This window comes from Bradyrhizobium sp. JR3.5 (assembly GCF_054057015.1).
On the sequence record NZ_JBSRYV010000002.1, the window covers coordinates 2,853,455 to 2,907,571 of the forward strand.

The 54,117-nt window shown below is 62.9% G+C and carries 58 protein-coding genes, 1 tRNA gene and 5 pseudogenes (2 of these 64 only partly in view); 32 read left to right on the plus strand and 32 right to left on the minus strand.

Going from position 1 to position 54,117, the window contains the following annotated elements:
- Positions 1-241, minus strand: the start of a protein-coding gene (locus ACVWW1_RS30565) for a 2-keto-4-pentenoate hydratase (RefSeq protein ID WP_456658443.1). Its footprint begins 545 nt before the window's first position; the window shows 241 of its 786 coding nt (coding positions 1-241); its start codon is at positions 239-241; its stop codon lies beyond the left edge, outside the window.
- Positions 242-358: 117 nt separating this feature from the next.
- Positions 359-899: pseudogene (locus ACVWW1_RS30570) on the minus strand (L,D-transpeptidase family protein).
- Positions 900-1,141: 242 nt separating this feature from the next.
- On the opposite strand from ACVWW1_RS30570, the gene ACVWW1_RS30575 reads away from it, so the two are divergent.
- Together ACVWW1_RS30575 and ACVWW1_RS30580 are read left to right on the plus strand one after the other, a co-directional pair.
- Positions 1,142-1,828: a response regulator transcription factor gene (locus ACVWW1_RS30575; RefSeq protein ID WP_016841446.1), complete on the plus strand. Its 687-nt coding sequence runs from the start codon at positions 1,142-1,144 to the stop codon at positions 1,826-1,828.
- 57 nt (positions 1,829-1,885) lie between these two features.
- On the plus strand, positions 1,886-2,326 hold the full coding sequence (locus ACVWW1_RS30580) for a Crp/Fnr family transcriptional regulator (RefSeq protein WP_176534510.1): 441 nt from the start codon (positions 1,886-1,888) through the stop codon (positions 2,324-2,326).
- Positions 2,327-2,416: 90 nt separating this feature from the next.
- Here the strand turns inward: ACVWW1_RS30580 and ACVWW1_RS30585 are convergent.
- The 4 genes and pseudogenes from ACVWW1_RS30585 to ACVWW1_RS30600 form a co-directional block, all read right to left on the minus strand.
- Positions 2,417-3,237, minus strand: a pseudogene (locus tag ACVWW1_RS30585) (exodeoxyribonuclease III).
- A gap of 155 nt (positions 3,238-3,392) precedes the next feature.
- Complete coding sequence (locus ACVWW1_RS30590) at positions 3,393-4,217, minus strand: outer membrane lipoprotein carrier protein LolA (protein ID WP_456658444.1); 825 nt, start codon at positions 4,215-4,217, stop codon at positions 3,393-3,395.
- 100 nt (positions 4,218-4,317) lie between these two features.
- A complete protein-coding gene (locus ACVWW1_RS30595) occupies positions 4,318-6,792 on the minus strand; it encodes a DNA translocase FtsK (RefSeq protein WP_456658445.1) in 2,475 nt (824 codons plus the stop codon).
- A gap of 16 nt (positions 6,793-6,808) precedes the next feature.
- The gene (locus ACVWW1_RS30600; protein WP_456658446.1) at positions 6,809-8,035 is read right to left on the minus strand and encodes an aminotransferase class I/II-fold pyridoxal phosphate-dependent enzyme; all 1,227 of its coding nucleotides are present in this window, start codon (positions 8,033-8,035) and stop codon (positions 6,809-6,811) included.
- A gap of 192 nt (positions 8,036-8,227) precedes the next feature.
- Between ACVWW1_RS30600 and ACVWW1_RS30605 the strand changes: the two genes are divergently transcribed.
- Positions 8,228-8,701, plus strand: coding sequence for an NUDIX hydrolase (locus ACVWW1_RS30605; RefSeq protein ID WP_456658447.1), 474 nt, complete (start codon positions 8,228-8,230; stop codon positions 8,699-8,701).
- A gap of 149 nt (positions 8,702-8,850) precedes the next feature.
- On the plus strand, positions 8,851-9,624 hold the full coding sequence (locus ACVWW1_RS30610; RefSeq protein ID WP_456658448.1) for a GGDEF domain-containing protein: 774 nt from the start codon (positions 8,851-8,853) through the stop codon (positions 9,622-9,624).
- Positions 9,625-9,733: 109 nt separating this feature from the next.
- Here the strand turns inward: ACVWW1_RS30610 and ACVWW1_RS30615 are convergent, their stop codons facing one another.
- The 8 genes from ACVWW1_RS30615 to ACVWW1_RS30650 all read right to left on the minus strand — a co-directional run bounded on the left by ACVWW1_RS30615 (position 9,734) and on the right by ACVWW1_RS30650 (position 15,752).
- A complete protein-coding gene (locus ACVWW1_RS30615) occupies positions 9,734-10,138 on the minus strand; it encodes a GFA family protein (RefSeq protein WP_173639873.1) in 405 nt (134 codons plus the stop codon).
- A gap of 198 nt (positions 10,139-10,336) precedes the next feature.
- Entirely contained in the window at positions 10,337-11,785 is a 1,449-nt protein-coding gene (locus tag ACVWW1_RS30620; protein WP_176534502.1) for an ammonium transporter, read from the minus strand.
- A 39-nt stretch (positions 11,786-11,824) separates the two neighbouring features.
- On the minus strand, positions 11,825-12,163 hold the full coding sequence (locus ACVWW1_RS30625) for a P-II family nitrogen regulator (protein WP_044539269.1): 339 nt from the start codon (positions 12,161-12,163) through the stop codon (positions 11,825-11,827).
- A 316-nt stretch (positions 12,164-12,479) separates the two neighbouring features.
- Positions 12,480-13,082: an ATP-dependent Clp protease proteolytic subunit gene (locus tag ACVWW1_RS30630; protein WP_456658449.1), complete on the minus strand. Its 603-nt coding sequence runs from the start codon at positions 13,080-13,082 to the stop codon at positions 12,480-12,482.
- A 56-nt stretch (positions 13,083-13,138) separates the two neighbouring features.
- Positions 13,139-13,492 (minus strand): SRPBCC family protein, encoded by a 354-nt coding sequence (locus ACVWW1_RS30635; RefSeq protein ID WP_456658450.1) that lies wholly within the window; start codon positions 13,490-13,492, stop codon positions 13,139-13,141.
- Entirely contained in the window at positions 13,489-13,803 is a 315-nt protein-coding gene (locus ACVWW1_RS30640; RefSeq protein ID WP_016841428.1) for an ArsR/SmtB family transcription factor, read from the minus strand. The genes ACVWW1_RS30635 and ACVWW1_RS30640 overlap by 4 nt, the downstream gene beginning before the upstream one ends.
- 138 nt (positions 13,804-13,941) lie before the next feature.
- Positions 13,942-15,258, minus strand: coding sequence for an ammonium transporter (locus tag ACVWW1_RS30645; protein ID WP_456660711.1), 1,317 nt, complete (start codon positions 15,256-15,258; stop codon positions 13,942-13,944).
- A gap of 155 nt (positions 15,259-15,413) precedes the next feature.
- Positions 15,414-15,752: a P-II family nitrogen regulator gene (locus ACVWW1_RS30650; protein ID WP_092121117.1), complete on the minus strand. Its 339-nt coding sequence runs from the start codon at positions 15,750-15,752 to the stop codon at positions 15,414-15,416.
- Between the two features lie 306 nt (positions 15,753-16,058).
- On the opposite strand from ACVWW1_RS30650, the gene ACVWW1_RS30655 reads away from it, so the two are divergent.
- On the plus strand, positions 16,059-16,949 hold the full coding sequence (locus ACVWW1_RS30655) for a DUF4339 domain-containing protein (RefSeq protein ID WP_456658451.1): 891 nt from the start codon (positions 16,059-16,061) through the stop codon (positions 16,947-16,949).
- A gap of 98 nt (positions 16,950-17,047) precedes the next feature.
- Here ACVWW1_RS30655 and tesB read toward each other — a convergent pair whose 3' ends face one another.
- The gene (tesB, locus tag ACVWW1_RS30660; protein ID WP_456658452.1) at positions 17,048-17,911 is read right to left on the minus strand and encodes an acyl-CoA thioesterase II; all 864 of its coding nucleotides are present in this window, start codon (positions 17,909-17,911) and stop codon (positions 17,048-17,050) included.
- 232 nt (positions 17,912-18,143) lie between these two features.
- Here tesB and ACVWW1_RS30665 point away from each other — a divergent pair.
- Positions 18,144-19,366, plus strand: a pseudogene (locus ACVWW1_RS30665) (ubiquinone biosynthesis hydroxylase).
- Between the two features lie 63 nt (positions 19,367-19,429).
- Here ACVWW1_RS30665 and ACVWW1_RS30670 read toward each other — a convergent pair.
- The 3 genes from ACVWW1_RS30670 to ACVWW1_RS30680 form a co-directional block, all read right to left on the minus strand.
- Entirely contained in the window at positions 19,430-20,344 is a 915-nt protein-coding gene (locus ACVWW1_RS30670; protein ID WP_456658453.1) for an alpha/beta hydrolase, read from the minus strand.
- A gap of 85 nt (positions 20,345-20,429) precedes the next feature.
- Positions 20,430-20,627: a Trm112 family protein gene (locus ACVWW1_RS30675; protein ID WP_018269337.1), complete on the minus strand. Its 198-nt coding sequence runs from the start codon at positions 20,625-20,627 to the stop codon at positions 20,430-20,432.
- Positions 20,628-20,733: 106 nt separating this feature from the next.
- Complete coding sequence (locus ACVWW1_RS30680) at positions 20,734-21,270, minus strand: TetR/AcrR family transcriptional regulator (protein ID WP_456658454.1); 537 nt, start codon at positions 21,268-21,270, stop codon at positions 20,734-20,736.
- Between the two features lie 92 nt (positions 21,271-21,362).
- Between ACVWW1_RS30680 and ACVWW1_RS30685 the strand changes: the two genes are divergently transcribed.
- From ACVWW1_RS30685 to ACVWW1_RS30700, 4 genes are all read left to right on the plus strand, one after another.
- Entirely contained in the window at positions 21,363-21,713 is a 351-nt protein-coding gene (locus ACVWW1_RS30685; RefSeq protein WP_207834136.1) for a hypothetical protein, read from the plus strand.
- A 275-nt stretch (positions 21,714-21,988) separates the two neighbouring features.
- Positions 21,989-24,523 (plus strand): bifunctional diguanylate cyclase/phosphodiesterase, encoded by a 2,535-nt coding sequence (locus tag ACVWW1_RS30690; RefSeq protein ID WP_456658455.1) that lies wholly within the window; start codon positions 21,989-21,991, stop codon positions 24,521-24,523.
- A 229-nt stretch (positions 24,524-24,752) separates the two neighbouring features.
- Positions 24,753-25,022: a PepSY domain-containing protein gene (locus ACVWW1_RS30695; protein ID WP_456660712.1), complete on the plus strand. Its 270-nt coding sequence runs from the start codon at positions 24,753-24,755 to the stop codon at positions 25,020-25,022.
- Between the two features lie 10 nt (positions 25,023-25,032).
- Positions 25,033-25,587, plus strand: coding sequence for a cytochrome b/b6 domain-containing protein (locus ACVWW1_RS30700; RefSeq protein ID WP_456658456.1), 555 nt, complete (start codon positions 25,033-25,035; stop codon positions 25,585-25,587).
- Positions 25,588-25,603: 16 nt separating this feature from the next.
- Here the strand turns inward: ACVWW1_RS30700 and ACVWW1_RS30705 are convergent, their stop codons facing one another.
- Complete coding sequence (locus tag ACVWW1_RS30705) at positions 25,604-26,278, minus strand: LON peptidase substrate-binding domain-containing protein (RefSeq protein WP_456658457.1); 675 nt, start codon at positions 26,276-26,278, stop codon at positions 25,604-25,606.
- Between the two features lie 30 nt (positions 26,279-26,308).
- Positions 26,309-27,229 (minus strand): thioredoxin, encoded by a 921-nt coding sequence (gene trxA, locus ACVWW1_RS30710; protein WP_173639885.1) that lies wholly within the window; start codon positions 27,227-27,229, stop codon positions 26,309-26,311.
- A gap of 239 nt (positions 27,230-27,468) precedes the next feature.
- Here trxA and ACVWW1_RS30715 point away from each other — a divergent pair, with 239 nt between their 5' ends.
- The 6 genes and pseudogenes from ACVWW1_RS30715 to ACVWW1_RS30740 all read left to right on the plus strand — a co-directional run bounded on the left by ACVWW1_RS30715 (position 27,469) and on the right by ACVWW1_RS30740 (position 30,958).
- Positions 27,469-27,924, plus strand: a complete 456-nt coding sequence (locus tag ACVWW1_RS30715; RefSeq protein WP_456658458.1) for an SRPBCC family protein — start codon at positions 27,469-27,471, stop codon at positions 27,922-27,924.
- A gap of 160 nt (positions 27,925-28,084) precedes the next feature.
- Positions 28,085-28,159 (plus strand) — tRNA-Gly (locus ACVWW1_RS30720).
- Between the two features lie 154 nt (positions 28,160-28,313).
- Complete coding sequence (locus ACVWW1_RS30725) at positions 28,314-28,535, plus strand: DUF2865 domain-containing protein (RefSeq protein ID WP_456658459.1); 222 nt, start codon at positions 28,314-28,316, stop codon at positions 28,533-28,535.
- Positions 28,441-28,647 carry a hypothetical protein gene (locus ACVWW1_RS30730; protein ID WP_456660852.1) on the plus strand — a complete coding sequence of 69 codons (207 nt, stop codon included), beginning with the start codon at positions 28,441-28,443 and terminating at the stop codon, positions 28,645-28,647. Before ACVWW1_RS30725 ends, ACVWW1_RS30730 begins: the two co-directional genes overlap by 95 nt.
- A gap of 268 nt (positions 28,648-28,915) precedes the next feature.
- Positions 28,916-30,194: pseudogene (locus ACVWW1_RS30735) on the plus strand (PQQ-dependent sugar dehydrogenase).
- Between the two features lie 182 nt (positions 30,195-30,376).
- Entirely contained in the window at positions 30,377-30,958 is a 582-nt protein-coding gene (locus ACVWW1_RS30740; protein WP_456658460.1) for a c-type cytochrome, read from the plus strand.
- A 51-nt stretch (positions 30,959-31,009) separates the two neighbouring features.
- Here ACVWW1_RS30740 and panE read toward each other — a convergent pair whose 3' ends face one another.
- From panE to ACVWW1_RS30760, 4 genes and pseudogenes are all read right to left on the minus strand, one after another.
- Positions 31,010-31,930: a 2-dehydropantoate 2-reductase gene (gene panE / locus ACVWW1_RS30745; RefSeq protein WP_456658461.1), complete on the minus strand. Its 921-nt coding sequence runs from the start codon at positions 31,928-31,930 to the stop codon at positions 31,010-31,012.
- Positions 31,931-32,047: 117 nt separating this feature from the next.
- Entirely contained in the window at positions 32,048-32,653 is a 606-nt protein-coding gene (locus tag ACVWW1_RS30750; RefSeq protein WP_456658462.1) for a DsbA family protein, read from the minus strand.
- A gap of 117 nt (positions 32,654-32,770) precedes the next feature.
- Positions 32,771-34,128, minus strand: a pseudogene (locus ACVWW1_RS30755) (MATE family efflux transporter).
- 107 nt (positions 34,129-34,235) lie between these two features.
- A complete protein-coding gene (locus ACVWW1_RS30760) occupies positions 34,236-34,823 on the minus strand; it encodes a DUF2239 family protein (RefSeq protein WP_456658463.1) in 588 nt (195 codons plus the stop codon).
- A gap of 131 nt (positions 34,824-34,954) precedes the next feature.
- On the opposite strand from ACVWW1_RS30760, the gene ACVWW1_RS30765 reads away from it, so the two are divergent.
- The gene (locus ACVWW1_RS30765; RefSeq protein ID WP_176534481.1) at positions 34,955-35,620 is read left to right on the plus strand and encodes a glutathione S-transferase family protein; all 666 of its coding nucleotides are present in this window, start codon (positions 34,955-34,957) and stop codon (positions 35,618-35,620) included.
- An 8-nt stretch (positions 35,621-35,628) separates the two neighbouring features.
- Here ACVWW1_RS30765 and ACVWW1_RS30770 read toward each other — a convergent pair whose 3' ends face one another.
- A complete protein-coding gene (locus ACVWW1_RS30770; protein ID WP_224924756.1) occupies positions 35,629-36,054 on the minus strand; it encodes a DUF1330 domain-containing protein in 426 nt (141 codons plus the stop codon).
- A 59-nt stretch (positions 36,055-36,113) separates the two neighbouring features.
- On the opposite strand from ACVWW1_RS30770, the gene ACVWW1_RS30775 reads away from it, so the two are divergent.
- Positions 36,114-36,494, plus strand: a complete 381-nt coding sequence (locus ACVWW1_RS30775; protein ID WP_456660713.1) for a GIY-YIG nuclease family protein — start codon at positions 36,114-36,116, stop codon at positions 36,492-36,494.
- Position 36,495: 1 nt separating this feature from the next.
- Here the strand turns inward: ACVWW1_RS30775 and ACVWW1_RS30780 are convergent, their stop codons facing one another.
- Positions 36,496-37,392, minus strand: coding sequence for an SDR family oxidoreductase (locus tag ACVWW1_RS30780; RefSeq protein WP_456658464.1), 897 nt, complete (start codon positions 37,390-37,392; stop codon positions 36,496-36,498).
- Between the two features lie 313 nt (positions 37,393-37,705).
- Between ACVWW1_RS30780 and ACVWW1_RS30785 the strand changes: the two genes are divergently transcribed.
- From ACVWW1_RS30785 to ACVWW1_RS30810, 6 genes are all read left to right on the plus strand, one after another.
- On the plus strand, positions 37,706-38,905 hold the full coding sequence (locus tag ACVWW1_RS30785; RefSeq protein ID WP_456658465.1) for a tyrosine-type recombinase/integrase: 1,200 nt from the start codon (positions 37,706-37,708) through the stop codon (positions 38,903-38,905).
- Between the two features lie 190 nt (positions 38,906-39,095).
- Positions 39,096-39,347, plus strand: coding sequence for a hypothetical protein (locus ACVWW1_RS30790; protein ID WP_456658466.1), 252 nt, complete (start codon positions 39,096-39,098; stop codon positions 39,345-39,347).
- Between the two features lie 58 nt (positions 39,348-39,405).
- Entirely contained in the window at positions 39,406-39,588 is a 183-nt protein-coding gene (locus ACVWW1_RS30795) for a hypothetical protein (protein WP_456658467.1), read from the plus strand.
- Positions 39,585-41,969, plus strand: a complete 2,385-nt coding sequence (locus ACVWW1_RS30800) for a DUF3987 domain-containing protein (protein WP_456658468.1) — start codon at positions 39,585-39,587, stop codon at positions 41,967-41,969. The genes ACVWW1_RS30795 and ACVWW1_RS30800 overlap by 4 nt, the downstream gene beginning before the upstream one ends.
- Positions 41,970-42,357: 388 nt before the next feature.
- The gene (locus ACVWW1_RS30805; protein WP_456658469.1) at positions 42,358-42,825 is read left to right on the plus strand and encodes a hypothetical protein; all 468 of its coding nucleotides are present in this window, start codon (positions 42,358-42,360) and stop codon (positions 42,823-42,825) included.
- Positions 42,826-42,838: 13 nt separating this feature from the next.
- Positions 42,839-43,240, plus strand: coding sequence for a hypothetical protein (locus ACVWW1_RS30810; RefSeq protein WP_456658470.1), 402 nt, complete (start codon positions 42,839-42,841; stop codon positions 43,238-43,240).
- Positions 43,241-43,755: 515 nt separating this feature from the next.
- Here ACVWW1_RS30810 and ACVWW1_RS30815 read toward each other — a convergent pair.
- On the minus strand, positions 43,756-44,820 hold the full coding sequence (locus ACVWW1_RS30815; protein ID WP_456655926.1) for an IS110 family RNA-guided transposase: 1,065 nt from the start codon (positions 44,818-44,820) through the stop codon (positions 43,756-43,758).
- 334 nt (positions 44,821-45,154) lie between these two features.
- On the opposite strand from ACVWW1_RS30815, the gene ACVWW1_RS30820 reads away from it, so the two are divergent.
- From ACVWW1_RS30820 to ACVWW1_RS30835, 4 genes are all read left to right on the plus strand, one after another.
- A complete protein-coding gene (locus ACVWW1_RS30820) occupies positions 45,155-45,436 on the plus strand; it encodes a hypothetical protein (RefSeq protein ID WP_456658471.1) in 282 nt (93 codons plus the stop codon).
- Between the two features lie 873 nt (positions 45,437-46,309).
- A complete protein-coding gene (locus ACVWW1_RS30825) occupies positions 46,310-47,242 on the plus strand; it encodes a hypothetical protein (protein ID WP_456658472.1) in 933 nt (310 codons plus the stop codon).
- The gene (locus tag ACVWW1_RS30830) at positions 47,239-47,445 is read left to right on the plus strand and encodes a hypothetical protein (RefSeq protein ID WP_456658473.1); all 207 of its coding nucleotides are present in this window, start codon (positions 47,239-47,241) and stop codon (positions 47,443-47,445) included. The genes ACVWW1_RS30825 and ACVWW1_RS30830 overlap by 4 nt, the downstream gene beginning before the upstream one ends.
- Complete coding sequence (locus ACVWW1_RS30835) at positions 47,438-48,271, plus strand: hypothetical protein (RefSeq protein WP_456658474.1); 834 nt, start codon at positions 47,438-47,440, stop codon at positions 48,269-48,271. The genes ACVWW1_RS30830 and ACVWW1_RS30835 overlap by 8 nt, the downstream gene beginning before the upstream one ends.
- Positions 48,272-48,366: 95 nt before the next feature.
- Here ACVWW1_RS30835 and ACVWW1_RS30840 read toward each other — a convergent pair whose 3' ends face one another.
- Positions 48,367-50,157 carry an adenylate/guanylate cyclase domain-containing protein gene (locus ACVWW1_RS30840; RefSeq protein ID WP_456660714.1) on the minus strand — a complete coding sequence of 597 codons (1,791 nt, stop codon included), beginning with the start codon at positions 50,155-50,157 and terminating at the stop codon, positions 48,367-48,369.
- A 170-nt stretch (positions 50,158-50,327) separates the two neighbouring features.
- Between ACVWW1_RS30840 and ACVWW1_RS30845 the strand changes: the two genes are divergently transcribed.
- Positions 50,328-50,543: a hypothetical protein gene (locus ACVWW1_RS30845; RefSeq protein WP_456658475.1), complete on the plus strand. Its 216-nt coding sequence runs from the start codon at positions 50,328-50,330 to the stop codon at positions 50,541-50,543.
- A 215-nt stretch (positions 50,544-50,758) separates the two neighbouring features.
- Here ACVWW1_RS30845 and ACVWW1_RS30850 read toward each other — a convergent pair whose 3' ends face one another.
- Together ACVWW1_RS30850 and ligD are read right to left on the minus strand one after the other, a co-directional pair.
- Positions 50,759-50,953 (minus strand): DUF3606 domain-containing protein, encoded by a 195-nt coding sequence (locus ACVWW1_RS30850; RefSeq protein WP_456658476.1) that lies wholly within the window; start codon positions 50,951-50,953, stop codon positions 50,759-50,761.
- 90 nt (positions 50,954-51,043) lie between these two features.
- Complete coding sequence (gene ligD / locus ACVWW1_RS30855) at positions 51,044-51,949, minus strand: non-homologous end-joining DNA ligase (protein ID WP_456658477.1); 906 nt, start codon at positions 51,947-51,949, stop codon at positions 51,044-51,046.
- Between the two features lie 64 nt (positions 51,950-52,013).
- Here ligD and ACVWW1_RS30860 point away from each other — a divergent pair, with 64 nt between their 5' ends.
- On the plus strand, positions 52,014-52,202 hold the full coding sequence (locus ACVWW1_RS30860; protein WP_456658478.1) for a hypothetical protein: 189 nt from the start codon (positions 52,014-52,016) through the stop codon (positions 52,200-52,202).
- Between the two features lie 165 nt (positions 52,203-52,367).
- Here ACVWW1_RS30860 and ACVWW1_RS30865 read toward each other — a convergent pair whose 3' ends face one another.
- Positions 52,368-52,589: a hypothetical protein gene (locus ACVWW1_RS30865; protein ID WP_456658479.1), complete on the minus strand. Its 222-nt coding sequence runs from the start codon at positions 52,587-52,589 to the stop codon at positions 52,368-52,370.
- Between the two features lie 157 nt (positions 52,590-52,746).
- Between ACVWW1_RS30865 and ACVWW1_RS30870 the strand changes: the two genes are divergently transcribed.
- Both ACVWW1_RS30870 and ACVWW1_RS30875 read left to right on the plus strand, forming a co-directional pair.
- On the plus strand, positions 52,747-52,977 hold the full coding sequence (locus tag ACVWW1_RS30870) for a hypothetical protein (RefSeq protein WP_456658480.1): 231 nt from the start codon (positions 52,747-52,749) through the stop codon (positions 52,975-52,977).
- Complete coding sequence (locus tag ACVWW1_RS30875) at positions 52,971-53,264, plus strand: hypothetical protein (protein WP_456658481.1); 294 nt, start codon at positions 52,971-52,973, stop codon at positions 53,262-53,264. Before ACVWW1_RS30870 ends, ACVWW1_RS30875 begins: the two co-directional genes overlap by 7 nt.
- 189 nt (positions 53,265-53,453) lie before the next feature.
- Here the strand turns inward: ACVWW1_RS30875 and ACVWW1_RS30880 are convergent, their stop codons facing one another.
- A protein-coding gene (locus tag ACVWW1_RS30880) for a hypothetical protein (protein WP_456658482.1) crosses the window boundary here: on the minus strand, positions 53,454-54,117 show its 3' portion. It continues 131 nt past the right edge of the window; 664 of the gene's 795 nt are visible here — the last part of the coding sequence; its start codon lies off the right edge, out of view — the gene reads right to left on this strand; its stop codon occupies positions 53,454-53,456.

The following is a 54,117-nucleotide window of genomic DNA, read 5'->3' on the forward strand; positions in this document are numbered from 1 at the left end:
GGATGCGCCCGGCTAGCGGCCCTGCGACATTGATATGCTTCTGGCCGGCCTCGCTGGTCGCCGCGATCTTCCAGCCGAACAGTTTTTCGCGCGATGTCTTTTCCAGCTGAGCCTGCACCGCGTAACCCTCGACGCGGTCGCGCGGCCGCATGGCGCCTTCGAGCGCGCCGAGTTTCGTTCCTGCGTGCCAGTGATCGTGCAGGACTTTTGCAGCGGCGGCGATCTGGTTGTTGTCGAGCATGGTTTTTCGCTTCCCCCGTGAATCATTCTTGGGAATGTCTTTCTGCTGCGCGCAATCTCAGCACAAACGCGTCGCGCTTGTCGCGTGGGAAAACCGATGCTCAGCTATTCGAGAATTTTACCCGATGATGATTTTGGTCTGCGGCGACATCCGCCGCAGCAGCCGCAGCATCGACGCCTTGGTCATCGAGACGCAGCCCGCTGTCGGGGCGAAATTCGGCCGCGCCAGATGCAGGAACACGGCGCTGCCGGCGGCCGGCGATGCGCGGCGCGGCGTTGTGGTCGATCTCGACAATGAAGTCGTAGAGGTGATCCTCGCGCGTCAGGCGGTCGCCGCCCTGCCCTCGGTCGAGCCGGATCGGCTGGTTGTAATGGCGATCGGCGGGATCCTCGCACCAGGCGTCCTCGCGACGGATCGGCCGCGCCGGCAGGAAGGTCACCGGACGCCGGTGCCGGTCGGCGCGCCACCAAAGCCGCCGCGGATGGAAGATGCCGCGCGGCGTGCCGCCGTCGCCCTCGCGCTTGTTGGCGAGGATTCCGCCGCGTCCGAGCGCCACGGGAACGGTCCAGCCATCGGCAGTCAGCCAACCCCGGCGCGGATCGCCGGCGGCGCTGTGAACCTCGATGGCGGAGAGCGGGCGATCACGTTTCGCTGTCATATAAGTGATTGAAATAGCTGGTCTTCCCTTAAGAATCGTTCAAAACTGAACTTGCCTTGGACGGTTCGATCATTCTATCTCCCGGCATTACAGGACATTCACGTCCTGCCCCGCCGGATTTGAGGTAGACTGTCTTGCCTTGTGAATCGGTAACGATGGCCTACCTGAGCACGTATCTAGCCGATGCTACGGCCATAAGCGCTGCCCGCTTCTGACCGCCCCGCCCCCGAAGGATTGTACCTATGGCCAATGCCCGCAAGATCTTGATCGTGGATGACGATACCGATCTGCGCGATACGCTGGTCGAGCAGCTGTCCCTGCACGAGGAATTCGAAGCCTCCGCAGTCGACACCGGCGCCAAGGGCGCCACTGCCGCCAAAGCCAATTCTCCCGATCTGGTCTTGATGGATGTCGGCCTGCCCGACACCGACGGCCGCGAAGTGGTCCGCAGCCTGCGCAAGGGCGGCTTCAAGGCCCCGATTATCATGCTGACCGGCCACGACACCGATTCCGACACCATCCTTGGCCTCGAAAGCGGCGCCAACGACTATGTGGCGAAGCCGTTCCGCTTCGCGGTGCTGCTGGCCCGGATCCGGGCGCAGCTGCGCCAGCACGAGGCCAGCGAGGACGCCGTGTTCTCGGTCGGCCCCTACTCGTTCCGGCCCGGCTCGAAGATGCTCACCGGCGCCAATGCCCGCAAGGTGCGGCTGACCGAGAAGGAAACCGCGATCCTGCGCTTCCTCTACCGTGCCGGCCAGATGCCGGTGTCGCGCGAGACCCTGCTCCAGGAAGTCTGGGGCTACAATTCCGGTGTCACCACCCACACGCTGGAAACCCACATCTACCGCCTCCGCCAGAAGATCGAGAAGGACGCCGCCAACCCGGAAATCCTGGTGACGGAAGCCGGTGGCTACAAGCTGGTGCCGTGATACGCTTCGCGCTCAACGATTCGTGAAATCGAGGCGCACCGCGGTTACCGGCCCTGAATGTCGATCGATGATGACGTAGCCCTGCTTGAGCAGGTCCCGACGATGCGTCTGTTGGGCGACAGCTCCTTGCGCATGCTGGCGATCGGCTCCGAGCAACGCGATTTCAACGCAGGCGAGGTGCTGTTCAAGACCGGCGACACGGCCGATGCCGGCTATGTCGTGCAGCGCGGCACGTTCCGGGTCGAGGAAGGCGGCGCCGAGATCATCGCCGGTCCCGGCGCGCTGATCGGCGAGCTCGCATTGATCGTCGCGATGAAACGGCCCTCGACCGCGACCGCGCTGGAGCGCGGCTCGGTGATCCGCGTCGCGCGCAGCCTGTTCCAGCGCGTGCTGGAAAGCGATCCGGCCGCAGCCCGCCGCCTCCGCGACGAACTCGCGCTGCGGACGAGCCAGCTGGCCAGCGATATCCTGATAGCGGGCGGGAAGTTGAGCACGTAATTCCTCGTCGTCCGGGACAAGCGAGCATCGCGAGCGCGAACCGGTACCCCACTTCGCTTGAAAACGCTCTAGGCAGGGACGACAGCGAGACTAAACCTCCATCACCGCCGTGACCGGCACATGATCCGACGGGCGCTCCCAGCTGCGGGCGTCGCGGGTGATCTTGAAATCGCTAACCTGATCCTTCAGCGCACGCGAGACCCAGATATGGTCGAGCCTGCGGCCGCGGTCGCCGACGGTCCAGTCCGCGGCGCGATAGCTCCACCAAGTGTAGACCTTTTCCGACATCGGGATCCGCTCGCGCGCGATGTCGAACCATTCGCCATGGGCTTGGGCTGCGAGCAGCTTCTCGGTCTCGACCGGCGTATGCGAGACCACCTTCAACAGCTGCTTGTGCGACCACACGTCGTTCTCATGCGGCGCGACGTTGAGGTCGCCGACCAGGATGTGACGGTCGTCGCCGCGCGGATGCAGCGGCTCGCAGGCCTTCATCTCGTCGAGGAATTGCAGCTTGTGCTCGAACTTCGGATTGAGCGCGGGATCGGGAATGTCGCCGCCGGCCGGCACGTAGAAATTATGCAGCACCAGCGGTTTTGAAAGCTGCGCCTTCTCGCCAAAGGAAACCGAGATGTGCCGCGAGTCGATCTTGTCGCAGAATGTCCGGTCCGGATGTCGGTCGTCTCGAACGGCAGGCGCGAGACGATGGCGACGCCGTGATAGCCCTTCTGCCCGTTCAGCGCGACGTGCTCATAGCCGAGCCGTTTGAAGCGCTTCAGCGGAAACGCATCGTCGATGCACTTGGTCTCCTGCAGGCACAGCACATCCGGCCGCGCGCTCTTCAGGAATTTGGCGACGATGTCGATGCGCAGGCGCACCGAGTTGATGTTCCAGGTGGTGACGGAGAACCGCATGAGAGGTGCGTCTTAGCACGGTTCTCGGTGCGGGTTGGCGCTTTGTCCACAAGCAAGCGCCGTAGGATGGGTAGAGCGAAGCGAAACCCATCATCTCAATTCGCGGCACGAAGGTGATGGGTTTCGCTGCGCTCTACCCATCCTACGCAAGATGGCTAGCCCGGCGAAGAACCCGGATAGGTCGTGAAGTCGATCTTGAACAGCCCCGGATCGGGCTTCTGCGTCGCGTCGAGATTGTAGACCGCAACTGTCGTGTCGTAGCCCTGCGGATCGGTGACGGTCCACTGCTTGAGCTTGCCGTCCTTGGCGCCGATCATCAGCAGGAAGCGGCTGGTGCCGACCAGCGCCTGCTTCTCCTCGATCGTGATGCTGACGAACACGTCGTCGGCGGTGACGCTGACGACGTTGGTGTCCTTCATCAGGTCGATGCGGTCCGACAGCAGATAGCGCAGCGGGGTCTGCGACAGTGGATAGATGTCCTGGGTGGCGAGCCTGCGATCGCGCACCGCGACCGACGAGCCGTCGGCGATCACTTCGATGGTGCTCGGATTGTCATATTCGAAGCGCAGCTTGCCGGGCTTCTGGATGTAGAAATCGCCCTTGGTCTTGGTGCCGTCGGGACCGACCTGGACGAAATTTCCGACCAGCGTCTGCAGCGACGACAGATAGGCCGAGACCTTGGCGGCCTGCGCCTTCTGGTTGGCGTCGAAGGTCTGGAAGATGTTGGCGGGGACGTTGCGGCGCGGATCGGGAATCACCGGGTCCGGCGGCGCCTGCGTGGCGCCCGTGGTAGCCGGGCCCTTGTCCGCATTGCTCTGTGCGCCGGCGTCCTTGGCTTTCGGCGCAGCCTTAGGTCCCGCGTTGGCCATGGGTTTCGGCGTCGCCGGGGCATTCTGCGCAGTCGCGCCGCCGGCGATCGCGGCGGTGACGAGAAGAGCCAGCGCAGTGCGCGTGCCGCGGTCAATGAGATGTTTTGCCATCAGATATGTCAGGTCTCTGTTCGACGCTCGTCCCGCTTCGCCGGATTTTATCCCGCGTCTTCCGAGGGAGATATGGTTTTTCCGTGATGATCGTCCCCGATCAGAACTGGCCTTCTTCCTCCCCGACCAGGATTTCGCGCTTTCCGGCGTGATTCGCCGGGCCGACGATGCCCTCAAGTTCCATCCGCTCCATCAGCGAGGCGGCACGGTTGTAGCCGATCTGCAGCCGGCGCTGGATGTAGGAGGTCGACGCCTTGCGGTCGCGCTTGACGATCGCAACCGCCTGCGTGAACAGATCGCCGCCGCCGTCGCCACCCATGCCGGTGGCATCGAACACGGCGCCGTCCTCGTCGGTCGGCTCCTCTGCGGTGACGGCTTCGAGATATTCCGGCTGGCCTTGCGTCTTGAGGTGGCGCACCACCTTCTCGACTTCCTCGTCCGATGCGAACGGGCCGTGCACGCGGCTGATGCGGCCGCCGCCCGCCATGTAGAGCATGTCGCCCTGGCCGAGCAGCTGCTCGGCGCCCATCTCGCCAAGGATGGTGCGGCTGTCGATCTTCGACGTCACCTGGAAGGCGATGCGGGTCGGGAAGTTCGCCTTGATCGTGCCGGTGATGACGTCGACCGACGGACGCTGCGTGGCGAGGATCACGTGCAGGCCGGCGGCGCGCGCCATCTGCGCGAGGCGCTGCACCGCGCCTTCGATGTCCTTGCCGGCGACCATCATCAGGTCGGCCATTTCGTCGACGATGATGACGATGTAGGGCAGCGGCTCGAGGTCGAGCTTCTCTTCCTCGTAGATCGCCTTGCCGCTCTCCTTGTCGAAACCGGTGTGCACGGTGCGCGTCAGCTCTTCGCCCTTGGCCTTCGCTTCGACGAGGCGCGCATTGTAACCGTCGATGTTGCGCACGCCGAGCTTGGCCATCCGCTTGTAGCGTTCTTCCATCTCGCGCACGGCCCATTTCAGCGCGACAACGGCTTTCTTCGGATCGGTGACAACGGGCGTCAGCAAATGCGGGATGCCGTCATAGACCGAGAGTTCGAGCATCTTCGGGTCGACCATGATCAGGCGGCACTGATCCGGCCGCAGCCGGTACACCAGGCTCAGGATCATGGTGTTGATCGCGACCGATTTGCCGGAGCCGGTGGTGCCGGCGATCAGCATATGCGGCGTGCGCGCGAGATCGATGATCACGGGATCGCCGCCGATCGTCTTGCCGAGGCACAGCGGCAGCTTCGCAACCGAATCGACGCTTTCCTTGGCGACCAGGAGCTCGCGCAGGTAGACCTTCTCGCGATGCGCGTTCGGCAGTTCGATGCCGATCGCATTGCGGCCGGCGACCACGGCGACGCGGGCCGACAGCGCGCTCATCGAGCGGGCGATGTCGTCGGACAATCCGATCACGCGCGACGACTTGATGCCGGGCGCGGGCTCCAGCTCGTACAGCGTGACCACCGGGCCCGGGTTGGCCTTGACGATCTCGCCGCGCACGCCGAAATCCTGCAGCACGCCTTCCAGCGAACGCGAATTGGCTTCGAGCTCGGCCTTGCTCAGCGGCTGGCGATCGCTCGCCTTCGGCGCACTGAGCACCGAGACCGACGGCAGCTCGAACTTGTCGGAGTTCTTCTTCTTCGGCTTCGGCTCGGCCTTCTTGCGCGGGGCGCGGGCGACGGGAGCTTCCTCCTCGTCATCCTCTTCCTCCTCGTCGTCGAAAGCCTCGGTCTCGTCTTCATCCTCGTCATGGGCGGGCGCGATCGAGGGCGCCGATCGGCCGCCGCCGATATTGGGCTCCTGGCGCTCGAAGGCAGCGCTGCGGCCCTGCGATCCGCTCGAGACCAGCGATTTGTAGGCGGTCGAGAACAGCCAGCCGAGCCGCGCTTTCGCGCTCATCAGTGCGTGGAACAGCCAGCCCAGCGAGACCGAGCTGCGGTCGTTGTCTTCGTCCTCGACGAACGGCTCGTCGTCGTCAGAGATCGGCGTCAGCTCCTCGTCCTGCTCCTTGGCGCCCCAACCGCAGGCGAACAGGAAGCTCGCGGCCATCGCGGCAAACAGGATCAGGCCGAGCACGACGCGATAGATGAAGCCCGGCGGCCCGAACACCACGGCCGGCGCACGCAGCAGCGCGTCGCCGACCACGCCGCCGAGCCCGGTCGGCAATGGCCATGCGGTGTTGTGCGGCCAGCAGCTGGCGAAGCCCGCCGCGATCACCGTGCACAGGATCCAGCAGCCGAGCCGCAGCGCCTCGCGGTCGAACGGACGATGCGTCAACATCCGCCAGCCCCACACCGCCACCGGCAGCAGCAGCATGATGGCGCCGAGGCCGAGAATCTGCATCAGCAGGTCGGCGCCGATCGCGCCGGGATAGCCGAGCACGTTGCGGATCGCGCGCGAGGTGGCGTGGCTCAGTGACGGATCCTGCACCGACCAGGTCATCAGCGCAGCGGTGACGGCGCCCGACAACGCGATCAGGCCGAGCCCGGTGAGTTCGCGCAGCCGCCGCGCCAGCGCCTCGCGCAACGAGAGCGGCAGGTGGCCGACCAGGGGGATGACACGTTCGATCGCTGGCATACTCAATCTTCGCGCTTCGCGATTAACCCAGGGTTTCGACCAGGCGATGCATCGCCTCGGCCGTCGATTCACTGTCGGAGACCAGCGCAAGGCGGATATAGCCCGCGCCCGGATTGGAACCGTCGTTCTGCTCGCGCGCCAGATAGCTGCCGGGAATCACGCGAACGCCGGCGTCGCGATAGAGCCTGACCGCCGCGGCCTCGTCGCTGCCGCGGTCGGAGACGTCGAGCCAGACGCAGAAGCCGCCGGCGGGACGCTTGTAGCCGTAGCGGTTGCCGAGGATCTGGTCGGCGAAATCGAACTTGATGCGATAGAGCCTGCGATTTTCCTCGACGTGCGCCTCGTCGCTATAGGCGGCGACCGCGACATGCTGCAGGGGCACCGGCACCTGCGGTGCGGCGACGTTGCGCAGCTCGTGGAATGCAGCGAGAAACTTCCGATCGCCGGCGGCGAAGCCGACCCGCATGCCCGGCAGGTTGGAGCGTTTCGACAGCGACTGGAACGCGACCACATTGCTGAAGTCGGGACCGGCGCATTCGAGAATGCTGCCCGGCGCCTCGCGGGTGTAGATCTCCGAATAGCACTCGTCGGAGAGAATCATGAAGCCGAACCGGTCGGCGAGCTCTTTCAGCCGCGCAAAATAAGCGCGCGAGGCGACCGAGCCTTGCGGATTGGCAGGCGAGGCGATGAAGAAAGCCACGGTGCGAGCCCATGTCGATTCGTCGATCGCATCGAGATCGGGCAGAAAACCGTTGGCGAGCGTGGTCGGCAGATGGATCTGCTCGCAGCCGGTCGCGCGGGCGCCGGCGCCATAGGCCGGATAGAACGGATTCGGCATCAGGATCGCCGGCCGGCCCTTGCGCGCGGCGACATAGCGCGACGCGGTGATGGCGGCAAAGAACAGCCCCTCGCGGCTGCCGTTCAGCACCATCACCTCGCTCTCGGGATCGACCGGCCGCGGCAATTGGAACCGGCTCGATAGCCAGGTCGCGACCGCGCGGCGAAACGGCTCGATGCCCTTGGCGATCGGGTAACGGCCAAACTCGGCGGTATGCTTTGCCAGCACCGGACCGACGAATTCGGGCACCGGGTGCTGCGGTTCGCCTAACGACAGCGTAATCAAAGGCTTGGCTGGCTGATAGGGCGCCAGCAGCTCGGTTGTACGCAAGAACGGGGAACGCTCGGCCTGGCCGGCGGATGCGACATCGCCGGCGCCCTGCGCCAAGCCGGATGAGGCGGTCATTGCCATGGTTGAAAAGCCAGCACTTTCACTGCGGTCGGGGGTGAGGGGAGCCGACCGTAAACCGATCAAATCACCATAGATAGGGCGAGGTTAAGACGCGATTAACCATCGGCGGCGCGGCACGTTTGGCCGGCGCGTGATATCAGCGCTCCCCTGAGAAACCCGCATTGAAAAGCCGCAGCAAAATTGCACCGAGACATGATCCATCGCCGCGCCGTCAGGGCGCTCATCATCACGGGTGAACGCGACGTTCTGCTGATGCGGATTCACCCGCCGCACGGTGGCAACCGTTTCTGGATCGCGCCCGGCGGCGGCATCGAGGCCGGCGAGACGCCGGAAGCGGCGTTGCAGCGGGAGTTGGCCGAGGAATTGGGGCTAATCGATTTCGAGCCCGGTCCCGCCGTCTGGCGGCGTCATCACATCTTCAACTGGGGCGGCCGGCGAATCTCCCAGAGGGAAGAATACCGGATCGTCCACTCGGATCGCTTCGCGCCCGTGATGGCCGACAAGACCGAGGCGAAGGTGCTCGATTGCTTCCGCTGGTGGCCGATCGCCGATCTATCCCGCGCGGAGGAGCGCCTCACGCCGCTGTCGCTGGCCGGCATCCTTGAAAGCTATCTGCGCGACGGCGCGCCAAGCGAACTGCCGGACGAGGAAGTCCTGATCGACTGAAAGGGCCTGGCGCACGCACGCTGTCACGCATTCGAGTGATCCGCTTTACCCGCCATTAACGCCAGCGTCCCGCAGCACGAATCCCTTCAGCAATTCGCAACACAGCACGACCGAATGATCCCGTGTATTGCGAGGACGTGCAGACGGACATGGCCATCAGGATCGAGACACGCGGCGACGTTCTGTGCCGTACCGGCAAGGTGATGGTGATTGCCGCCGGCATGACCGCGGTGATGTCCTTCACCATAGGCATGCTGGTGTTCGGCCGCGATCTGGCCGCGCCGATCACGGTCGGGCAGATGCAGCTGTTCGGGCTCACCGCCGGCGTCTTTATCTCAATCGCGCTTAGTGGCGCGATGTCCTATCGCGCCGGCCTCTTGATGCTGGAGCTCGCGCATACCCGCCGCGAGCTCGCCCAGATCTCGCAGACCGACCAGCTGACCGGCCTGTTGAACCGCCGTGGCTTCGACACTGAGGCCGCCGCGGCGCTCGACCAGGCGCAGGCGGATGGCGCGTCGGTGGCGGTCCTGATGTGCGACATCGATCATTTCAAGTCGATCAACGACCGCTACGGACATGAGATCGGCGACAGAGTGCTGGTCGAGATCGCCGACGTGTTGCGCCAGTTCGCGATCCGGCACGGCGCGCTGGTCGCCCGCTACGGCGGCGAGGAATTCGCAGCTGTGGTGACCGGCCTGAGCCACGAGCAGACGGCGCACGGCGCCGAGGAAATCCGCCGCGATTGCGCGGCGCGCACGATCCTCGACGGCGTGACTCAGCTGCCGGTGACGATCAGCATCGGCTTCACCTTGAAGAACTCCGGCTTCGATCTCGGCAATTTGATGCGAACCGCCGACCAGGCGCTCTACGCCGCCAAGCGCCATGGCCGCGACCGCGTCGAGCACGCGCGCGACGCGGCGTGAGCTGCGTAGCGCGGATGAAGCGAAGCGAAATCCGGGGGCAGTCTTGCCGCGTAGACGCTATTCCCGGATTGCGCTGCGCTTCGTCCGGGCTACGTACTCGATGTGACGACTACCGCGCCGGCAGCTTCTCGAACGACGGCTTGCCGTCGGGGACATGGTGGAAGGTCTGCTTGTCGCAGGTGTAGATCGTCATCTGCGGGGTGAACACACTGGGGTCGTCGAACGTGCCGACCTTCAGGATCGTGGCGGGCAGGCCCGGCACCTTGGTCACGAGATGGGTGCCGCATTCCGGGCAGAATTCGCGCGTCACGGCGCGCTCGAGGTCCTTCCGGGTGAACTGCTTGGGTTGGCTGGCGGTGTATTTGAAGCCGGTGGTCGGCATCGCCATGAACATGTTCGGTCCGCCGCCGGTGATGTACTGGCATTCGCGGCACAGGCATTGCGCCGCCATCATCGGTTCGCCTTCGGCCTCATAGCGCACGCTGCCGCAATAGCACCTGCCTTGCACCTTCATGACGTCCTCCCGTTTTCTTGTCTGTAGCCTGTTATTCCACGATAGCAGGCAATTCCGACAATATTTTCTCAAGCCGCAGAAAAAAGAAAGGGGCTCCAACTTGCGCTGGAGCCCCTCAACGGTCCGGACATTGCCGGGTATGTGCCCGGACCGTAGTTCTGGGAACGACCGCTTGGGGAGGTCGCGCCCCGGGAGAACTCACATGTTGTAGGCTCGCTCCGTGTGCTCGGTGATGTCGAGGCCTTCACGCTCGGTCTCGACGTTGGCACGCAGGCCGACGATCACGTCCACGATCTTGTAGAGGATCGCCGAGCCGACGCCCGACCACACCAGCGTGGTGCAGACGCCCCAGACCTGCGAGGTCATCTGCGCCACGAAGTCGTAATCGGCAACCTTCGGCGGGATCGCGGTGTAGTCGATGATGCCGGCACCGCCGAGCGCCGGGTTGACCAGGATGCCGGTGCCGAGCGCACCGATGATGCCGCCGACGCAGTGGACGCCGAACACATCGAGCGAGTCGTCATAGCCGAGCGCGTTCTTCACGACCGTGCAGAAGAACAGGCAGACCACGCCAACCACGAGGCCGAGCACGATGGCACCCATCGGACCGGCGTAACCGGCCGCTGGCGTCACCGCGACGAGGCCCGCGACTGCGCCCGAGAGCGCGCCGAGCAGCGAGGGATGGCCCTTGATGATCCATTCCGCGAACATCCAGGCCAGCGCCGCCGCGGCCGTGGCCACGAAGGAGTTGGTCATGGCGAGCGCAGCGCCGCCATTGGCTTCGAGGTTCGAACCAGCGTTGAAGCCGAACCAGCCGACCCAGAGCAGCGAGGCGCCGATCATGGTCATGGTCAGCGAGTGCGGAGCCATCAGCTCCTTGCCGTAGCCGGTGCGCTTTCCGATCAGGAGCGCGCCGACGAGGCCGGCGATGCCCGCGTTGATGTGCACAACGGTGCCGCCGGCGAAGTCGATCGCACCCTTCTTGAAGATCCAGCCGGCGTCGGCGTTGATCGCGTCGAGGGCGGCCTGCGCCTTCGTCTTGGCATCGCCGTCAGCCGCGGCGGCGAGCGCCTTGGCAGCATCCTGGATCGCGTCCGGGCCCGGCCAGTACCAGACCATGTGCGCGATCGGGAAGTAGATCACGGTCACCCAGATCGGGATGAACAGCGCGATCGCAGCGAACTTCATCCGCTCGGCAAAGGCGCCGACGATAAGGGCCGGCGTGATCGCCGCGAAGGTCATCTGGAAGCACATGTAGACGAGCTCCGAGATGTTGGCGTCGACCGAGAAGGTCGCAGCCTTTGAGTCCGGTGTGACGCCCATCAGGAAGGCTTTGGAGAAGCCGCCGATGAAGTCGGAGCCGCCGGTGAAGGCGAGGCTGTAGCCGTAGAGGGCCCAGAGCACGGTGACGATGCAGACGGTGTAGAACACCTGCGCCAGCACCGAGAGCATGTTCTTGGAGCGGACGAGACCGCCATAGAACAGCGCGAGGCCCGGGATGGTCATCAACAGCACCAGCACCGTCGATGTCAGCATCCAGGCGTTGTCGCCCTTGTTGACGGTTGGCTCGGCGTAGGCGGCGGTTGCGGCAAAGAGGCCGACTGCGAGGGCCGCCAGTCCCGCGCCATAGGGACGCTTGAACGTCATGTTATTTCACTCCTGAGGTCTTAAAGGTTGAGCGCGAAATCAGAGGGCCGCGGCATCGGCCTCGCCGGTGCGGATGCGCACGGCGTGCTCGAGGCTGATGACGAAGATCTTGCCGTCGCCGATCTGTCCGGTCTTGGCGGCGGCGGTGATGGCGTCGATGGTCTTGTCGACCTGATCGGAGGCGACTGCGACCTCGATCTTGATCTTGGGCAGGAAGCTCACCGCATATTCGGCGCCGCGATAGATTTCCGTGTGGCCCTTCTGGCGGCCGTACCCCTTGACTTCCGTCACCGTGAGACCGTGAACGCCAATGGCGGTCAGGGCGTCACGGACCTCTTCCAGCTTGAATGGCTTAATGATCGCCATAACAATTTTCATGAGTCCTATCCCCGCTTGGGCCCGGTGCGAACGAACACCGGGAGTTTCGACTGAGGTTCACCACGCGGAAGACATCCACTACGCGGGCACAGCCGGGACCCTTAGAATCAAATGCCGTGCCAAACGGCTCGGGTTCGCTAATGGATTATGAATCCGGACCTTTTCCCGCATTGCGGGAGCAAGGTGCTGCTGCGCTATTCCGTCGCGCCTAAAATCTAATCAGATTGGCCTAATTCGTGAGCAAGCCAGGGTCTGGACACAATTCTGCTCAGCCGCGGTGCAGGCGTCGGTATTTAGATAAAGCAATGCTAGGCCATTAGGCGGCGTCGCGTGCTGCAAAAACCCTGTCGATCAATCCCCATTCGAGCGCCTGTTCCGCCGACATGAAGTGATCGCGGTCCAGGGTCCGTTCCACGTCCGCCTCGGTGCGCCGGCAGTGCCGCGCATAAAGCCGGATGATGCGCCGCTTGGTCGCCTGCATCTCGGCGGCATGGATTTGGATGTCGGAGGCCTGGCCCTGGAAGCCGCCGAGCGGCTGATGCACGTGCAGGCTGGCATTCGGGAGCGCCGCGCGGTGACCGGGTTCGCCGGCCATCAGCAGGAACGACCCCATGGACCGCGCAGTGCCCATGCACAGCGTGTGTACCGGCGCCTTGATGAACTGCATGGTGTCGTACATCGCAAGCCCGCTGGTGACCACGCCGCCATAAGAGTTGATGTAGAGGTTGATCGGCTTGTTCGGATTGTCAGCCTCGAGGAACAGAAGCTGCGCGCAGACCAGCCCGGACATCGCATCATTGACCTCGCCGTTGAGGAAGATGATGCGTTCGCGCAGCAGCCTGGAATAGATGTCGAAGGACCGCTCGCCGCGGGACGACTGCTCGACGACCATCGGGACGAGTTGCATCATGTCGCGCATCGGCGACCTCCCATTTCAGCAGGTGATGAAGTTTCAGCGGATGATGAAGTCTGCGATCAGGCCGCGCGCATCAGCACGCGGCTGTTGCTGTTGGCCGCTTGCGGCCGGTTTGCGCGCTGGTCGCAGGCTTCCTGGATGATGCGAAACCGGGTGCCGCCGGCCTCGTTCGGCTCGATCCGGAAGGTGACATGACTCTCGCGAAACGGCGGCTCGGAATCGCGGAGCCGGTAACGCACCTCTTCGCCCGTGATCGATGATAGGGGTTCAGCGCCCGCGAGATCGCAATCCGGAAGCCAGCGTTCACGCAGGGCTGGAATGGTGACGGCGCGCCATACTTTCTCGGGCGGTGCGTCGAGCTCGTATTCGATCACCAAGGCTGCGTCGGCGTCAGGCTCAACCGTGTCGCTCATTGATCCATGTCCTTCAAGAGGTCGGAGAGCGCTTCGATGCGCTTCGGCCAATAGGCGCGGTAGCGGGCGAGCCAGGTCCCGATGCTGGCGATCCCGTCCGGGTCGACTTCATAATTCACGAAGCGGCCCTGCCGCTGCTCGCGCACCAGTCCTGCCGCGCGCAGCACCGCCAGGTGCTGCGACATCGCCGGCTGGCTGATTTCCAATCCGTCGCGCAAGGCGCTGGCATTCAGGCTGCCGCCGGCCAGCTTCTCGAAGACCTTGCGGCGGGTCGGATCGGCCAGCGCCTTGAAGATATCGGTATCGACCATGCCGACACATAAGCATACACTTATGTGTCGTGCAAGCGTGAACTCTACGCGCGCCGTGCGGGGTGAGATCGCGCCCGGTCCCTTTGCATGGGGTTGTTTTGCGAGTTTGCCCTCGCGGCGCCCCCATGACCTCGGCCGCTACTGCAGCGCCTCGCCGTGCTGCGAGATGTCGAGGCCCTCCAGCTCTTGCTGCATTGAGACCCGCAAGGGGACGAAGGCCGAGACCAGCTTGAGCAGCACGAAAGTGACGCCGCCGCACCAGACCAGCGTGACCACGACGCCGTAGAGCTGGATCAGGAGCTGCCTCGGATTGCCCTCCAGAAGGCCGGAGGTGCCGCCGATCGCCGCGGTGGCGAAAACGCCTGCGAGCAGGGTGCCGGTGAGGCCGCCGATGCCGTGCACGCCGAACACGTCGAGCGAGTCGTCGTACTGGAAACGGTGCTTCAGCCAGGTACAGGCCCAGAAGCAGACCAGCCCGGCAATGATGCCGATGATGATGCCGTGCCACGGCGCGACGAAACCGGATGCCGGGGTGATGGTGCCGAGCCCTGCGACCGCGCCCGAGATCATGCCGAGCACCGACGGCTTGCGGCGCGTCGCCCATTCGATCGCGCCCCAGGTCAGCGCGCCGGCGCAGGCCGCAAGATGGGTGGCGGTGATCGCCATCACCGCGCGCGAATTGGCCGCCAGCGCCGAGCCGCCGTTGAAGCCGAACCAGCCGACCCAGAGCAGGCCGGTGCCGACCACGGCGAGCGACAGGTCGAACGGCGACAGATTGTCATGGCCGTAGCCGTGCCGGTTGCCCATCACCTTGGCCGCGACCAGGCCGCTGATGCCGGCGGACAGATGCACGACGAGGCCGCCGGCGAAATCCATCACGCCCATCGAGGCGAGGAAGCCGCCGCCCCACACCCAATGCGCCAGCGGCACATAGGCGAAGATGAACCAGCCGATCGAGAACAGCACATAGGCGGAGAACCGCATGCGGTCGGCGACCGAGCCCGCGACCAGCGCCACCGTGATGATCGCAAACGTCATCTGGTACAGCATGAACAGCGCTTCCGGGATGGTCTTTGCCGCCGGATTGACGCTGTCCATCGTGATGCCGGCCAGGAACCAGCTGTCGAGCGAGCCGAGCCAAGGACCGTTGCCGACGAAGGTCAGCGAATAGCCGAAGATGACCCAGAGGATCGAAATGATCGCAACGGCCGTGAGGCTCTGCGCCATCGTCGCCAGCACGTTCTTCTTGCGCACCATGCCGGAGTAGAACAGCGCGAGCCCCGGGATCGTCATCATCAGCACCAGCGCGGTGGCGACCATCATCCAGGCGGTGTCGGCGGCGTTGATGCCGGAGGCGCTGGAGTCTTGCGCTGACGCCGGCGTACCCCACGAGAGCAGGATTGCAGCAGTGATCGGCGCAGCTGATATCGCTGCACGAAGAGCTCGTGCCCCCATCATCATTCCCCGGCGTGTCGTGGTTTCTTGGTGTGGATTTCGGCGTGCACCGGCGTCGTTGCCGGCGATGATCTCGAACTTTTCTTGAGCATGATCTTTTCGGAAAACCGGCTTCCACTTTTCCGGATCATGCTCCAGGAGCCATACTTCAAGGCTCAGAGCGCGTCGTTGTCGGTCTCGCCGGTGCGGATGCGCAGTGCGTGGTCGATCGGCGTCACGAAGATCTTGCCGTCGCCGATCTGGCCGGTACGGGCGTGCTCGGTGATGACGCTGACCGCCTTGTCGGCGAGCGCGGTGTCGACGGCGATCTCGATCCTGAGCTTGGGCAGGAAATTCACGACATATTCGGCGCCGCGATAGATCTCCGTATGGCCCTTCTGGCGGCCATAGCCCTTCACCTCGGTCACCGTCATGCCGTGAACGCCGATCGCGGTCAGGGCCTGGCGTACCTCATCGAGCTTGAACGGTTTGATGATCGCGACGACGAGTTTCATGGTTCAGGCCTTCATTTCCTTGAGGTTTTCCGTGTGCGCCCATCCCCGGAGCGGCACTTGCCATCTCCGAGCCTGCACGTCCCGCCAGCGGAGCGGCAATTTGCCGTCCGCCAAATCTGGCAGCTTTCTGGGCAAATGGCATAAAAAAGTTGCAGGTTGAAGGGGAAAACGTGCGCAGCGCGTGAACTCCGTCACTATACGGGACGACAACCGTCGGCCAGAATATGGCTTTCCCGCCCTGGCCAGCGCTCCCCGCTGGCTCATTCTCGCCACAGCGCGTGCACCCGCGCCCCGAGGAACAATAAAATGTCGAATCGAAACTGGTTTTATGCATCTGAAGGCCAGCAAAAAGGCCCCCTGCCTGAAGCTCAGCTCCGCGACCTGATCACCCGTGGCATGGTGGGCGCCGATACCCTGGTGTGGACCGAGGGCATGGCCGGCTGGCAGAAGGCCGGGGAGATTCCAGGCCTTGTTCCGAGCGCCGGTGCGCCGCCGGCGTTTCCGCAGGCCGGCGGACCGCCGCCGGTGGCCGCATCGGCAAGCTATAGCGGCGGCGCGCTGTCGGCCGACTTCCCGATCTGGGGCCTGTTCGGACGCAGCTTGCTGATGTTCATCGGCCAGATTTTCGTCATCCCCGCGCCGTGGACTGCGACCGGCCTATACCGCTTCGCGATTCCCTATATCCGCGTGCCGGGGCGGCCGCATCTCGGCTTCACCGGGCAGCCGCTCGACATCTGGTACGTCTTCATCGTGCTCGGTCTTCTGACCTATGCCGGAGCGGCCAACAGCAACATCGTCACGCTGCTCTCGCTGCTGCTGCAGGGCTTCTTGAGCTGGATGATCGTTCGCTGGATCTTCAGCCGTCTCAGCTCGAGCGGTCAGGAGCTGCCGATCTCGTTCAACGGCAGCCCGGCGGTCTATGTCGGCTGGTACGTGCTGATGGTGATCGCAGCCGTCACCATCATCGGCTGGGCCTGGGTGATGACGGCATGGCTGCGCTGGATCTGCCGCAACGTCGAGGGCACGCGCCGCGAGGTCACCTTCAATGCCTCCGGCCTCGAGGTGCTGTGGCGAACCATCGTGTTCACCATCGGCTGCGGGTTCCTGATCCCGATTCCGTGGGTGCTGCGCTGGTACGCCAACTGGTTCATCTCTCAATTCGCGCTGACCGAGCGCGGCGCCTACGCAGGCTCCTGAGCGCGCTAAAGCGCGATGAGGTCAGGTTGATCGTCATCGCGCTTGAGGTTCTTGTTTGATCTTTCCGGAAAAACGCTTCGCGCTCTTCCGGATCATGCTTACGCCATGCGTTCGCGCACCGAACCTTCTTGCGCGACGGATGCCACCAGCGTGCCGTCGGGCTTGAAGATCTGGCCGCGGGTCAGGCCGCGGCCGGACTGCGCGCTCGGCGAATCCTGCGCGTAGAGCAGCCATTCGTCGGCGCGGAACGGGCGGTGAAACCACATCGCGTGATCGAGGCTCGCCGGCATCATGCGCCGGTCGAACAGCGTGCGGCCGTAGCGCGCCATGACCGCATCGAGCAGCGAGAAATCCGACGCATAGGCGAGCGCGCACAGATGCAGCGCCGGATCGTCGGGCAATTTCGCCGCGGTGCGGATCCAGACATGGATGCGGCCATCCTCGATCTGCTGGCCGAAATAGCGGCCAAGCTCGACCGGGCGCAGCTCGATCGGCCGGTCGCTCTCATAGTAGCGGCGGATGAACACCGGCATTTCCTTGAACATCGGCTGCTTCGACACTTCCTCCGCGGTCAGCTTCTCCGGCGGCGGCACGTCGGGCATCTTCTCCTGATGATTGAAGTTGCTCTCTTCCTCGGCGTGGAACGAGACCATGATGGAGAAGATCGCGTTGCCGTGCTGGATCGCGGTGACGCGGCGGGTGGTGTAGCTCTTGCCGTCGCGCAGCCGCTCGACCTGGTAGATGATCGGAATCTGCGGATCGCCCGGCAGGATGAAATAGCAATGGATCGAGTGCGGCAGGCGGCCCTCGACGGTGCGGCAGGCCGCGACCATGGCCTGGCCGATCACCTGGCCGCCGAAAACGCGCTGCCAGCTCGTCTTCGGGCTGTTGCCGCGGAACAAATTCACCTCGAGCTGCTCGAGATCGAGGATGGACAACAGGTCGATCAGGCTCTTGGACATGAGGGGGGCGTCCTGAATGGGTTAAATGCCGTCATTCCGGGGCTCGCGAAGCGAGAGCCCGGAATCCATTCATCCACGGAAGATGCGGCCTGATGGATTCCGGGTTCGCGCGTTGCGCGCCCCGGAATGACGACGGGGCTGATTAGCCGCTCTTGTTTCTGTCCCCTGTTTCGCCCAGCTATTATCAGGTAGCAAGCACAGTCTGAGAGCGCAGGGCGCGTAAAGGAACGGCATGCCGGCACAGCGAAGTATTGTCATCTGCGGGGGCGCTTTTGCGGGTCTGGCGCTGGCCGTGGCGTTGCGCCAGGGGCTGGGGCCGGACATTCCGGTCATCGTGGCCGATCCGGCGCTGAGCCAGCGCCCGAGCCGCGATCCGCGCGCGACCGCGATCGTGGCCGCCTGCCGGCGGCTGTTCGAGACCCTCGGCGTCTGGGGGCAGGTGGCGCCGACGGCGCAGCCGATCACCGACATGGTCGTGACCGATTCCAAGCTGGAGGACGCGACGCGCCCGGTGTTCCTGACCTTCGCCGGCAATGTCGAGCCCGGCGAGCCGTTCGCCCATATGGTCGAGAACCGCTATCTGATCGATGCACTCGCAACCCGCGCCGAGGCCGAGGGGGTCGAGCTGCGCGCCACCCCGGTGTCGAGTTTCGACTCGCGGCCCGACGGCGTCAGCGTGCGGCTGGCCGACGGCACCGAGATCGATGCGAGCCTGCTGGTCGCCGCCGACGGCGCGCGCTCGAAACTGCGCGAGCGTGCCGGGATTGCCACCCACGGCTGGGATTATGACCAATCCGGCATCGTGGTCACCGTCGGGCATGAGCGCGAACATCACGGCCGCGCCGAGGAGCATTTCCTGCCTGCCGGTCCGTTCGCGATCCTGCCGCTGACCGGCAATCGCTCGTCGTTGGTGTGGACCGAGACGCGCAAGGAAGCCGCGCGCATCACGGCGCTGAGCGAGGAGGAATTCCACGCCGAGCTCGAGCAGCGTTTTGGTTTGCACCTCGGTGAGATCAAGGCGCTCGACAAGCCGCGCGCGCATTTCCGCTCGGCTATTTCGTCGCGCGCTCGTTCATTGCCGAACGGCTGGCGCTGATCGGCGACGCCGCGCATGTGATCCATCCGATCGCAGGACAAGGGCTCAACATGGGCCTGAAGGATGTGGCGGCACTTGCCGAGGTCGTCGTCGATGCGGCGCGGCTCGGCATGGATCTCGGACAGGCCGACGTGCTCGAGCGCTATCAGCGGTGGCGGCGCTTCGACACGATGGCGATGGGTGTTGCCACCAACTCGCTGAACTTCCTGTTCTCCAACGAATCGACGCTGCTGCGCGCCGTGCGCGACATCGGATTGGGCCTCGTCGATCGTGCGCCGCCGCTGAAGAGCATGTTCATCCGCCAGGCGGCAGGATTGTCAGGCGAAGTGCCGCGGCTGCTGAAGGGCGAGGCGCTGTAGGCTTGCTCGGTGCCGTAGCCCGAATTGCGCTGCGCTTCGTCCGGGTTACGGCCTTCGCATCCACTATTTCTGTGAAATGAAGCCAGCCACTGCGTCGATCAGGTCGGGGTCGAGCGACCGCTCCGGCTCGTTGTAGCTTGCCATGTCGTCCGCCGCGTCGGTGACGTCGACCAGCAGGTGATTCATGTCCGGCAGCCACAATGATTTGGCCGCGAAGTCGGCGGTGGTGAGTGCGAGGAAGTCGAGCCGCGCCAGCTGATGGTCGCGGCCGCCCGCGACGATCAGGACAAGCCCGGTAATCTTCTTCATCGGATCGATCGGATCCTCGGTAAAGGCGGATGCGATGGCGGGCTGCATCGCAGGCGCGATCGCCAGTCCCGCCGGCGGCGGGTTGACGATCTGCCCGGCCATGATGTCGTCGATGGCCTTTCCGATCGGCGCGAATTTGTCCGGCGGCAGCTGCTTTTCGAGCTGCGCCTTCAACAGGTCGCCCTGCTTGCGCGCCGCCGTTGCCAGCAGCACCAGCCGGTCGATCGGCACGCGCTGTGCGGCGAGGATCGCGACCAGGCCGCCTTCGCTGTGCCCGACCACCGCAACATGAGCGAACTTGCCGCTGCCGCGCAGATACTCGATCAGTGCCGTCGCGTCGCCGACATAGTCCTTGAAGCGAAAGTCCTCCGGACGACCGAACTCCTTTTTCCATTCGCCGGCGCCGCGCTTGTCGTAGCGCAGCGTCGCGATGCCGCGTGCGACCAGCTGCTCGGAGAGTTTCTTCAACGTTGCCGGCTTGAGCTGCGGCCCGTTGCCGTCATGATCGGTCGAGCCGGAGCCGGCGATCAGCAGCGCTACCGGCGGTTTTGCGATGTCGGACGGCACGGTCAGCACCGCGTCAATGGCGCCGATGCGCAGCCTGCTCTCGTCGGCCGTCGCGCTCGCCACCGAGGCGAGCAGCAGCAGCCATGTGACGAGGGCGCGCATGTGGTCCTCTTATTGGAGCATGATCTCAGCGCAAACGCTTGCGTTTGTCGCGGGAAAACCGCCTCACACTTTGCCGGATCATGTTTTAGTCGATCTTGCGCGCCTCTTCCGGCAACATGATCGGGATGCCGTCACGGATCGGATAGGCGAGCTTTGCGGAGCGCGAGATCAGCTCCTGCCGCGCGGCGTCGAACTCCAGCGGTCCCTTGGTGATCGGGCACACCAGGATTTCGAGCAGTTTTGGGTCGGCGGTGCTCTCGAGATGGTCGGTCGTCGAATTCATTGATGTCTCCGACTGGAGCGTTTTCGAGCGAAGTGGGCAGCGGTTCGCGTGAAGAAAACGCGTCAGAACAAACTGGCCGTCGTGTAGCACATTCTCGTGTCAGCTGTCAGCGCTTGGTCATCCGCAACAGCTCGTCGATTGCGGCCTGCTGGCGCGGCTTCGGCAGCGTTTGCTCGGACAGCGCGTAGCCGATGAACGCCCAATAGAAGATCTGCGCCCGGCCGCGCGCCACGTCGTCGGGGAATCCGGCGTGCCGGAGCAGGGTTTCGATATAGCCGATGCGGCGCTGGTCGACTTCGAGCACGGCGGCGCGCGCCGCGGCATCGGCGGTCGCCCAGCTGCGTACCGCGCGCTCCAGCGCCAGCCGCGCCGAGAAGGTCCGGCGCAGCAGCAGCGCCAGCGCGTCGCCGCCTTCCGGAACGGTCTCGAGCTCGGCGATCACCTGCTCGGCGGCAACCTCGCGCCAATGGTCGAGGATCGCGGCGCGGTAGGCGCCGATGTCGGCGAAATGCCAGTAGAAGCTGCCGCGCGAGACGCCCATCGCCTTGGCGAGCGGCTCGGCCTTGAGCGCCGTGAAGCCGTGCTTCGCCAGCGTCTTCAGGCCCTGATCGAGCCAGTCCTTGACCGAGAGCTGTTCCGTCATGGTTCCCCGTCCGCGCCCGACCATACACAAGTGTATTGACAGGCGCCAGCCGGCGGTGTCCTATCCATACAGTACTGTATGGAGACGTCGCGATGCGTGATCTTTTGCTGCAAGGCGCCGGAATCATCGCCATCCTGGTCAGCCTGATCCATGGCGTTCTCGGCGAGACCAAAGTGTTCGCACGCGCCACCGTCGAGCCGCCGCGGCTGCGTCTCTTGCTTCGTCTGGTCTATCAGGCCGGCACGGTCGCCTGGATCGGGGGCGGCGTGCTGCTGGTCGCCGCGCCGGCGATGGCCTCCGATGCCGCGCGGCACTGGATCGTGGCGACGCTCGCCATCGTGTTCGGCAGCGCCGCGCTCGCCAATGCGGTCGCGACCCGCGGCCGGCATTTCGGCTGGATGGCGATGAGCGCCGTCGTGGCGCTCGCCGCCGCCGGCTACTAGCGGGCGCGTGACGACCGATCGCATCGGCCTGCGCATGTTTCGCGGAGAACGCGCAGGGCGAGGCGTCGCTGGTCGCAACCGGCGAAACCGTCCTGGTTCCGCTCGAGGGCTGAAGACGTGCGATCGCAGGTCATGTAGAATATTTATGGAGCCATCAATTTCCGTGCGGAATCGGCTTACGCGCGGATAACCATGCCACTGAAAGTTGTAGAAAATTATCGAGAAGACAATTCAATCGGCCTAGCTTGTCGGCGCGGACAACCATGGACCGGCGCATGTTTCGTGTTCTTACGTGTCTTTCAGGTGAGCATGACTGGCGGCTCGTTCTGCTCGCCGGCCTGGTCTGCTTCGTTGCCAGCATTGTCGCCGTCAACATCTTCCATCGCGCGATCGCTTCGCAGGCGAGGACGCGGCTGATCTGGATCGCGATCGCGGGAGCTGCGATCGGCTACGGCATCTGGGCAACACATTTCATCGCCATGCTCGCCTACGAGCCGGGCGTGCCGACCGGCTACGGCATCGTCCTCACGGCGCTGTCGCTCGCCGTTGCGATGATGCTGACGTCCGGCGGACTCGGCCTTGCCGCCAGCGACTCCGGCTCCTGGCGTGCGCCGGTCGGTGGCGCGGTGATCGGAGCCGGCATCGCCAGCATGCATTATCTCGGAATGTGGGCGCTGGAAGTGCCGGGCCATGTGGTGTGGTCGATGGATCTCGTGGCGGCCTCCATCGTGCTCGGCATGCTGTTCGGTTACGCCGCGCTGTCGGTCGCGGTCCGCTATCAGGATCGCTGGATGTCGCTGGTCGCGGCGCTGTTGCTGACGCTTGCGATCGTGTCGCATCATTTCACCGCGATGGGCGCGGTCGAGATCGTTCCAGACCCGCTGCAAGCTCCGCAAGCCCTGTCGCTCTCTCCCGCCTTCCTCGCCATCGTGATCGCGGGCGTGGCGCTGTCCGTGCTCGGGATGAGCCTGGTCGGCGTGCTTGCCGACCGGCGCCTCGCGCTTCGCACCCGTCGCTTCGAGGAAATCATCAGCCAGCTCTCGCTGGCGCGGCAGCAGGTCGAGGCCTCGCAGAAGGAGCTGGAGGAACACCGGCTCCGGCTGGATACGGCGATCAACCACATGGGTGAAGGCCTCTGCATGTTCGATGCGGAGAAGCGTCTCGTGGTGTGCAACGATCGCTACGCCAAGATGTACCGGCTGCCGCCCGAATTGCTGCTGCCCGGCACCGCTCATCGCGAGATCATCACGCATCGGATCGCCAACGGCCTTCTCAAGGGCGAGACCAGCGACAGCGCCGCGACCCAGGTGCTCGCAACACTGAACGCGCTGCCGGCCGGCGAGATCAGCAGCCGGGTCGACGAGCTTGCCGACGGCCGGCTGATCTGCGTGACGCGACAGCCGATGCCCGGCGGTGGCTGGGTGGCGACGCATCGCGACGTCACCGAGCAGCGGCGCTCCGAGGCCAAGATCACCCATATGGCGCAACACGACGCGCTGACCGATTTGCCGAATCGCGTGCTGCTCAAGGAGTGGATGGAGCAGGCGCTCTCCGGCGCGAGATGTGGCGGGCCGAGCCTCGCGGTGCTGATGCTCGATCTCGACCGCTTCAAGGACGTCAACGACACGCTTGGACACGCGGCGGGCGATGCGTTGCTGAAGTCGGTGGCCGCACGGTTGCGCCGGTGCGTCAGCGACACTACGCTGGTCGCGCGGCTCGGCGGCGACGAATTCGCGGTGATCGACCACGTCAGCGATCCGGTCGCGGAAGCCGGTTTGCTCGCGGAGAAGATCAAAAAGGCGCTCAGCGAGCCGATCGATCTCGGCGATCATCGGGTGACCACCACGAGCAGCATCGGGATTGCGATCGCACCGCGCGACGGCAGCGATTCCGACGAGGTGCTGCGCAGCGCCGATCTTGCGCTCTACTCGGCCAAGAGCGGCGGACGCGGCTCGTTCCGTTTCTTCGAGCCGGAGCTCGATCGGCAGCTGCAGACCCGGCGCAGCCTCGAGCGCGACATGCGCAGCGCGCTCGCCAACGGTGAGTTCGAGCTGTACTATCAGCCGTTCATCAATGTCGCGAGCGGGGAGACCTGTGGCTTCGAGGCGCTGTTGCGATGGCATCATCCGCAACGTGGCATGGTCTCACCGGCGCAGTTCATTCCGCTGGCGGAAGAGACCGGCCTGATCGTGCCGCTCGGCGAATGGGTGCTGCGCACCGCGTGTGCGGAAGCCGCCAAATGGCCCGATGATCTCAAGATCGCGATCAATCTGTCGCCGGTGCAGTTCAGGAGCCCGGAGCTGGTCCCGGTGATCGTGCACGCGTTGGCGAGCTCGGGCGTTTCGCCTGACAGGCTCGAGCTCGAAGTCACCGAAACGGCGATCATCCAGGACAGCGAGGCGGTGTTCGCGGCGCTCAGTCAGCTGCATGATCTCGGGGTGCGGATCGCGCTCGACGATTTCGGTACCGGCTATTCGTCGCTGAGCTTCCTGCAGAAATTTCCGTTCGACAAGGTCAAGATCGACCGCAGCTTCGTGTCCGAACTCTCGGGCGCAACCGACGAGTCGCGCCGGATTGCGCGCGCGATCGTTCGCTTCGCCGTTAGTCTCGGCAAGACGACGACGGCCGAAGGCGTCGAGACCAGGGAGCAGCTCGACATCCTGCGCGCCGACGCTTGCGTGGAAGTGCAGGGCTTTCACTTCAGCCCCGCGGTCCAGAGCGAGAAGGTCGCACAGATGATCAGTGGGCGGATGCCTGTAACGACCGAACGCCCCGCAGTTCGTCTGGCAATGGCGGGTGCCGCGTCCTGACTGAAAGGCCGCGCCGGCAGACCGATGAGGCGTAAGGCCGCAGCAAGCGGTCAAAACCAAATTGCGCGTGGAGCGCAAAGTGGTTTTCGCAGCCGTTAGAATTTCTCTAAAGCGTGCCGCGTCCGCGCTTCCTTGACTTGGCAATCACCTCGGCATTGTTCACGCATGTGCTCAGCGCGATGGCGTTGTGGGCATGATCGTCAACGGAGGGGAGATGCGCGTGAGAGTGATGATGAGCGCTGCGCTTGCAGCGTGCGTTCTGGGGCATTTGGGTTCGGCGGCGCTCGCCGACGGCTACAAGACTTGCACCAAGCTCGACAAGGCGTCGTGGAAGCCGGCAACCGATGCCGAAGCCAAGGCCAAGGCTGCCGGCTACGAGGTGCGCCGCTCGAAGGTCGAGGGCTCCTGCTACGAAGTGTACGGCGTCAAGGAAGGCAAGCTCTACGAGCTGTTCTACAGCCCGGAGGATCTCAGCCTGAAGCACACGATCGCGAAGTGAAGCAGGCGCGATGACGAAGGCGGCGCCCGGCGCCCGCGGCGCCACCACCGTGCAGGTCTGGGACCTGCCGCTGCGGCTCTGGCACTGGGCGCTCGCCATCCTCGTCCTGGTCGCATGGGTGACGCCCAACGTCCATGACCGGCTGCACCGGCTGGCGGGTTATTCCGTGATCGGGCTATTGGCGTTCCGGCTGATCTGGGGCTTTGCCGGCACGCGCTATGCGCGCTTCGGCAAGCTCGGCGTCCGATTGCGCGCCGCGCCGCGCTACATCTGGAATCTCCGCCGCGGCATCACCGGCCGCTATATCGGGCTCAATCCCGCGGGCACCGTGATGCTGGTGGCACTGCTGCTCACGCTCGCGGTCTCCGCGATTACAGGTGCAATGGAGGTCACCGTCACCTTCTTCGGCGTCTGGTGGGTCGAGGACACCCACGTCTATGCCTCGGATGCGGCGATCGTCCTGGTCGGGCTGCACGTGCTCGGCGTCATCGTGGTGGGATTGCTGCAGCGTCAGAACCTGGTGCGTGCGATGTTCACCGGACGCAAGCAGCTTCGCAATCGTTGATCTGCCTGGCCGCGCCTCATTGCACCGGAGGATCGCCCGAGGTGCGCTTCTTGGCGAGGTCCATCTCGGTGACCGCGATCAGGATCTCGGCGCGGGTCTTCAGGTCGGGCGCCTCGAGCATCGCCTGCTTCTCGGCCGGACCATAGGGCGACATCATCGCCAGCGCATTGACCAGCGCCTCGTTCGGCGCGGATTCGATGCCTTCCCAGTCGACCTTCAGGTTGTTGGCTTCCAGGAAATCGGCCAGCACCTCGAGCAGCGCCTTGCGATCGACGGCGTCCTCGCCCTTGCGCGCGGTGAAGTCGCCGGCGAAGGCGAAGAAGTCGACCTTGCACTGCCGGTACGGCGTCTGCACGGTCAGCTCCTCCACCACCTTGAAGCGCGCGACGCCGGTCAGTTCGAGGATGTAGCGGCCGTCGCCGGATTCGGCGAGCTGGGTGATGCGGCCGACGCAGCCGACGCGGAACAGCGCCGGCTTCGCCTCCTTCTGCGAATGCGCCACGTCGGGCTGGATCATGCCGATCAGGCGGTGACCGTCGCGCAGCGCGTCGTCGATCATCGCGAGATAACGCGGCTCGAAGATGTTGAGCGGCATCTGGCCGCGCGGCAACAGCAACGCGCCCGGCAGCGGGAACACCGGGATCACCTCGGGGAGCTCGCCGGGCCCGCGATATTCGGCATTGATCGGCATCTGCGGTCCGCTGCTGTGACGGGGCGTGCGTTACGAGAATAGAATCGTCGACAACCGCCTGCGCCCCTCGACGGTTGCCTCATCGGTGCCGCCCCACGCCTCGAAGAACTGCACCAGCTGCTTGCGCGCGCCGTCGTCGTTCCACTTGCGGTCACGCTTGACGATCGCGAGCAGCTGCTCGGTCGCTTCAGCGCGCTTGTTCATGGCATTGAGCGCGGTCGCGAGATCGAATCGGGCCTGATGGTCGAGCGGGTTTGCCGCGACTTTCTGTTCCAGCTCCGCGATCGGGCCGACCGACTGGGCCTGTTCGGCAAGATCGATCGCCGCCTGCACCGCCTTCACCGCGGCATCATTGCGCTTGGATTCCGGCACCATCGCGAGCGTCTGCTTGGCCTGTTCGACCGCGCCCGACGTGACGTAGCACTTGGCGAGGCCGGCCAGCGCCGCGATGTTGGTGGCGTCGTGCGCCAGCACCTCGGCATAGATCTGCGCCGCACCCTCGACGTCGCCCTCGGCAAGCACGGCGTCGGCCTCGGCCAGGATCTCCGCAAGATTGGGCTCGCCGGCGGCGGGCACGCCCTTGGTGATCTTCTCGATGAAGGCGTTGATCTGGCTCTCCGGCACCGCGCCCATGAAGCCATCGGCGGGCTGGCCGCCCACGAAGGCGATCACGGCCGGGATCGACTGGATGCCCATCTGGCCGGGGATCTGCGGATGCTCGTCGATGTTCATCTTGACCAGCTTGACCCGGCCCTTGGCGTTGCGAACCGCCTTCTCCAGCATCGGGGTGAGTTGGCGGCACGGACCGCACCACGGCGCCCAGAAGTCGATCATGACCGGCTGGCGGCGCGATTCCTCGATGACGTCCTTGACGAAGGTCTGGGTCGTCGTCTCCTTGATCAGATCGGGCGCTGCCTCGGGCGTGGGGCCGCCCTGCTCCATTATCGTCACGTTGTCCTCGCCTTGGTCTTCTGAGGTCGGAAAAATACGGGGGCGTTCTAGCACGCTCCGGACGGCGTGTTCAGCCGTTCTGTCAGCCTAGAGCATGATCCCGGAGCATGCTCCGTAGATGGCGGTTGGCCGGCAAAATTCAATCGCTCGCCGCCCGGCCTGTTCCATCGGAGATCGGGTGGGTTTGAGGTCCGGAACGGCCGACGATGGCGCTCCTTCATGGCAACAGGGGATCGCCCATGGCAAAGGCCTATTACAGCACCGTGTTCGAGCAGCCGGCCGGCGAGGTCTGGAAAATCATCCGCGATTTCAACAATTACCCGGTCTGGGTCCACGGCTCGGGCACCAGCGAGATCGAGGACGGCAAGTCCGGCGACACCATCGGCGCCGTGCGCAACGTCCTGTACCGGGAACGGCGGATCCGGCAGCGGCTGCTCGCACAGTCCGACGTCGAGCGCTTCCAGACCTACGAATTTGCCGGTCCGCCGACCCTTCCGATGACGGACTTCAGCGCGACCCTGCGGGTGACCCCGGTGGTCGACGGCGACCGGGCCTTTATCGAATGGTGGGCGGTGTTCGATTGCGACGCGGACCGCCGCGTCGAGCTGGTGCAGAAGCTGACCGGCTGGTTCGAGACCTGGCTCGAATCGCTCCGGGATGAGATGGCTCTGAGGCTGGTTCCGGCCGAAACATAAAAAGAAATCGCCGCGACGACCGATTTCGGCCGATTCGGGGTCAATTTTTAAGGAAACCGTGCGATTTCGTGAAGTTCGGACCGCGCTCTTGTGTTGCATTCACAGACAGCATTTGGCATAGGTCTGCCGTTGCCGGCGAGCGATCGCCGCCATTTCGGATGCGGGTGTAGCTCAGTGGTAGAGCACGACCTTGCCAAGGTCGGGGTCGAGGGTTCGAGCCCCTTCGCCCGCTCCAAAATATCTCGCTGACCGAGCTGACAGTCTGATGAAGGCCCGCCCATTGGTGCGGGCTTTTTTGCTGTTCGGACGGTTTTGCAGTTCAGGCAGCGCCGTGATCTCGCGGTCAAGATGCCGCGGCCCGCGATGGCCGCCTCTTCCCCCTGCCGCGCGTGAGTGCGGCGGCGGATGTTGGGACCTACGAGGCGGTCTGCCCCGCCGCCGAGGTGAAGCTGTATTCCGGCTCCGACATCGACAGCGCCGGAACCGAAGCGGGCGAGACCGACAAGGCACTCGCAAATGCATTCCGATTCCGGCGCGTCCACCGGACTGTCACCGATTGCGATCGAGGACGACATGATGCTGCGGACCGGCGACATCGTTGCCGCCGATGACGGCTTCAAGATCGCAGCAATCTCCAGCGGGCAGAAACGCAGCGTGTTGTTCAAGCCGCTGTCGAAAGCCGAGGCGCAGGCGCTCGGTCTTTCGCGCCTCTCGTCACGATAGACGCGATCGCGAGCGTTAGCTTCGTTCGAATATCACGCTGCGGTGCAGAATGCCTTGTTATCAGGCAGTCAGCGCAGGAAAATTTCGTCTCAAATTTCGTCTCAACTTGTTTTGACGCAGCGCACACCCGAGCATGCGCTTTTCAGCGTCGATGGATGTGCTACCATTTTGCCGTCTGACCTACCTCACAGACCGCCACCATCATCTCTCAAGGCGTTCAAAATCAATAACAGGCAAGCTGCAACGGCTTGCGTAGGGGAGTGACGCGATGAAATCGGCTTTCAATCGATCCAATACTTGCGTTCGCGGCGATTTCGCTGCTGGCGGGGACAACCTTCGCCAATGCGCAGCAACAAACCGACAAGAACCGGGCGCTGAAGAAGTACGAATCCGGTACCAAGGAATTCTGGACCCATCCGCCGGATGACTGGTTCCTCGGCGACGAGACCGAAGCGCAGAAGGGCCTTGCCCCGCCGTCCGGTCCGCCGACCGGCGCTTCCGACGCCGAACTCGCCACGATGATGAAGAAGATCAAGCTGCCGCCGGGCTTCAAGATCGAGGTCTATGCCTCGAACGTGCTCGCGGCGCGGCAGATGGCCTGGGGCGACAAGGGCACGCTGTTCGTCGGCTCGTTCGGCCTCGGCAATGTCTATGCGATCAAGGACAACAACGGCAAGAAGGAGGTCAAGACCATCCTGAAGGGCCTCAACATGCCGACCGGCCTCACGTTCCGCGACGGCGCGCTCTACGTCATCGCGGTCGACAAGCTGATCAAGTACGACAATGCCGAAGCCAATCTCGACAATCTCGGCAGCGGCAAGGTGGTGTATGACGACATGCCGTCGTATGCGGCGCATGGCTGGAAATACATCGCCGTCGACAAGGACGGCTGGTTCTACATTCCGTTCGGACCTCCCTTCAACATCGGCATCCCGCCGACCTCGGTGTCGCAGATCCGCCGCGTCGATCCCAAGACCGGCAATGCGGAGATCTGGGCGCTCGGCGTGCGCAACTCGGTCGGCGGCGACGTCGATCCGCGCACCGGCAAGTACTGGTTCACCGAAAACGCCCGCGACTGGATCAGCGACGATCTGCCGAGCGACAAGCTCAACATGATCTCGAAGATCGGCGAGCACTTCGGCTATCCGTATTGCCACCAGGGCAACCTGCCGGACACCAAATTCGCGATGGGTCACAAGTGCTCGGAGTTCACCCCGCCGGTCTACAATCTCGGCGCCCACGTGGCTCCGCTCGGCATGAAGTTCTATACCGGCAGCCAATTCCCGGCCGAGTACAAGAACAGCATCCTGATCGCCGAGCACGGCTCCTGGAACCGGCACAAGTACCAGGGCGGCCGCATCGTGAAGATCACCGCGAGCCCCGACGGCAAGAATGCCAAGCAGGAGATCTTCGCTTCCGGCTGGATCGAGGGTGACCAGGGCTATCTCGGCCGTCCCGCCGACATCCTGCTCGACAAGGATGGCTCCATCCTCGTTGCCGACGACTGGGCCGGTGCGATCTATCGCATCAGCTACAGCAAGAAGTAACGGTTGAAGGCCAAGAGGCTGCGGTGGCCACGAGGCGGCCGCAGCCTCTGTTGTGATCGGCCGCGGAACCACCTCGTCATGCCCGGACTTGATCCGGGCATCCATCCAAACCAAGAAACCCTTCTTCAAGCCAGATGGATTGCCGGGTCGAGCCCGGCAATGACACGCGGAGAAAACTGGCAATGCGCCTTTTGTCATTCGGAATGCTGTTCGCGTCAGCGATCGCGATGACTTCCCTTGCCCAGGCCGCCGACGTCGCCGCCGGCAAGGCGAAGGCCGAAATCTGCGCCGGGTGTCATGGCGACAACGGCATCTCGCAGACCGAGAACATTCCCTCGCTCGCCGGCCAGCTCGACCAGTTCATTCAATGGCAGCTGGTGTTCTTCCGCGCCGGTGCGCGCAAGAACGAGCAGATGCAGCCGATCGTCGAGCAGCTCACCAATGACGACATCCGCAATCTCGGCGCCTATTTCGCGTCGCTGACGCCGTTCAAGGGCGGCAAGGACGACAATCCGGACTTGTCCGAAAAGGGCAAGCAGGCCGCGGCCGGCCGCCGCTGCGCCTCATGCCACACTGATACCTTTGTCGGTACCAAGGCGGTCGCGCGCATCGCCGGCCAGCGCGAGGAATATCTCGTCAAGGCGCTGCATGACTACAAATCGGGCGTACGCTCCGGCGGGGCGCAGGCGGCGATGGCCGATGTGGCGTATCCGCTGAGCGACGAGGAGATCACCGCGCTCGCGCATTATCTGTCGCATCTGTAGCCGCAAAATGGTTGTCGTCCCTGCTTTCGCAGGGACGACACCGGTTGTGCGTTAAGCGCTTCGCTGCTTCTCATACGCCTTGAGATGCGTGTAGGCCGTGCGCAGCTTCGGCACGGGGATCTTGGCGGCATCGGCGCGGACGATCAGGTCGCCGATCACGTGATCGGCTTCGACCGGCAGCCCCGCCTTGATGTCGCGGAACATCGATGCGGTCATCGGCGAGCCTTCGGTGGTCAAGAGCCCGCGGGTGCGCTGGAAGAACGGGCCGCCCGGTGCGTGGCCGGCATCGGCCGCGATCGCGCTGCATTCGTCGAGGATGCCGAGCAGGAAATCCTGGCCGCCGGGCGCGGCCAGGATGTTGCCGACCGAGGTCCGCATCAGGCTGGTGGAAGCGGCGAGCGACGCCAGGAACACCCACTTCTCCCACATGTCCTGCATCACGTGCTCGCTGGCGGCCGCACCGTTGATCGCGGAGAAGGTCTCGGCGATCGCGCGCACCCGGTCCGACAGGCCGCCGGCGCGTTCGCCGAAGCCGAGCGACTGCATCGGCTGCAGCTGCACCACTTCGCGCTTCTCGTTCAGCGTCGCCGCGATCGCGCAGAGACCGCCGAGCACATGCTGAGCGCCGAATTTCTTGTCGAGCGCATCGAGATGCAGCATGCCGTTAAGCAGCGGGATGATTGCCGTCTTGTCGCCGACACCAGGCGCAAACGACTTGATCGCATCCTCGAGATCGAACGCCTTGCAGCTCAAGAGCACGACGTCGAATTTGTCCGACAGTTTATCGGCCTGCACGGTCGGCGGATTGTTCAAGGTGACATCGCCGTTCGGGCTCTTGATCACGAGCCCGGCGGAGGCGAGCTCGGAGGCGCGACGGGGCCGGACGAGAAAAGTCACGTCGCGGCCGGCCTGAAGCATCCGGCCGCCGAAATAACCGCCGATCGCACCGGCGCCGACCACGAGAACACGCATGGGAATTTGTCCTTCTTTGTTGTTGCCCAGGAAGCGAGCGAAGTGCGAATGGGTAATGGCGACTAGATAGGAATGCTGTTCGACTATTCGCTACCCGCTATTGGCCAACTACTCATCTCACTTTCCCGACACCAGTTCCTCGACTTCGCGCAGCTGCTCCTTGCCGAAGAAGATCTCGTTGCCGACGAAGAAGGTCGGCGAGCCGAATGCGCCGCGCTCCACGGCGGCCTGGGTGTTCGCGATCAGCTTGGCCTTCACGTCGGCGTCCTGGGCGCGGGCGAACAGTTTGGCGGCGTCGAGGCCGGAGGCGGCGATGGCTTTGCCGGCCACTTCGGGGTCATCCATTTTCTTCGGCTCGACCCACATGTGGTGGAAAGCCGCCTCGATGTATGTCTCGAACACGCCCTCGAACTGGGCGGCGACCGCCGCGCGCATCAGGTTCAGCGTATTGACCGGGAAGAACGGGTTCCAAGTGTAGGGCCTGACGTTGAAGCGCTTGAGGAAGCGCTCGGTCTCGATCTTCATGAACTCGGGCTTGTTCTTGACGCCCGCCAGCGTCTCGGCCGGCGACTTGTTGTTAGTGGCCTTGAAGATGCCGCCGAGCAGGATCGGGACATATTCGAACTTGACGCCGGTGCGTTGCTCGATGGCCGGGATCGCCTCGTGGCTGAGGAAGGCGTTGGGGCTGCCGAAATCGAACAGGAATTGCGGATTCTGGCTCACGGCGGTCCCTCGGCCTGTCTGGTTTGGGCTTGTTTGGCTTTTCTCGAGCATGGGCCAGCTGCCGCAGGCGCCATCAGTAGAATATGATACTCATCATGTGAGCAGCAGTCCGCGATGTCAAATCAGCCGCTTGATGGTCTGCTTGCGCCATACCAGGGCGTAATAGGCCATCTGCAGCACGAACATGGTTGCGAAGGTGGCGGGATAGGCGATCCAGATGCCGCTGATGCCGACCGCCCGGCTGAGCAGGATCGCGACCGGCACCTCGACCAGCGCCATGGCCAGGATCGAGATGAACAGCGGCATCCACACCGTGCCGCCGGCACGCATCGCGCCGGAGAACACGGTCGCCATGCCGAACAGCACCATGCTCCACAGCACGATGTACAGAAGCTGCTGCGCGAGCGCGAGCACGGCGCCGTCGACGATGAAGAAGCCCATCAGCGGCCGCGCAAAGAGATAGCCGAGCACCACCAGTCCGCCGGTCAGTGCGAGGTTCATCTCGATCCCGGTCCGGACGATGGCGCCGACCCGGTTGGAATCGCCGCGGCCGATCGCCTGTGCGCCGAAGATCGACACGGATATGGCGATCGAGATCGCCGGAAACTGCACATAGCCGATCACCTGGTTGACCGCGCCATAGGCGGCGGTGGCCTCCGAGCCGAATCCGTTGACGAGGCCGAGCAGCACCAGTTCGGCGAGCGAGACCACCACCATGCCGATCGCGGTCGGAATGCCGAGCCGCAGCACGATGCGCAGCAGGGCGCCGTTCGGCCGCATCGCGGGCGCAGGAACGCGGCGTCGAAGGCCAGCGGATGCTTGCGCCGCAGCATGTGGATATGCAGCCAGAGCAGCGTGACGACGCCCGAGACCGCGGAAGCGACGGCGGCACTGGCGACGCCCAGCATCGGCAGGCCGAGCCAGCCGCGGATCAATGCGGGCGTCACCACGAGGCCGACGACGGTCGAGACCGTCAGCGCCACCAGCGGCGTCACGGTGTCGCCGACGCCGCGCATCATCGCGGCGAGCAGCAGGAATGCGAAGGTCACCGGCATCGTGATCATCATGATCCGCGCATAGGACACCGCGGCGTCGAGGACGTCTGCCGGCGTGGCGAGCGCGATCAAGAGCGGGCGGGCGAACAGGCCGCCCGATATCGCGATCGCGAGCGCCAGCAGCAGCGTCACGGTCATGGTCGTGCCGGCAACGGCCTTGACGCGGTCGGGCTCGCCGGCGCCCCAGGCCTGGCCGATCATGACCGAGGCGCCCGCGCTCAGGCCGATCACGAAGGAGATGAAGAAGAACATCACCGGAAAGAACACCGACGCAGCGGCGAGCGCGTCGACTCCGATCATCTGGCCGAGATAGATGCCATTGATGGTGCCGAACAGCGACTGCAGCACATTGCTCAGCAGCATCGGCGCCAGGAACGACAGGAAGGCTTTGCGTAGGGAGGGAGGCTTGGGCACGTTCAACTTCCAAAAATCGAGACCGTCAGGACGGCGGCGGGGCGGCTGTGCGGTTCTGCTCTGAAAGACGAACCACCGATCCGCGACCGCCACTTCTTTCGCGCGAAAGCGCGTCAGTCCGCTTGATCGCTATAGGCGAGCCGGATCGTGTGGTCGCGGATATCGGCGGGCCAGTCCGCGATCAGCGTCGCAAAGCGCCGCCGGTCATGCGCGAACAGGGCGCGGATCGCGTCCTCGTAGTTTGGCCGGTTGCCGGCCATCGTTGTCATGAAGCGATAGGCGGCATCCTGGGCGCTGCGCGTGCGGTCCTTGTCGCCGCTCGCGCGCCGCGCCTCGTCGATCAATTTGCGGATCGCAACCGATGCGCCGCCCTTCTGCTGGGCGAGCCAGTCCCAATGACGCGGCAAGAGCGTGATCTCGCGCGCGACGACGCCAAGCTTCGGCCGTCCCGGACCGCGCGGCGCGGCCGGCGTTGCCGGTTCCTCGTCGCGCGGAGGCGCGAGCTTCGGCAGCCGCGCCAGCACGTCGTCGACCGTGCCGCGGAAATCGATATCAACCAGCGCCGAGGTGCGGCCGTTGAACACCAGGACCGCGGCATCCTTGCGCCGGTCGAGCAGCTGCTTGGCGGCACGGGCGACCTCCGCGAGGTCACCGGCCCCGATGCGATGCTCGCCTTCGAAGGCGACATAGGCAGGATTCATGGTAGACCTCTCCGATTGCGCGACGTATTGCCCGTGTGATTTCCCGCAAGCACGGCGCGTGGATCTCGACGTTCCTGTTCCCGGCTGGCACCAAACGCCGCCCGATTGCGCCGATATTTCAGAGGACGCCCATGCTGACGGTTCATCATCTCAACAATTCCCGCTCGCAGCGCGTGCTGTGGCTGCTCGAGGAATTGGGCGTGCCCTACGAGATCGTGCGCTACCAGCGGCAGCCCGACATGCGGGCGCCGAAGGAGCTGCGCGCGATCCATCCGCTCGGCAAGTCGCCTGTCGTCACCGACAATGGCAACACGATCGCGGAATCCGGCGCGATCCTCGAATACATCATCGCGACCTACGGCAACGGCCGCCTGATCCCGCAGGCCGATACGCCGGAGCGGCTGCGCTACACCTATTGGCTGCACTATGCCGAAGGCTCGGCGATGACACCGCTGCTCTTGAAGCTGCTGTTCACGCTGATGCCGAAGCGCGCGCCGGCGCTGCTGCGGCCGCTGGTGCGCAAGGTGTCGAACCAGGCGCTGTCCACGCTGGTCAATCCGCAGCTCAAGCAGCACATGGCCTATTGGGAAGGCGAGCTCGGCAAGAGCGAGTGGTTCGCCGGCAACGAATTCTCCGGCGCCGACATCCAGATGAGCTTTCCGCTGGAGGCGGCCGCCGCGCGCGGCGGGCTCGCGGACGGCCACCCGAAATGTGTCGCCTTCCTGGAGCGCATCCACGCGCGCCCGGCCTACGCGCGGGCGCTCGAGAAGGGCGGGCCGTACGAGGTTGGCCGCTAGCATCTCGGTCATCGCGGCAACTCGACCAGCGGCAGCAGCCGTGAATCGGCCAGCGCCGCCGTGCGGTGTCCGATGCCGGCGAGGTAGGCTTCCGCCACCGCGAAGGCGAGGAACGCGCCGCGGCTCTTCTGCCGGATCAGCATCGCGCGATCCCAGCGCTCGCCCTCGGGCCCGATCAGGAACGAGCCGCCTTCACCCATGAACAGGATGTCGCCGCCGCTCTTCCGCAGATGCGGCAGCGTGTGCGCGACATAGCGGTCGTAGGCTTCCGCACCCGTGACCGGGTGCGGCGGGGCCAGCTCCGGGCTTTGCGAATAGTCGGCGATGTCGCGGAAGCGCAGCAGGTTGAGCATCACCAGCTCGCCGGTGATCTCGCGCTGGGCAAAGTCGCGCCCGGCATTCCACGTCGGCTCCAGATGGCAGGTGGTGTCCATGTCAGCTCGTCCTATTCGCGTTCGATGCGATGTTTTATCCGGGTGTAATTGCCTTGTCAATAATACCCGGATATAATTGGTGTGCCGATACGACAGGAGCCGCCAGGAAGACCGAAGACCGCAAGCTGGCCATTGCCGACTACAAGAAGCGCGCTGCTGTGGCCGGCGTGTTCGCGATCCGCTGCCGCGCGACCGGGGAGGTCTGGGTCGGGCAGGCGCTCGATCTGGAGAAAATCCAGAACCGCATCTGGTTCACGCTGCGGATGGGCAGCCATGGCAATGCCGAGCTGCAGCGCGCCTGGTCGGCGCATGGCGCGGACAATCTCTCGCTCGAAACGCTGGAGCGGATCGAGGACGAGGAGCTTGTCTATGTCCGCGATACGCTGCTCAAGGAGCGCGTGCAGCATTGGCGCGCGCAGCTCAACGCGTCGGCCGTCTAGATTAACGCGACGTCTGCGCGCCGCCCGCCGACGGCAACGGCTGCACGGTGACGCCGGGCGGCGGCACGTCGTCGTCGGGCACGAAGAAATCCGACATCAACGGCACCGAGGGATCGACGCGATAGCGCTCGAAGTCGCGCACGCCGTTGGCGTAGAGCACCTTGTCGTCGATGCAGAAATTGCCGGTGAACTCGCGCGATGGCCGCGTGACGATCGCATAGGCCGCATCGCCCATGATCTCCGGCGTGCGGCTGGCGCGCATCATGGCATCGCCGCCGAGCAGATTGCCGACCGCGGCGGTTGCGATCGTGGTGCGCGGCCACAATGCGTTGACCGCAATGCCGGCGGATTTTTGCTCACCGGCCAGTCCGAGCACGCACATGCTCATGCCGAACTTCGCCATCGTATAAGCGGTCGAATGCTCGAACCACTTGGTCTTCATGTCGAGCGGTGGCGACAGCATCAGGATGTGCGGATTCTCCGCCTTCTTCAAATGCGGGATGCAGTATTTCGACACCATGAAGGTGCCGCGGGTGTTGATCCCCATCATCAGATCGTAGCGCTTCATGTCGGTTGCCTGCGAATTGGTCAGGCTGATGGCGCTGGCATTGTTGACGCAGACGTCGATGCCGCCGAATTCGGCGACGGTCTGCTCGATCGCCGCCATCACCTGCGCCTCGTCCCTGATGTCGCAGATCACCGGCAGCGCCTTGCCGCCGGCGGTGCGGACCTCGTCGGCGGCGGTGTAGATCGTGCCCTTCAGCTTCGGATGCGGCTCGGCGGTCTTCGCCGCGATCGCGACATTGGCGCCGTCACGCGCGGCGCGCAGCGCGATCGCAAGCCCGATGCCGCGGCTCGCACCCGAGATGAACAGCGTCTTGCCTTTGAGCGATGTCATGAGAGTGGCCTCCAGTTAGGGACGCACCATTGTCAGGCTCCCTCTCCCCTTGTGGGAGAGGGTTGGGGTGAGGGGTATCCCTCCACACGACAAACTGGGTGGATGGACCGCGACCCCTCACCCGGATTGCGTCTTCCGATGCAATCCGGCCTCTCCCACAAGGGGAGAGTTCGCAGTCTATAACAGTCCACTGCGATCCACACGCATCTACTAATTCATTGTAATTGCTGACGTTACGTCTATTCGGCTACAATCGGCACCATGCCCGCCTACCCCCATAGTGGGGACACTTTGAGGGACACCAGGGACAGTCATGGTACGCCGTACCCGTTCTGTATCGCTCGAAAACCGCACCAACCGTCTGAAACTCGCGGCGCGCAAGAAGCCGTACACGGCACTGATCGCGCCCAGCATCTTCCTCGCGTATCGCCGCAACGCTGGCCCTGGCACCTGGTCCGTGAAGTGCAGCGGCTGGCTCAAACGGTTTGCGCTCGCCGATGATCACGAGGACGCGAACGGTAACAGCGTGATGACGTATTGGCAGGCACTGGAACATGCCAAGAAGTTGGCGCGCGCTGGCGAAGGCAATAGCGAGCAGCCGATCAGCGTCGCACAAGCCGTTGATAACTATGAAGCCGATCTCGAAGCGCGCGACGGCAGCAAGTTCAACGCGACAGGCGTCCGCCGTCACCTTGGCTCATTAGCCAGCAAGACCGTTGCGTTGCTTACGGAACGAGAATTGCGTGACTGGCGCGCCGGTCTTGTCAAGGATGGCTTGAAGCGTTCCAGCGCCGACCGCATCGCTCGTTCTCTCAAGGCGGCGCTGGCGCTCGCCGCGCGCAATGACAAGCGCATTGGCAACGCGGCTGCATGGAAGAATGGTTTGAAGAAACTGCCCGACAGCGAGGTCGCACGAAACGTGATCCTTCCGGATCAAACCGTGATTTCCCTGGTACGCGGCTCCTACGAAATCGGTCATGACTACGGCATCTTGATCGATGCGCTTGCTGAGACGGGCGCACGCGAGAGCCAAATAGTCAGGCTGCGCGTCGCTGATTTGCAAGACCGCGATCCCGCCGCACCCAGGCTCATGATGCCAAGCAGCCGCAAAGGCAAGAGCCGCAAGGTTGAATATCGTCCGCTGGCGATATCGCCGCGATTGGCAAAGCTGTTGCGGCAGCAAGCGAAGGGCAAAGCTCTGCATGATCGATTGCTCGACCGCATTCCGAAGCTGTCGGGTCGATTTCATCCTGTCGCCAGGAAGCTCGGTCTGGGCGCTGAAGTCACGCCGTACGCGTTGCGGCACTCGTCGATTGTTCGGCAACTGCTGAAAGGCGTGCCGACGCGCGTCGTCGCTGCGCACCATGACACGTCCGTCGCGATGATCGAGAAGAACTACTCGCATCATATCATCGGCGATCCGAGCGAAGCATTGACGCGCGCGACATTGCTCGACCTGCAATTGTCGCCTGATCTTCAAGACCATATGGCGGTTGCGCGGCTGGCGTCGTGATTGGCCTTCAACGTCCCGTCGATGCGGACAAGGTTGATATTCACATTTTCTTCTCGGGTTCGTTGAAAAACGTCGCTGCCGTTGGATAAGAACTGACTTAACCAACGGCATCGAGGGCAGCTACCTTTTCAGAATGCCGCGAACGCTTCTTACTGCTCCGACGTATTCGTATAAACTCGGAGAACAGAGAATGGCTCGCCTCGAAGCTACCAGCCGCAAGCCGACCAAACCCAACGCGTCGATTGATGCCGACGCTTATAGCGTCGACGAATTCTGCGCTCGTCATCGCATCAGCCCGCAACTCTTCTACAAGCTGAAGCCGCAGGGTTTGATGCCCGCGACGTTTAATGTCGGCACGCGCGTGCTGATCTCGCGTGAGGCTGCCACGGCTTGGCGCCGTGCGCGCGAGGATGCGGCGCAGGCGGCCGATAGCGCCGCGTAGTCGCAGAAAAGGCGGCCTGCCAGCCGCCTTCCCCTATCTCTTCGTATGGAATTGAAAAATGCAGACCACTGATACCAGCGCGCTTCCGCGCGCGCAAGCTGATGCCGAAATCATCCCGGCGTGTTCCCCTCCGCCGATCATTGAGTTGCAGGCTCGCAAGCTGCGCCAGCGCTATGCGCTCGCGCCAGCGACGGCTCGCACGCTCGCAAACATCGCGTTTGCGGGGGAGGCGCAGGCATGACCGATTTCAATCCTGCTTCCCCGCGCGCCAAGGTCCACGTCACTTTCTTCAAGGATCACGCCGCGAAGACCCTCACCACCGACAATCTGACCTTGGCCGAATTGCGCGAGCGCGTCTTGGACGCCGCCCGACGTGAGAAGGACCAGTTGCCCTGGCTGAAGCTCGCGAAGTTCGGCAATCAGCGTAGCGTGAATGACAGCTTGCGGCATGACGCCAATGTCACGGAGATCACCGGCATCGAGTTGGACTACGACGACGAGCGCGTCGCTTTCGACGACGCCCTGAAGGCTATCAGCGAAATGGGCATCTCCGCGCTTGCGTACACCTCGCCGTCGCATACCCGTGCCTCACCGCGCTGGCGTATTCTGGCTCCGACCTCGCAACCGCTTCCGCCTGCGATGCGGGTCACGCTGATTGCTCGTCTCAATGGCGCTTTGAAGACCAAGCTTGGCGCTGAGAAGATCGCGGCTGACGAGAGCTTCAGGCTCAGTCAGGCTTACTTTTACGGCTGGGTGATGAACAAGCCGGGCCTTGAACATCGCGCCGATGTGATCATCGGCGATTTCCTCGATCTTCGCGAAGACCTTGCCGAGTTCGAGGTCGTCGGTGCGAAGATCGTTGACCAGGCACCTACCGAGCGGGCCGATCCGTTTGGATACTTTGACCAGGAGGGTGTGACGCGCGGTAAGACCGAAGAAGAGCTGTTCGCTCTGCTCAGGCAGAGCCGCGCCACTCCCGGCAAGGGATGGCGAGAGCCGATGTTGAGGTTCATTGGCAGCACCGTCGGCAAGGGGTGGTCCGATCCGCAAATCAAGGTGGCTTGCGCCTTCGTGAGTGACGGCGGCGTTGATGACCCTGACATTCGGAAATTGATCGACAACACGCGCGCGAAGTTCCAGAAGCCCAATATCGATGAAGCCGAGAGCGCTGACGGAACCAGCGCAGCTTCGAAGATTGCCGTTGATCCGATCGATCTGTGGGGGAAGTTCGAGCCGCCATCGTTGCCGCGCGGGTTGCTGCCGGATGTCATCGAACGCTTTGCGCACGACCAGGGAATGGACATGGGTGCCGACATGTCGGCTATCGCGGTGTCGGCGCTGGCCGTTTGCGCGGGAGCCATTCCCGACAGCGTTCGTCTTCAGGTCAAGCGCCACAACACCGGTTGGTTTGAAGCCGCTCGGCTGTGGGTAGCGCTCGTCGGCCCGCCCAGCTCAAAGAAGAGCCCGATCATGACCGCCGCAGCCCGCCCGCTGCGCAAGATCGACGCCGATCAGGCGCGCGACTATGCCGACCAGCGCGCCGTCTATGACAGGTTGCCGAAGGAGGAAAAGCTCAAGACCAATCCGCCGAAGCAAGTGCGCAGTATTCTTCAGGATACCACGATTGAAGCTGCGCAAGATGTCGCCAAGGACAGCCCTGACGGCCTGCTTTGCTATCAGGATGAATTGTCTGGCTGGTTCGGTTCCATGGACAAGTATTCCGCAGGGCGCGGCTCCGCCAAGGATCGCTCGTTCTGGCTGGAAGCGTTTAACGGCGGCACATATTCGGTGCAGCGGGTCGGACGTGGATTGGTCTACATCGACAACCTGTCAATCTCACTCATTGGCGGCATCCAGCCGGAGCCCATCCGGCAGATTGCAGACGAAGCCGTGGACGACGGTTTGTTGCAGCGCCTGTTGCCGATCATGGTGTCACCTGCCAAGGCTGGCCGGGATGAAGCCGCGTCTCCGGTCGTGGCTGAATACAATGCTCTGATCCGCGATCTGCACTGCCTCAGCAACGCGACACTCCGCTTTGATGACGGCGCGCAGGCTTATCGACAGGAGTTGGAACTCAAGCACTTGAACTTGCAATCGCTTGAGTTCGTCCACCGCAAACTTGCTGCGCACATCGGCAAGTACGACGGCATCTTTGCGCGGCTGTGCGTCATCTGGCACTGCACCGAGAATATGATGGGCTTCGGCGATATTCCCGCCGTGATCAGCGAGGCAACGGCCCGGCGGGTGGGTGCCTTTCTGCACGGCTTCCTGCTGCCGCACGCCATGGCGTTCTACACAACTGTACTCGGATTTTCAAACGACCACGATTGCATCACAGCAGTCGCGGGGTACATCCTGTCTCACCGCCTGACCAAGATCACCAATCGCGACCTCAAGCGGGGCGACCGTATTATGCGCCGCCTCTCACCGGAGGCCGGGCTGTCGGTGTTCGAGCAGTTGGAGGCATTTGGCTGGCTTGAGCGCACCCCCTCGCGTTTGCGCGGCGCTCCAACGCACTGGCTGGTCAATCCGGCCGTGCACAACAAGTTTGCCGAGAGAGCGAAGGAAGAAGCCGCTCGCCCGGGCGGAAGTCCGCAAGACAATTGCGGATGCTCTTGGTAAGGGAGGGGAAGCGTGAGTGGACCGGAGTTGCGCATGGCCGGACGGTCGAAGCAGCGTACCGTGTCACGTGCGCGCGCGCACAAGGGACAATGGCGACAACTATTCAGGCGGTAGCTCGCCGACCATCTACGAGGTCGTCGAGTTGTCGCCAATGTCCCTTGCATGCGTGAGATATAAATACAAATTCGACCTCTTCTATTCTCTCGTCCACTCTCCCTTTGCGCCGCGCGCGCAAAGGACATTGGTGACAGGTCGTTACCCGGCCCACCAATTCCGTTCCCAACGGGGTCCTCCTCAGCCCTCCGGTAGATGCGGGTCGCGCTTGCGCCCCCGGTATGACCAGTCCGAGCATTTTCCAAGACCTACAACAACGACAGGGAGTTTTGAGGTGAAATTGATGTCCGCGTTCGGCGCCGCCGACGCGTTGGAACTTGACCGGCAAACCGTGCGCCGCGCGTTGCGCCATGTTCGGCCCGACGGGCACGAGAATAAGCAGCCCCGTTGGCGCCTGAAGACGATCATCGACGCTGTCGATCGACATCTCGGGCGCAACAGCGGTGCCGTTGTGCCCACTGCTCTGGACGCTCTCTTTGAAGCCTTCGATACCGGCTGTAGGGCGCTTGAGGGCTTGCCGGACCTCGAAGCTCGGCGCCGTGAGGCGTGTCGGTTGATGGCGGCGCTGGTCGAGCTTGACGCCGCTATGCGCGCTGATGCCCGCGCCCGCCGTGAGGATGAACTGCGGGCCTCTTTACGATGCGACGAACACTTCCGGATCGCGATGCGCAACTTCGAGCGGCCCTGCGGTTGGACGCAAGAGCAGTGCTGGGCCTTGTTGTTCGAAGATGCCGAGCGATGAACGAGGAGAGGACATGACCGATTTGGGAGATGACGACCCCGAGCAACTTGCGGCGTTGCTCGAAGCGGCTGCTGCTATGGTTCGCCATCGGCCGAAGCCGTGCAATTGGATCGATCAATTCCGAGACGGCAAAATACTTATCGCCTCAGCGGCTGCACGGGTGGCGGGGGTGGACCCCGAGACGATCCGACGATGGTGCGCCGCGACTGCCGATACGGATCGGCCCTTGGGATACCGGGTTGCCGATCTGTGGCTCGTCGATGCGTTCGAGTTGCTGCACCAGATCGAGACCCGCTGGGACCTCCATGAACGCCGCAAGGCCGAAACAGAGTTGAAGGTATATCGGGCGCAGGCGCGGCGGTCGCAGGGACTGCGCCTGGACGTGGTGACGAGACACGAGGCCGATGGGGCGTGACCTGCGGTGTCTGCTTACTGGGGTCTACCGCACTTTGGCGGAAAGTCCGCCGAGTTCCGGGTGTGACCCGAATGTATGGTCCGGCCGCGCGTTGCAAGAAGATTTGGTCGAGCTGGCGATGAGCGGTCTTGCATCAATGTATCCGGCCTCTGATCGGAGCGTGTGGTGCTCCGGGCCATCATGGATATCAGCGCGCGTACGTTCTCGTTAGCGGACAGGCCTCGATCGGGCCATTCGGGTCACCAGTGTTCGCACGCGCTCGGAAGACCGAACCTCCATCTCGTCTCATCCTCTCGCAGACCTCGGCTGGAAGCTGTTGATAGGTTACGTCATCGCTTGCTCCTCAAATTGCTGAGTTCCTTTGTTCGAGCCAGGGGCCGTTCCTTCGTCCCGACCTTGCAGAACGTCGATCGCGTCGCGCGCAGGGGCGGTCAAGGCCGGCCGTCGCGCCTGACTTGCGGCGGGCTCTGGCGTCGCCAGGCTGCGCCTTGACCGAGCCGAGCACGGCGCGAGGATCAGGCGGGTCGGACGCTTGTCTCGTCGGTCCTCGTCAGCTCGAAGGCGCGTCCCTTAGCCAGCACCGCCCAGGCGATCCGGGCAAGCTTGTTGGCGAGCGCGATCGCCAGAACGTTGTGGTGCAACCGCCTTTTGGCGGCTTCGATCCAGGATTTGAGCCCGTAACGTTCCCAGTCCTTTATCCTGACCAGCACAACCCATGCCGCCTGCACGAACAGAACGCGCAGGTAGCGATTGCCGCGTCTGGAGATTTTGCCGAGGATGGTGCGGTCTCCGGTCGAGATCTGCTTGGGCACCAGTCCGAGCCAGGCGCCGAAGTCGCGGCCTTTGGAGAATACGTCTCCAGTGCCGATCGCAGCCACCATGGCGCTGGAGATGATCGGCCCGATGCCGGGCACCGTCATCAGGCGCGAACATGCCTGATCTTGACGGGCCAGTGCTTCGATCTCGCCGGATAGGCCATCGATGCGCTGATCCAGCCGGCGCCAGTCGCCTGCCAGCTCCTCGATGACGCGCAACATGCGTGGCGACAGGGCATCGGTGCGCGTCGCAAGGATGGTGGGCAGTTCCGTGCGCAGGAAGCCGATACCCTGGCGCACGGCGATCCCGCGTTCCAGCATAAAAGCGCGAATCTGGTTGATGATGCCAGTGCGTTGCGACACCAGCCGCTCGCGCACCCGATGCAGCGCCTGCAGATCGAGTTGCTCCGCGGTCTTGGTCGCCACGAACTTCATCGTCGGACGCTGCACGGCTTCGGCAATCGCTTCGGCATCGTTGAAGTCGTTCTTCTGTCCCTTGCTGTAGGGGCGAACATATTTGGCCGGCATCAACCTGGCATCGTGACCAAGCGATGCGAGCTTGCGGCTCAGGTGATGTGCGCCGACGCAGGCCTCCATGCCGACCAGGCAGGGCGGTAAGTTGGCGAGCCGCGCTTCCACTTGGCCACGCGACCACTTTTGCCGTAGCACGATGGCGCCGCGCGCATCGTGGCCCACGACGTGGAACGAGTTCTTACCGATATCGATGCCGATCACGGCGAGTGCGGTATTGGGTGTCTCAGACATGGCGTGCTCCTTGTCTTTGGCGCCCCTTGCCAGCTTCGCTTGCTGGCAGGGCAGGAGCACGGCCGGACCATCCCATTAGCAGACTTTCTCTGTTCATGGAAAATTGGAGCATTCACGGTGTTGCCGGTTGACGGAGTGCTGTTATGCAACCAACAAGTGGGGTGTGTTGTCGGCACTTTTGTCCCGGTCAGAACCGAGATTCACCGTGAACCCTCTCTGCAAGAGCCCAGTCTTAGCTCTACTTGCCGCTGCGAGCTTATCCGTAGTGGCTTGTTCTCCCCAGGAGGACGTCCATCTCACCTGTGCGACGACGATTTTTCTCGCGGACAAGCTTATGGAAGCCGGCAAGGTTCCAGCCGACGACGCGTTACGAAAGAAAGCGAATGATGCCACGATCAACCATCAGAACGCATCGGTGACTTTCAGAAGGCTGGACACACGTGTACCTGAAGGCGAAAACGAGCGTCTCATGGAGCTGGTTTCTATTTTTGGTCGCGAACGTGACCGACTTCTCAAAGAGCTATCGCCAGAGGAAATCGTCACGCGGGCAAGGACCTGTATCGAACAGGCACCTCCGAAAGGGCGAGGCTTTCCGCGTCCTGATGGTAGCTTTTGACCTGAAGGCTCACGTTCGCGCGTGGGGCAGTGGTCCGGTTTCGCGTGACAGGCCGACCGAATTGGCTTCCACTCCTTACTTCCGCGCTCGACCCCAGAGCGGACTTCGCTGACGAGTTTGGAATAATGCTCCGATACAGCCTTTGCTCGCTATCTCCTTAGGGTTGAGGCAATCAATCCACGCTATTGTCTCGCCTGTGCCCTTCAAATGGTCGGTACCAAGGGTAATGTCTGGTTACTTCCTCACTGCCTGTTTGATCGTGGTTGCCCTGAGTTTCGAGGTGTCTTTTCGCCGATCCTGGAGTCTGTCACGGAACTCTGAGCTGCTTGGCCCGGCCCGACGGCTCGCAGTTCGGCGGCGTGCGATGTTGCCGACAGGCTGCGGGCTAATTTGCATGCTGCTGGTGTGGATGGTACTTCATCTTGTTCAAGACAAACTTGTTCTCTCCATGACGGGCAGTCTAGTAATGCTTTGTGCTTCTTTTTCCACCGGGTCGTTTATTGGCTTTATGGCCGGGACGGCGAATCGGGTTTGAAGCGCCGGGATCAACCCAAAGCGAAAAAGTTCATCAGGCTATGACCGCCGACAAGCGACCATGACTTTGCCATTGTCCTGTTGATGTCCGGTTGTGGCCCATCGCGCCCATTGCGTCCAACCACTCACCTGTCTGTTGTGAGATGTAGACCGGACCTTACTGATACCCGTAGAAATCGGACGTGTTTCGCGGCGCCCCGCGCTCGGCAAATGCCCCGAAATGCGGTCCCTGCCACAAGAACCTGCATCGAACGCGGCCCCCGCCACACCGCCGATCTAAACAAGCAAGGTCCTGCGGCCTAAACTACCTGAATGCGAAATCCATTCAGAAAAACACAGATGCAGAAGCTCGAAACCACCATCACCTCGCTGACGAAGCGCGGCGAACAGCTCGTCGCCATGCGCGCGGCAGCCCAGGAGGCTTTGGACAAAGCTACCAAGGCCCGCCAAGCAGCGCTGTTGTCGGGCGATCTCAACGATCAGCGCGCGCTCGATAACTTGCACGGCGCCGTGGACATGACAACGTCCTCCGTTACGGCGTTGGACGACGCGCTCGCCGTCCTGGCCCAGGAAAAGGTCGAGGCGGAACGCCATCTCGCTGCCGAACACGATCGCATCGAGCGCGCGGTAGCGGCTGATAGGCTGGCAATGCAGGTTGCTGCTATCGAGGCAGCGTTGCCGAACTTCCTTGAGCAGTCGAGCGTTCTCGCCGACGCTTTGTCGGCGATCAGTCATTGGCATTTCGAGGCCAGCCAGATCGCGGGTTTCGTCCAGAACACCATGGGGCAGGTCGAAATAGCGGCCAACTTCGCTTTGGCTGAGCTTCGGACGATGCCCGACGCGATCCGGCAGGGTCGGCAGGCGATGCCGTCGCAGAAACTTTCGACCGCGCTGGTCTCGGCGTCGGCAGACCCGACGCCGGAAATGCAAGCTGTTTTCATGCTGCGCTCTGCGTGGTTTCGTGACCAGCACGGGCAACGGAAGTTCGCGGGCCAATACGAAGATGCGACCATGCCGATCGGTACGGCGCGCCGTGCCCTGGACCAACGCATCGCGGTCGACGTGACCGATCCGCGCCGCGCGCAGCTCCGTGGCGTGCGCGGCGGGGACTTCAGTCCTCAGGCGGCTGATGTCATCGATCTTGACACCGTCGAGGAGCCGAAGAACGCGGCACCCGTCGAGACCGATCGGGTGCTGCGCGATGCCGTCTTCACCGTGATCGACCGCAGCGCAGACGCGCGCACGATCCAGATTGAGGTACCGCGCCTGTGACGGTCAAAGCCGCACCTCCGGGCTGGGAGCCCCATCACATAGAAACGCGTATCGACGGCTACATCGCGACGCGCGGCGGCCGTATCCCCGTCGCCGTGGCGAAGATGATCGCCCACGTTGCGCGGCAGCCGGACGAGGGTGCCGTCGCTGCTATCCGCGCGCGCATGATCGCGCGGCACAAGGAGGTGCTCGGCCATGTCTGAAAAAGTTCCGGCTGAGGAGGGACCAGCAAGCCTTCTCGCCAAGAGGGAGGCCGCTGTCGAGGTCGGGTTGGTTGGCGATCTCGGCGGCGGCCTCGATGTGGAGAATGACGACTACGATCGCTTGCTCGCGTCGCTCGGCCGTACGTTTGAGGATGACGAGCGGATCGCGGTTCACGAAGCTGGGCACGCTGTCTGCGCGCGTCTGTTGGGTCATGACGTGGGCGGCGTGACGGTGAACCCCGACGTGACCCATGGCTCCGAAGGACTGTGTTGGGGTGTTGGTCACGCTGAGGCGTTCGTGCAAGGCCGTGGTGATGCGGCCGACGTTCGGGATGCGCTTCGCTCGGTTATGCCGCAGGTAGGTGAAGATCGTCAGCCTGTGGCAGATGTCTTCGGCGAGGTTTACGCCAAGTGCATTGAGTTCATGGCCGGTCGCGCGGCGGAGCGCATGCTGCTCGACGAAGAGCCGGCGATGCCTGTCGATGACCTTCGGCAGGCGCGTGAACTCGCCATGCTGATTTGCTTCAGTGAGGAAGCGATTTCTACGTTTATCGCGCACTGCGACGTGGCTGCACGCGATTTGCTACTTCCTTACGGCGACGCTGTGATCGCGTTGTCGGTGGTTTTGCGCATCAAGCGGACGTTGGATGGCGCGGAGATCGATCAGATTATCCGTGATATGGAGGCGCGGAAGGCGTTGGCGATGGAACATCGGCGTCGCGGTGACTGGCGTAAGCGCGAGCTGGCGGCGAGTTGGTTTCGCGCGGAATTTGAGCACAATAGCGCCGGGTCGCTGTCACAGCTTGCTCATGATCGGGTGGTGTAGTCAGCGATAGTTTGATCGGAGGGCTCGGCGGATGTACCTGCGCCTGATGATCTCGAAAGGCCCCGTGCGTAAATCGCGGGGCCTTTCATATCTCGTTAGCCCTCAGGAACACCGGCCAGCCGCATACCTTTGACTAGTCTTTCTCGTCCCGCGATGTACGCGGGATCATCGCTCGATGAGCCCGCGAGCATGCGCCGGACGGTAAAGCTGGGGTCGATTGCAAGGCCAGCTTTTGCGGCGCTCTGCGCCTCAGCTTTAACATCCATCAACGCGAAAGCGGCGGCCAAGACAAAATGGGCGAGGGGAAAGTTCCGATTGCTTTCGATGCTTCGTCGAAGCCAGATTGCGGCTTCAGCATCCGCGCTGAGTTGAACTTTTGCTCTACCGACGCAATAGGTCCACCAATACACGCTCAAGTCACGCGGTGACAGTCGAAGCGCTTCCAGTATATGGCCCTCCGTATCGCCAGCTTGCCCGCAAAACAGCTTACCCAGACCTATGGCCGTATGGGCGTCAGCCAGATTAGGGTTGAGCAGCAATGCTTGCTGGCATTCAGCAATACCAAGAAGAGCACGACTTGTTAGAACATAAGCTAAACCTAACGCTAAATGCGCTTCCGCATATTCGGGCGCCAAGGCAAGCGCCTTGATCGCGGATGCTTCGGCGCCCTGTAAGCGCGTGGCCCGGTCGTCAGTTAGGAGGGCGGCTCCCGCAGCTAGATCAACACTTGCCAAGCCCAGCAGCGCGCCCACACTTCGCTGGTTAATCGTTAGAGCACGCTCGAAAAGGTCGCGCGCCTGCGCCATACGCTTAGGCGTCGGCCCTTTGTAAAAGCAAGCGCGGCCCCGAAAGATTAAATCCATTGCGTCCGGATGCGGCGAGCGCTCGGCACGCCGCGCCTCCGCCACAACGAGTTGTGTGCCTATTGCGTTCGCGAGCCTTGATACGATCTCGTCCTGCATGTCGAACAAATCGGCCACTGACTTGTCGAAACGGTCGGCCCATAGATGATTGCCGGTCTCAGCGTCAACTAGTTGCACGTTTACCCGCACCCGGCCACCGCTACGCTGCACGGAGCCTTCGAGGACGTACCGAACGTTCAACTCGCGACCGATCATCCTAAGGTCGAGCGCCCTGTTCTTGTAGGTGAATGCGGTGTGTCGGCCGATAACGAACGAGCCGCCAATGCGCGATAGATCGGTGGTTAAATTCTCGGTTACACCGTCTGCGAAATAGTCCTGCTCCGGATCACCGTTGAGATTGGCAAAAGGCAGCACAACGATTGAAAGACGTGGCGGCTTGGCCCCGCTCGGCTTGGTCTCGTGAACCCGCGCTTCCGCAGCGCGTTCATCTAGAACCGCTGCGTAGGCGCGGATCGGTCGGGCAATGTTTTTGAGGTTCTGCTCGCCGAGATCGGAGAACGTCACGCTGACTTTGTCTCGGACCTGCTCGTAAGCAGAGGATGAGATACAAATGCCGCCAGGCGCTGAGATGCTCTCAAGCCGGGCTGCTATATTGACGCCGTCTCCAAAGATGTCATGAGCCTCAACGATTACGTCGCCGATATTGACGCCGACTCGGAAAGCAATCCGCCGGTCTTGAGAATCTACCTCTGTAATTTCGCGTACGCGGGCTTGAAACCGCAATGCGGCTCGAACCGCTTCTACCGCGCTCGGAAATTCTGCCAAGAACCCGTCTCCGGTGTTCTTCACGACACGGCCGCCGTGCTCAGCAATAGCGGGTCCAATTTCACTGACAAGAAGTTTGCTCAGCTTGGCGTGCGTGGCCTCTTCGTCGTCGTGCATGAGCCGCGAATAGCCAGCAACGTCGGCCGCCAATATCGCCGACAGCCTACGTTCTATCCGACCTGGTCGCTCTTGCACCATGGCCCAGTAATCCAAAGGTGAGGCGATTGTACGATGGACTGGTCGCCCCGCCAATGGCCCTAACGAAGAAGCCTGTGAGGCTACTCAACAGATATCGCCTGAATAGGCGGCAAAGCTAGGAACAGTCGATATTCATCGGGCGTTACGTGGCTGATGCGAGGAGTTGCCACATGACTGACGAAAGCTCTGGTGCACCTACCGCCACGCCCGAGCAGCGAATAGACCGGGCTTCAGAAGCGATCCGGCAGATGGCCGAAGACGACACATTGCAACATTTGCCGCAACATGATCGGTGGCTGCATAATTTGAGTGAGGCGACCCGGGCGGCTCCGCTTCAATCACTTGCTGTCGCCTTCTTGCTTGGTATGTTCCTAACTCGTCGGTAGTCCCAAAATCAGCGTAACACTAATGACTGAGCGCATTCACTCTGGTCGCTCAATGACTTTGCTCACATCAGGCTCATCAATCCCATCCGCCCGATTGCATTCGCAAGGCATGCCCGCGCCGCACTGACAGCCATGCGGCTCTGCTGTCCAAGGCAAATGCGGATGGTTCTCACAGACCCAGCCAAGGCCGAAGCAGATCGGACAGTTGGGCTTTGTCATTCTTGAGCCTGATCGGGAAGGCCCAATTCCTTGCGGACCGCCGCAGCGGAGTTGCCGACTTTATCGACGGCCTTCTGAAGTTCATCCTTCGAAACACCAAGTGCGTGAGTCCAGTATTTCACCTCGTGCGGCTCGTGCATGTTGATCTTCGAGCGGTCAGGCCGCACGCGATTGGTTAGATTGTCCGGCATAGCCTCGTCCTTCAAAATAGATGCGACCGAAATGATCAGGGTTCAAATGCGACCGTCATGGCAGTAACGTCGCCGCTACGATGCTAGTTCCTAATGGCGCTTTGACAGACCCTTGAATGAACTAGCTCGCAGCAGCCCTTCGGACGTAATGTCCCTGTACTCAACATCCGCGTAGAACTTCGGCTCAACCCACGTTGCCTTCGGCTTCCTGATCGGCTTAGTCAGCTTAGACTTCGGACTAACGACCGTATCCAGTTGCTTACGGATTTGGCCGGAAACGGTGCGGGACCAGCCAGTGCCGACTTTACCCATGTAGACCAGCTCACTACCCTCTTGCTTGCCGAGATAGAGCGCGGCCACACCAGTCGGGTCCTTTACGAACCCGATCACCGGGAATTTCTCACGTTGAACAGTCTTGACTTTCAGCCAGCCCTCATTGCGGTCCGAACGGTAAGGCGCATCTGCCTTCTTCGAAATAATGCCTTCGTAGTTTAACTTGCTCGCGTGCTCGAATAGCTGTTGTCCGTCACCCTCAAGATGCTCGCTGTACAGTACCGGAGGCTTGAGGTCATACGCGTCGAATAAACCTTGCAACATCGATTTTCGCTCGATCTGCGGGAGCTTGCGCAAGTCTCGCCCATCGAGCCAAAGAAAATCGAAGGCGTAGTAAAGCAATCGATCCTGACGACCCCTGGCAAGGTCAGCTTGCAGCTCGCCGAAGTTGGTTCGCCCTTCATGAACAACGACCACTTCGCCATCGATAATCGCCTGGTCCGGGATTTCGAATGCCTTTGCAATGACTGCAAACCGCTTGGTCCAATCGAGGCCGTTGCGGGTATACGCCTTGGCTTTCCCGTGGTTCAGGTGAAGCTGAACGCGGTAGCCGTCGTACTTGATCTCATGGAGATGGCCGGCTTTGGGTGCTTTGCTCCGGAGCGTGGCAAGCTGCGGCTTGATGAAGCCCGGCATCTCGACGCCTTGTGGACGCTTAACCATACTCAAACTCAAAACTAACATGGGACAATGACGCACCAGTATAATGCGGCTTTACTGGTGATCCATGTTGGACAATGAATTTAATAAGCAGCGGGCTATATTGATCCGCGATCTTGCTGAACGGGCGGATGATCCTTTCATCAAGCAGCGGCTGCTCGCGCTTGTTGCACGCTACGAAGGGCCGGTTACGGCCAAGCCTGTGACGCCTGTGTTCATAGGCAAGCAACGTATTTCTGAAAACGAGCGCGGCTGAGCAGGGTTTGCCGATCTGTAGGTTACGCTAGGGCATGCGCTTACACTGTACTGAATAGCGAGGTTCGGATTGCCCTCAAAAACTGACATCGAAGATGCCTAGTTGAATGGGCCAACGGACAGCAGCCAAGGCACCGAACGGAAACGGCTAGCCACGTGAGGTGGCTCACCTTAGGCCAATTCGTGCCACCGCCACGTCAGCGATTTCCTTCGGGCCGCCAGCGACGGTCGCGCTAGCCTCGATAACCCTACGGGCGATCATCTCGCAAAGCGGGTCATTGCGGTCAACCAGACCCATCGAACGCAGGGCGAGATCGAAGGCTTTATTCAGAAGCTCAATCTCCTCCTGCGTGTATTTGCCGATTTTCAGCAGACGGTTGATTGGCATTGCTCCGCTCCTGCCAGAGAGCAAGTTCCGCTCCTTATAGCATTGGAACTCCGCTCACGGGAGGCATGTGCGGTGCATCGTAAGAAGTCATTTGGAGCCTTGACTCATCGTTCTTGTTTCGTTCTTATGATGGCTCGTCGCCGAGCTAGAGCCAACCATGCCCACACTCGAATTTGTCCGTTCGGAGATCGAGCGCCTGCGCGTGCAGGTCAGCCGCCAGCGCAATGAAATCCTTCAGCTCAAGAGAGCGGGTATCCCGACCAGTTCAGCCGAAGCTCTGCTGCAACGGATGCTCGACAAGATCGATGTCCTCTGTGCTGACCGGGACCGGATGAGGGCCGCATTGCCGAAACCGAAGGGCAAGGTTCTCGGAGGCCGGAAATGGTGAGAGAGCGCCCGCAATGGTTCGATGATTGGGAAAATCCGCCGCCGTTTGTCAGAGCGCTAAACGAAGTTCGTGAGCTTTCCGCCCGTGAAGGTTGGTGCTATCAACATGTTCAGGCCATCCAGGTTGCCATCGATCAGTATGCCGAAGCGGCTCTCGGCAACCGCGAATTCTTTTTGAGTCGGCCTTACAGTATTGGGCTGACTAGGAAGCAAGATGCCCCTAGAGGAAGCAACGTCCGTCTCACGTGTGAAGAGATCGTGGATCGCCCCTTCGCCCAGCCAAAGTAAATGGTTCGCCCGTTAGGCAGTTTGTTCCTGACCAATTGGCTGTCTGTCGCGGTCAGATCGAAGAGGTCGAGAAACGCCGCGTAAGCATCGAACCATGGTCAGCTTTGACTTGGCACTAACAACCGTGTCAAGCGGCCTGTGTATTTGACTGGACACGGTGCGGGACAAGCCGGTGCCAAAATTGCTCACTCATGGAGAGTTCGAGGGAATATCGCTGAAGCGCTTCATAGACGCACGCAGGTCTGCGATCTCTGCCCTGATCCGCTCAAACGGTGCGTCCGATCTAATCTCCTTCGCGGAGCCCCCATATCGAGCCGCCTTGCGTATGTGGGAGAGTTCGTTGAACAGTTCGACGAACCGCGCGTCTACGTTCCCCAGCTTGCGCCAATGGTTGATCGTGCTGTGAATACTTCCGTGACTTTCAAGCTTCTTCTCGGGGATCATCATCAGCCGCGCACTGGCGAGCAATTCAGTCGCGCTGAACAAGCAATCGACGTAAGGCGCAGCATATCCACCCTCGATTGAAAGTTCAGCAACGGCGACGAATTGCTCGGCTCGGCTAACGATGTCTGCGGCCTTTATTTTGTTGCGCCGGAAGTCGAAGAATACAGCCCAGTTCCGTCCGTATTCGATCAACGTGAAGTGGCCGCAGTCAGCGTCGGCCAACTCAAGCTCGAAGCCGACAGGTTCGGCGATGTCAGCAACAGATACAGGTTGGCCGGCCTTGACGGGCCGAGCCGCCTTAAACTCCATCGCCCCGTGCACTTCTCCATTGAAGCGGACTTGTGGTTCGAGCCCGTCCGAAAACAGCACTTGAGCCCTAGCTAGCTTAAACGGCAGCTGAAGCGTACCG

Bases quoted from the DNA above. Each gene is read 5' to 3' on its own strand.
- tesB (WP_456658452.1), bottom strand. From the start codon at position 17,911: ATGTCCAAGAGCCTGATCGACCTGTTGTCCATCCTCGATCTCGAGCAG.
- ACVWW1_RS30630 (WP_456658449.1), bottom strand. From the start codon at position 13,082: ATGCGCGACATGATGCAACTCGTCCCGATGGTCGTCGAGCAGTCGTCC.
- ACVWW1_RS30860 (WP_456658478.1), top strand. From the start codon at position 52,014: ATGTTGGACAATGAATTTAATAAGCAGCGGGCTATATTGATCCGCGAT.
- ACVWW1_RS30875 (WP_456658481.1), top strand. From the start codon at position 52,971: ATGGTGAGAGAGCGCCCGCAATGGTTCGATGATTGGGAAAATCCGCCG.
- ACVWW1_RS30770 (WP_224924756.1), bottom strand. From the start codon at position 36,054: ATGGACACCACCTGCCATCTGGAGCCGACGTGGAATGCCGGGCGCGAC.
- ACVWW1_RS30610 (WP_456658448.1), top strand. From the start codon at position 8,851: ATGGCCATCAGGATCGAGACACGCGGCGACGTTCTGTGCCGTACCGGC.
- ACVWW1_RS30590 (WP_456658444.1), bottom strand. From the start codon at position 4,217: ATGGCAAAACATCTCATTGACCGCGGCACGCGCACTGCGCTGGCTCTT.
- ACVWW1_RS30820 (WP_456658471.1), top strand. From the start codon at position 45,155: ATGGAAGCCGGCAAGGTTCCAGCCGACGACGCGTTACGAAAGAAAGCG.
- ACVWW1_RS30675 (WP_018269337.1), bottom strand. From the start codon at position 20,627: ATGAATTCGACGACCGACCATCTCGAGAGCACCGCCGACCCAAAACTG.
- panE (WP_456658461.1), bottom strand. From the start codon at position 31,930: ATGCGTGTTCTCGTGGTCGGCGCCGGTGCGATCGGCGGTTATTTCGGC.
- ACVWW1_RS30650 (WP_092121117.1), bottom strand. From the start codon at position 15,752: ATGAAACTCGTCGTCGCGATCATCAAACCGTTCAAGCTCGATGAGGTA.
- ACVWW1_RS30600 (WP_456658446.1), bottom strand. From the start codon at position 8,035: ATGGCAATGACCGCCTCATCCGGCTTGGCGCAGGGCGCCGGCGATGTC.
- ACVWW1_RS30670 (WP_456658453.1), bottom strand. From the start codon at position 20,344: ATGCGCGCCCTCGTCACATGGCTGCTGCTGCTCGCCTCGGTGGCGAGC.
- ACVWW1_RS30640 (WP_016841428.1), bottom strand. From the start codon at position 13,803: ATGGTCGATACCGATATCTTCAAGGCGCTGGCCGATCCGACCCGCCGC.
- ACVWW1_RS30780 (WP_456658464.1), bottom strand. From the start codon at position 37,392: ATGACATCGCTCAAAGGCAAGACGCTGTTCATCTCGGGTGCGAGCCGC.
- ACVWW1_RS30645 (WP_456660711.1), bottom strand. From the start codon at position 15,258: ATGGGGGCACGAGCTCTTCGTGCAGCGATATCAGCTGCGCCGATCACT.
- ligD (WP_456658477.1), bottom strand. From the start codon at position 51,949: ATGGTTAAGCGTCCACAAGGCGTCGAGATGCCGGGCTTCATCAAGCCG.
- ACVWW1_RS30655 (WP_456658451.1), top strand. From the start codon at position 16,059: ATGTCGAATCGAAACTGGTTTTATGCATCTGAAGGCCAGCAAAAAGGC.
- ACVWW1_RS30850 (WP_456658476.1), bottom strand. From the start codon at position 50,953: ATGCCGGACAATCTAACCAATCGCGTGCGGCCTGACCGCTCGAAGATC.
- ACVWW1_RS30835 (WP_456658474.1), top strand. From the start codon at position 47,438: ATGTCTGAAAAAGTTCCGGCTGAGGAGGGACCAGCAAGCCTTCTCGCC.
- ACVWW1_RS30865 (WP_456658479.1), bottom strand. From the start codon at position 52,589: ATGCCAATCAACCGTCTGCTGAAAATCGGCAAATACACGCAGGAGGAG.
- ACVWW1_RS30765 (WP_176534481.1), top strand. From the start codon at position 34,955: ATGCTGACGGTTCATCATCTCAACAATTCCCGCTCGCAGCGCGTGCTG.
- ACVWW1_RS30605 (WP_456658447.1), top strand. From the start codon at position 8,228: ATGATCCATCGCCGCGCCGTCAGGGCGCTCATCATCACGGGTGAACGC.
- ACVWW1_RS30685 (WP_207834136.1), top strand. From the start codon at position 21,363: ATGCGTGATCTTTTGCTGCAAGGCGCCGGAATCATCGCCATCCTGGTC.
- ACVWW1_RS30700 (WP_456658456.1), top strand. From the start codon at position 25,033: ATGACGAAGGCGGCGCCCGGCGCCCGCGGCGCCACCACCGTGCAGGTC.
- ACVWW1_RS30740 (WP_456658460.1), top strand. From the start codon at position 30,377: ATGCGCCTTTTGTCATTCGGAATGCTGTTCGCGTCAGCGATCGCGATG.
- ACVWW1_RS30715 (WP_456658458.1), top strand. From the start codon at position 27,469: ATGGCAAAGGCCTATTACAGCACCGTGTTCGAGCAGCCGGCCGGCGAG.
- ACVWW1_RS30840 (WP_456660714.1), bottom strand. From the start codon at position 50,157: ATGGTGCAAGAGCGACCAGGTCGGATAGAACGTAGGCTGTCGGCGATA.
- ACVWW1_RS30845 (WP_456658475.1), top strand. From the start codon at position 50,328: ATGACTGACGAAAGCTCTGGTGCACCTACCGCCACGCCCGAGCAGCGA.
- ACVWW1_RS30800 (WP_456658468.1), top strand. From the start codon at position 39,585: ATGACCGATTTCAATCCTGCTTCCCCGCGCGCCAAGGTCCACGTCACT.
- ACVWW1_RS30785 (WP_456658465.1), top strand. From the start codon at position 37,706: ATGGTACGCCGTACCCGTTCTGTATCGCTCGAAAACCGCACCAACCGT.
- ACVWW1_RS30730 (WP_456660852.1), top strand. From the start codon at position 28,441: ATGCATTCCGATTCCGGCGCGTCCACCGGACTGTCACCGATTGCGATC.
- ACVWW1_RS30790 (WP_456658466.1), top strand. From the start codon at position 39,096: ATGGCTCGCCTCGAAGCTACCAGCCGCAAGCCGACCAAACCCAACGCG.
- ACVWW1_RS30580 (WP_176534510.1), top strand. From the start codon at position 1,886: ATGTCGATCGATGATGACGTAGCCCTGCTTGAGCAGGTCCCGACGATG.
- ACVWW1_RS30635 (WP_456658450.1), bottom strand. From the start codon at position 13,492: ATGAGCGACACGGTTGAGCCTGACGCCGACGCAGCCTTGGTGATCGAA.
- ACVWW1_RS30705 (WP_456658457.1), bottom strand. From the start codon at position 26,278: ATGCCGATCAATGCCGAATATCGCGGGCCCGGCGAGCTCCCCGAGGTG.
- ACVWW1_RS30695 (WP_456660712.1), top strand. From the start codon at position 24,753: ATGATGAGCGCTGCGCTTGCAGCGTGCGTTCTGGGGCATTTGGGTTCG.
- ACVWW1_RS30615 (WP_173639873.1), bottom strand. From the start codon at position 10,138: ATGAAGGTGCAAGGCAGGTGCTATTGCGGCAGCGTGCGCTATGAGGCC.
- ACVWW1_RS30575 (WP_016841446.1), top strand. From the start codon at position 1,142: ATGGCCAATGCCCGCAAGATCTTGATCGTGGATGACGATACCGATCTG.
- ACVWW1_RS30810 (WP_456658470.1), top strand. From the start codon at position 42,839: ATGACCGATTTGGGAGATGACGACCCCGAGCAACTTGCGGCGTTGCTC.
- ACVWW1_RS30690 (WP_456658455.1), top strand. From the start codon at position 21,989: ATGTTTCGTGTTCTTACGTGTCTTTCAGGTGAGCATGACTGGCGGCTC.
- ACVWW1_RS30815 (WP_456655926.1), bottom strand. From the start codon at position 44,820: ATGTCTGAGACACCCAATACCGCACTCGCCGTGATCGGCATCGATATC.
- ACVWW1_RS30620 (WP_176534502.1), bottom strand. From the start codon at position 11,785: ATGACGTTCAAGCGTCCCTATGGCGCGGGACTGGCGGCCCTCGCAGTC.
- ACVWW1_RS30625 (WP_044539269.1), bottom strand. From the start codon at position 12,163: ATGAAAATTGTTATGGCGATCATTAAGCCATTCAAGCTGGAAGAGGTC.
- ACVWW1_RS30825 (WP_456658472.1), top strand. From the start codon at position 46,310: ATGCAGAAGCTCGAAACCACCATCACCTCGCTGACGAAGCGCGGCGAA.
- ACVWW1_RS30870 (WP_456658480.1), top strand. From the start codon at position 52,747: ATGCCCACACTCGAATTTGTCCGTTCGGAGATCGAGCGCCTGCGCGTG.
- ACVWW1_RS30795 (WP_456658467.1), top strand. From the start codon at position 39,406: ATGCAGACCACTGATACCAGCGCGCTTCCGCGCGCGCAAGCTGATGCC.
- ACVWW1_RS30680 (WP_456658454.1), bottom strand. From the start codon at position 21,270: ATGACGGAACAGCTCTCGGTCAAGGACTGGCTCGATCAGGGCCTGAAG.
- ACVWW1_RS30760 (WP_456658463.1), bottom strand. From the start codon at position 34,823: ATGAATCCTGCCTATGTCGCCTTCGAAGGCGAGCATCGCATCGGGGCC.